Source organism: Paraburkholderia jirisanensis, assembly GCF_054782355.1.
In genome coordinates this window covers 1-57,072 of the sequence record NZ_BAAGSQ010000002.1, presented here as the reverse complement: position 1 = coordinate 57,072, position 57,072 = coordinate 1, and the positions used below count along the sequence as shown (strand labels likewise).

50 protein-coding genes, 1 tRNA gene and 1 pseudogene (1 of these 52 only partly in view) are annotated in these 57,072 nt (G+C 61.0%); 26 read left to right on the top strand and 26 right to left on the bottom strand.

The features are described from left to right. The 6 genes from ACYVNQ_RS00680 to mnmC all read right to left on the bottom strand — a co-directional run. Positions 1-322, bottom strand: the beginning of a protein-coding gene (locus ACYVNQ_RS00680) for an NADH:flavin oxidoreductase/NADH oxidase (protein ID WP_460900210.1). The gene continues 791 nt to the left of window position 1, outside the view; only the first 322 of its 1,113 coding nucleotides appear in the window; it begins with the start codon at positions 320-322; its stop codon lies off the left edge, out of view. 136 nt (positions 323-458) lie between these two features. Beyond that, positions 459-1,172, bottom strand: a complete 714-nt coding sequence (locus tag ACYVNQ_RS00675) for a glutamine amidotransferase (RefSeq protein ID WP_460900209.1) — start codon at positions 1,170-1,172, stop codon at positions 459-461. Positions 1,173-1,353: 181 nt separating this feature from the next. Further along, the gene (locus ACYVNQ_RS00670) at positions 1,354-1,998 is read right to left on the bottom strand and encodes a MarR family winged helix-turn-helix transcriptional regulator (protein ID WP_460900208.1); all 645 of its coding nucleotides are present in this window, start codon (positions 1,996-1,998) and stop codon (positions 1,354-1,356) included. A gap of 617 nt (positions 1,999-2,615) precedes the next feature. Next, positions 2,616-3,731, bottom strand: coding sequence for a YbdK family carboxylate-amine ligase (locus ACYVNQ_RS00665; protein WP_460900207.1), 1,116 nt, complete (start codon positions 3,729-3,731; stop codon positions 2,616-2,618). A gap of 46 nt (positions 3,732-3,777) precedes the next feature. Further along, positions 3,778-4,980: a cation:proton antiporter gene (locus ACYVNQ_RS00660; protein ID WP_460900206.1), complete on the bottom strand. Its 1,203-nt coding sequence runs from the start codon at positions 4,978-4,980 to the stop codon at positions 3,778-3,780. Between the two features lie 944 nt (positions 4,981-5,924). Then, on the bottom strand, positions 5,925-7,886 hold the full coding sequence (mnmC, locus tag ACYVNQ_RS00655) for a bifunctional tRNA (5-methylaminomethyl-2-thiouridine)(34)-methyltransferase MnmC2/FAD-dependent 5-carboxymethylaminomethyl-2-thiouridine(34) oxidoreductase MnmC1 (protein ID WP_460900205.1): 1,962 nt from the start codon (positions 7,884-7,886) through the stop codon (positions 5,925-5,927). Between the two features lie 426 nt (positions 7,887-8,312). Between mnmC and ACYVNQ_RS00650 the strand changes: the two genes are divergently transcribed. After that, on the top strand, positions 8,313-8,591 hold the full coding sequence (locus ACYVNQ_RS00650; RefSeq protein WP_018441348.1) for an HU family DNA-binding protein: 279 nt from the start codon (positions 8,313-8,315) through the stop codon (positions 8,589-8,591). A 239-nt stretch (positions 8,592-8,830) separates the two neighbouring features. Here the strand turns inward: ACYVNQ_RS00650 and ACYVNQ_RS00645 are convergent, their stop codons facing one another. Together ACYVNQ_RS00645 and ACYVNQ_RS00640 are read right to left on the bottom strand one after the other, a co-directional pair. Further along, a complete protein-coding gene (locus ACYVNQ_RS00645) occupies positions 8,831-10,147 on the bottom strand; it encodes a GTP-binding protein (RefSeq protein ID WP_460900204.1) in 1,317 nt (438 codons plus the stop codon). A 126-nt stretch (positions 10,148-10,273) separates the two neighbouring features. Then, on the bottom strand, positions 10,274-10,717 hold the full coding sequence (locus tag ACYVNQ_RS00640) for a lytic transglycosylase domain-containing protein (protein WP_460900203.1): 444 nt from the start codon (positions 10,715-10,717) through the stop codon (positions 10,274-10,276). Positions 10,718-11,235: 518 nt separating this feature from the next. Between ACYVNQ_RS00640 and gspD the strand changes: the two genes are divergently transcribed. Genes gspD through gspF form a run of 3 tightly spaced genes read left to right on the top strand, consistent with a single transcriptional unit; the run spans position 11,236 to position 16,308 of the window. After that, positions 11,236-13,569: a type II secretion system secretin GspD gene (gene gspD / locus ACYVNQ_RS00635; RefSeq protein WP_460900484.1), complete on the top strand. Its 2,334-nt coding sequence runs from the start codon at positions 11,236-11,238 to the stop codon at positions 13,567-13,569. A 29-nt stretch (positions 13,570-13,598) separates the two neighbouring features. Next, positions 13,599-15,086, top strand: a complete 1,488-nt coding sequence (gene gspE / locus ACYVNQ_RS00630) for a type II secretion system ATPase GspE (protein ID WP_460900483.1) — start codon at positions 13,599-13,601, stop codon at positions 15,084-15,086. Between the two features lie 4 nt (positions 15,087-15,090). Beyond that, entirely contained in the window at positions 15,091-16,308 is a 1,218-nt protein-coding gene (gene gspF / locus ACYVNQ_RS00625; protein ID WP_460900202.1) for a type II secretion system inner membrane protein GspF, read from the top strand. A gap of 38 nt (positions 16,309-16,346) precedes the next feature. On the opposite strand, the gene ACYVNQ_RS00620 is transcribed toward gspF, so the two are convergent. Beyond that, complete coding sequence (locus ACYVNQ_RS00620; RefSeq protein WP_460900201.1) at positions 16,347-16,757, bottom strand: hypothetical protein; 411 nt, start codon at positions 16,755-16,757, stop codon at positions 16,347-16,349. A gap of 195 nt (positions 16,758-16,952) precedes the next feature. Between ACYVNQ_RS00620 and gspG the strand changes: the two genes are divergently transcribed. The 8 genes from gspG to ACYVNQ_RS00580 all read left to right on the top strand — a co-directional run bounded on the left by gspG (position 16,953) and on the right by ACYVNQ_RS00580 (position 23,114). Continuing rightward, positions 16,953-17,417, top strand: a complete 465-nt coding sequence (gene gspG, locus ACYVNQ_RS00615; protein WP_460900200.1) for a type II secretion system major pseudopilin GspG — start codon at positions 16,953-16,955, stop codon at positions 17,415-17,417. 63 nt (positions 17,418-17,480) lie between these two features. Beyond that, a complete protein-coding gene (locus tag ACYVNQ_RS00610; protein WP_460900199.1) occupies positions 17,481-18,011 on the top strand; it encodes a GspH/FimT family pseudopilin in 531 nt (176 codons plus the stop codon). 2 nt (positions 18,012-18,013) lie between these two features. After that, entirely contained in the window at positions 18,014-18,457 is a 444-nt protein-coding gene (gspI, locus tag ACYVNQ_RS00605; RefSeq protein ID WP_460900481.1) for a type II secretion system minor pseudopilin GspI, read from the top strand. After that, a complete protein-coding gene (locus ACYVNQ_RS00600) occupies positions 18,435-19,151 on the top strand; it encodes a PulJ/GspJ family protein (RefSeq protein ID WP_460900198.1) in 717 nt (238 codons plus the stop codon). Before gspI ends, ACYVNQ_RS00600 begins: the two co-directional genes overlap by 23 nt. Before the next feature lie 17 nt (positions 19,152-19,168). Next, the gene (gspK, locus tag ACYVNQ_RS00595) at positions 19,169-20,377 is read left to right on the top strand and encodes a type II secretion system minor pseudopilin GspK (RefSeq protein ID WP_460900480.1); all 1,209 of its coding nucleotides are present in this window, start codon (positions 19,169-19,171) and stop codon (positions 20,375-20,377) included. A gap of 28 nt (positions 20,378-20,405) precedes the next feature. Next, positions 20,406-21,809 (top strand): type II secretion system protein GspL, encoded by a 1,404-nt coding sequence (gspL, locus tag ACYVNQ_RS00590; protein ID WP_460900197.1) that lies wholly within the window; start codon positions 20,406-20,408, stop codon positions 21,807-21,809. Next, positions 21,806-22,309: a type II secretion system protein M gene (locus ACYVNQ_RS00585; RefSeq protein WP_460900196.1), complete on the top strand. Its 504-nt coding sequence runs from the start codon at positions 21,806-21,808 to the stop codon at positions 22,307-22,309. Before gspL ends, ACYVNQ_RS00585 begins: the two co-directional genes overlap by 4 nt. Before the next feature lie 22 nt (positions 22,310-22,331). Further along, positions 22,332-23,114 (top strand): type II secretion system protein N, encoded by a 783-nt coding sequence (locus ACYVNQ_RS00580; protein ID WP_460900195.1) that lies wholly within the window; start codon positions 22,332-22,334, stop codon positions 23,112-23,114. 279 nt (positions 23,115-23,393) lie between these two features. On the opposite strand, the gene ACYVNQ_RS00575 is transcribed toward ACYVNQ_RS00580, so the two are convergent. After that, entirely contained in the window at positions 23,394-25,049 is a 1,656-nt protein-coding gene (locus tag ACYVNQ_RS00575) for an efflux transporter outer membrane subunit (protein WP_460900194.1), read from the bottom strand. 325 nt (positions 25,050-25,374) lie between these two features. Further along, positions 25,375-25,740: a hypothetical protein gene (locus tag ACYVNQ_RS00570; protein WP_460900193.1), complete on the bottom strand. Its 366-nt coding sequence runs from the start codon at positions 25,738-25,740 to the stop codon at positions 25,375-25,377. Between the two features lie 207 nt (positions 25,741-25,947). Here ACYVNQ_RS00570 and ACYVNQ_RS00565 point away from each other — a divergent pair, with 207 nt between their 5' ends. Continuing rightward, positions 25,948-26,475 (top strand): MarR family winged helix-turn-helix transcriptional regulator, encoded by a 528-nt coding sequence (locus tag ACYVNQ_RS00565; RefSeq protein ID WP_460900192.1) that lies wholly within the window; start codon positions 25,948-25,950, stop codon positions 26,473-26,475. Positions 26,476-26,760: 285 nt separating this feature from the next. On the opposite strand, the gene ACYVNQ_RS00560 is transcribed toward ACYVNQ_RS00565, so the two are convergent. From ACYVNQ_RS00560 to ada, 4 genes are all read right to left on the bottom strand, one after another. Further along, positions 26,761-27,483 carry an OmpA family protein gene (locus ACYVNQ_RS00560; protein ID WP_460900191.1) on the bottom strand — a complete coding sequence of 241 codons (723 nt, stop codon included), beginning with the start codon at positions 27,481-27,483 and terminating at the stop codon, positions 26,761-26,763. Positions 27,484-27,593: 110 nt separating this feature from the next. After that, entirely contained in the window at positions 27,594-28,082 is a 489-nt protein-coding gene (locus ACYVNQ_RS00555; protein WP_460900190.1) for a hypothetical protein, read from the bottom strand. Positions 28,083-28,204: 122 nt separating this feature from the next. Continuing rightward, the gene (gene gshA, locus ACYVNQ_RS00550) at positions 28,205-29,818 is read right to left on the bottom strand and encodes a glutamate--cysteine ligase (RefSeq protein ID WP_460900189.1); all 1,614 of its coding nucleotides are present in this window, start codon (positions 29,816-29,818) and stop codon (positions 28,205-28,207) included. Positions 29,819-30,232: 414 nt separating this feature from the next. Beyond that, positions 30,233-31,348: a bifunctional DNA-binding transcriptional regulator/O6-methylguanine-DNA methyltransferase Ada gene (gene ada / locus ACYVNQ_RS00545; protein WP_460900188.1), complete on the bottom strand. Its 1,116-nt coding sequence runs from the start codon at positions 31,346-31,348 to the stop codon at positions 30,233-30,235. 390 nt (positions 31,349-31,738) lie between these two features. Here ada and ACYVNQ_RS00540 point away from each other — a divergent pair, with 390 nt between their 5' ends. Next, entirely contained in the window at positions 31,739-32,164 is a 426-nt protein-coding gene (locus ACYVNQ_RS00540) for a VOC family protein (protein WP_460900479.1), read from the top strand. 148 nt (positions 32,165-32,312) lie between these two features. Here ACYVNQ_RS00540 and ACYVNQ_RS00535 read toward each other — a convergent pair whose 3' ends face one another. Continuing rightward, on the bottom strand, positions 32,313-32,885 hold the full coding sequence (locus tag ACYVNQ_RS00535; RefSeq protein ID WP_460900187.1) for a YaeQ family protein: 573 nt from the start codon (positions 32,883-32,885) through the stop codon (positions 32,313-32,315). A gap of 547 nt (positions 32,886-33,432) precedes the next feature. Further along, the gene (sap1, locus tag ACYVNQ_RS00530) at positions 33,433-33,774 is read right to left on the bottom strand and encodes a surface attachment protein Sap1 (RefSeq protein ID WP_460900186.1); all 342 of its coding nucleotides are present in this window, start codon (positions 33,772-33,774) and stop codon (positions 33,433-33,435) included. A 500-nt stretch (positions 33,775-34,274) separates the two neighbouring features. Between sap1 and ACYVNQ_RS00525 the strand changes: the two genes are divergently transcribed. The 3 genes from ACYVNQ_RS00525 (at position 34,275) to ACYVNQ_RS00515 (ending at position 35,895) form a co-directional block, all read left to right on the top strand. Further along, positions 34,275-34,901, top strand: a complete 627-nt coding sequence (locus ACYVNQ_RS00525; RefSeq protein ID WP_460900185.1) for a LysE family translocator — start codon at positions 34,275-34,277, stop codon at positions 34,899-34,901. Between the two features lie 159 nt (positions 34,902-35,060). Next, on the top strand, positions 35,061-35,228 hold the full coding sequence (locus ACYVNQ_RS00520; RefSeq protein WP_460900184.1) for a hypothetical protein: 168 nt from the start codon (positions 35,061-35,063) through the stop codon (positions 35,226-35,228). A 382-nt stretch (positions 35,229-35,610) separates the two neighbouring features. Further along, positions 35,611-35,895, top strand: coding sequence for a hypothetical protein (locus ACYVNQ_RS00515; RefSeq protein ID WP_460900183.1), 285 nt, complete (start codon positions 35,611-35,613; stop codon positions 35,893-35,895). Positions 35,896-36,073: 178 nt separating this feature from the next. Here ACYVNQ_RS00515 and mnmE read toward each other — a convergent pair whose 3' ends face one another. Next, positions 36,074-37,474: a tRNA uridine-5-carboxymethylaminomethyl(34) synthesis GTPase MnmE gene (mnmE, locus tag ACYVNQ_RS00510; protein ID WP_460900182.1), complete on the bottom strand. Its 1,401-nt coding sequence runs from the start codon at positions 37,472-37,474 to the stop codon at positions 36,074-36,076. Between the two features lie 353 nt (positions 37,475-37,827). On the opposite strand from mnmE, the gene ACYVNQ_RS00505 reads away from it, so the two are divergent. Further along, positions 37,828-38,244: a helix-turn-helix domain-containing protein gene (locus tag ACYVNQ_RS00505; RefSeq protein ID WP_460900180.1), complete on the top strand. Its 417-nt coding sequence runs from the start codon at positions 37,828-37,830 to the stop codon at positions 38,242-38,244. A gap of 249 nt (positions 38,245-38,493) precedes the next feature. Here the strand turns inward: ACYVNQ_RS00505 and yidC are convergent, their stop codons facing one another. The 4 genes from yidC to rpmH all read right to left on the bottom strand — a co-directional run bounded on the left by yidC (position 38,494) and on the right by rpmH (position 41,179). Beyond that, positions 38,494-40,164: a membrane protein insertase YidC gene (gene yidC / locus ACYVNQ_RS00500; RefSeq protein WP_460900179.1), complete on the bottom strand. Its 1,671-nt coding sequence runs from the start codon at positions 40,162-40,164 to the stop codon at positions 38,494-38,496. 30 nt (positions 40,165-40,194) lie between these two features. Further along, entirely contained in the window at positions 40,195-40,425 is a 231-nt protein-coding gene (yidD, locus tag ACYVNQ_RS00495) for a membrane protein insertion efficiency factor YidD (protein WP_460900178.1), read from the bottom strand. A gap of 67 nt (positions 40,426-40,492) precedes the next feature. Next, a complete protein-coding gene (rnpA, locus tag ACYVNQ_RS00490; RefSeq protein ID WP_460900177.1) occupies positions 40,493-41,023 on the bottom strand; it encodes a ribonuclease P protein component in 531 nt (176 codons plus the stop codon). A 21-nt stretch (positions 41,024-41,044) separates the two neighbouring features. Beyond that, positions 41,045-41,179: a 50S ribosomal protein L34 gene (rpmH, locus tag ACYVNQ_RS00485; protein WP_133649748.1), complete on the bottom strand. Its 135-nt coding sequence runs from the start codon at positions 41,177-41,179 to the stop codon at positions 41,045-41,047. Between the two features lie 409 nt (positions 41,180-41,588). Between rpmH and dnaA the strand changes: the two genes are divergently transcribed. The 7 genes from dnaA to ACYVNQ_RS00450 all read left to right on the top strand — a co-directional run bounded on the left by dnaA (position 41,589) and on the right by ACYVNQ_RS00450 (position 51,049). Continuing rightward, positions 41,589-43,247, top strand: a complete 1,659-nt coding sequence (dnaA, locus tag ACYVNQ_RS00480; protein WP_460900176.1) for a chromosomal replication initiator protein DnaA — start codon at positions 41,589-41,591, stop codon at positions 43,245-43,247. A gap of 304 nt (positions 43,248-43,551) precedes the next feature. Further along, a complete protein-coding gene (gene dnaN, locus ACYVNQ_RS00475; RefSeq protein WP_460900175.1) occupies positions 43,552-44,655 on the top strand; it encodes a DNA polymerase III subunit beta in 1,104 nt (367 codons plus the stop codon). A 113-nt stretch (positions 44,656-44,768) separates the two neighbouring features. Beyond that, a complete protein-coding gene (gene gyrB, locus ACYVNQ_RS00470) occupies positions 44,769-47,243 on the top strand; it encodes a DNA topoisomerase (ATP-hydrolyzing) subunit B (RefSeq protein ID WP_460900174.1) in 2,475 nt (824 codons plus the stop codon). Positions 47,244-47,371: 128 nt separating this feature from the next. Then, positions 47,372-47,469 (top strand) — tRNA-Ala (locus tag ACYVNQ_RS00465). A gap of 428 nt (positions 47,470-47,897) precedes the next feature. After that, positions 47,898-49,721: an HNH endonuclease signature motif containing protein gene (locus tag ACYVNQ_RS00460; RefSeq protein WP_460900173.1), complete on the top strand. Its 1,824-nt coding sequence runs from the start codon at positions 47,898-47,900 to the stop codon at positions 49,719-49,721. 40 nt (positions 49,722-49,761) lie between these two features. Further along, positions 49,762-50,211, top strand: a complete 450-nt coding sequence (locus ACYVNQ_RS00455) for a very short patch repair endonuclease (RefSeq protein ID WP_460900172.1) — start codon at positions 49,762-49,764, stop codon at positions 50,209-50,211. A gap of 58 nt (positions 50,212-50,269) precedes the next feature. Beyond that, positions 50,270-51,049, top strand: a complete 780-nt coding sequence (locus tag ACYVNQ_RS00450) for an Eco29kI family restriction endonuclease (protein ID WP_460900171.1) — start codon at positions 50,270-50,272, stop codon at positions 51,047-51,049. A 64-nt stretch (positions 51,050-51,113) separates the two neighbouring features. Here the strand turns inward: ACYVNQ_RS00450 and ACYVNQ_RS00445 are convergent, their stop codons facing one another. Then, positions 51,114-52,328, bottom strand: coding sequence for a DNA cytosine methyltransferase (locus ACYVNQ_RS00445; protein WP_460900170.1), 1,215 nt, complete (start codon positions 52,326-52,328; stop codon positions 51,114-51,116). A gap of 510 nt (positions 52,329-52,838) precedes the next feature. Here ACYVNQ_RS00445 and ACYVNQ_RS00440 point away from each other — a divergent pair. Continuing rightward, the gene (locus tag ACYVNQ_RS00440; protein WP_460900169.1) at positions 52,839-53,930 is read left to right on the top strand and encodes an HNH endonuclease; all 1,092 of its coding nucleotides are present in this window, start codon (positions 52,839-52,841) and stop codon (positions 53,928-53,930) included. A gap of 173 nt (positions 53,931-54,103) precedes the next feature. On the opposite strand, the pseudogene ACYVNQ_RS00435 reads toward ACYVNQ_RS00440, so the two are convergent. The 3 genes and pseudogenes from ACYVNQ_RS00435 to ACYVNQ_RS00425 form a co-directional block, all read right to left on the bottom strand. After that, positions 54,104-54,664: pseudogene (locus tag ACYVNQ_RS00435) on the bottom strand (recombinase family protein); the annotation flags it as partial. Between the two features lie 608 nt (positions 54,665-55,272). Beyond that, on the bottom strand, positions 55,273-55,974 hold the full coding sequence (locus ACYVNQ_RS00430; RefSeq protein ID WP_460900168.1) for a DarT1-associated NADAR antitoxin family protein: 702 nt from the start codon (positions 55,972-55,974) through the stop codon (positions 55,273-55,275). Positions 55,975-55,976: 2 nt separating this feature from the next. Further along, a complete protein-coding gene (locus ACYVNQ_RS00425; RefSeq protein WP_460900167.1) occupies positions 55,977-56,612 on the bottom strand; it encodes a DarT ssDNA thymidine ADP-ribosyltransferase family protein in 636 nt (211 codons plus the stop codon). Positions 56,613-57,072 lie beyond the last annotated feature (460 nt).

The following is a 57,072-nucleotide window of genomic DNA, read 5'->3' as shown; positions in this document are numbered from 1 at the left end:
CCTTGCGTCCCGCATGGCCAAGCTGCATCGCCACGGCAATCCCGGAATGCTGGCGGATCGCCGCCAGCACCGGCTCCAGCGCACGCTCGGTGGCGTCGTCCCACAAGCCGAGATCGCCCGGCGTGATGCGCCCGTCGGGTTCGACGGCGGTTGCTTCGATACACAGCATGGCCGCGCCGGACAGCGCGAGATGACCTAGATGAATCATGTGCCATGCAGTGGCTTCGCCGCGTTCGGCGGAGTACTGGCACATCGGGGAGACGACAATGCGATTGGGCAACGTCACGCTGCGCAGCGTGAGCGGAGAGAACAGAGCGCTCATGAGATCGTGTCCAGGCAGACGGGGGAGCGTTCGAGAATAGCACCCGTGCAGCTTCGCTGCAGGTGCTCGCGGTACTACCCGCGACGCTTGCCGTCGTGCTGGAGAGCTTTGCCCGATGCGCTATGCGCTATACGCTTCAGGCCTTCGCATCGAGCGCGTTGAGCCACTCATCGAAAGTTCGCCATGCGGCCAGTTCGAGTGCCGGGCCGAGCCGCGCGGTATCGGCGCGCAGTTGCCGTGGGTCGATGCCATGCGTAGCGAGTTCGCTCGCGTGGCCGATCAACCAGGGTTCGAAGCGGTCGGTGCGGATTTCAGGATGGCATTGCAGGCCGAGCACATGCTTGCCCCAGGCGAACACCTGATGCTGGCAAACCGGTGTGGACGCGAGCAGTGTGGCGCCGGTTGGCAAATCGAAGGTGTCGCCGTGCCAATGCAGCATCGACGTCTGTGCTTCATCAAGATGACGAAGCGGTGATGCGCGACCCGCGTCGGTCAGCGTAAGCGGCGACCAGCCGATTTCCGCATGTCCGGACGGATAGACCCGCGCACCCAGCGCACGTGCGATCAGTTGCGCGCCAAGGCAAATTCCGAGCGTCGGCAAACCGGCCGCAATCCGCTTTTCGATCATCGACAGCAACGGCGCGACCGATGGATAGCGGTCGTCGTCATAAGCGCCGATCGGGCCGCCGAGCACGACCATCAGCGAAGCAGCCACCGGATCCGGCGCCTCGATGCGGGCAAAGCCGACGTCGAGATAACGCACCGGCCAGCCGCGGTCGCCCAGCACCCGTTCGAGACTGCCCAGATCCTCGAAGTGCACATGGCGAATCGCCAGAACTTCGTGATTCATCGGCCCATCCCACATCGCGTTGACAAAGGAAGCAACGTCCTGCCGGGCAGGGCACCAAGCCAGCTGAATCGGCCGAAGCAGGCCACCAGCAGACGTTACACAGGAAAATTTGCAGGAAATCTCGCCGAAGCCGCGCGGTGCGCTTACGCGCCCGCCGCTTCGGCACCGCAGTTTAGCCGAGTCAGCCTTGCTGCGCGAAAATCTTCCAGGTCTTCTTCTGTGTGGCGATGTCCGCCGCTTCGTGAACCGAGCAATCGAGCCGCAGGCCGGTATCGGCCATCGTGATATCGAGCAGCGCGCAGCGATGCAAGGATTTCTTCGGATTCTTGCTCGGTTCGAAATGCGAGCAGGTCACGCACATGCGGTGCAGCGGGATGTGACCTTGCACTTCGAGTTGCCGGACGGTCTTCAGCAGCGTCCGGTAGAACACCGTCTGCTCGACGTCAGGCAACGTGCCGACTGCCTTGGCCAGGAAGTCCGGCCATTGCGCCGCGCGCTTGGCCGCAGTGCGCCCGCGTGCCGTCAGGCGGACTGCCAGCGCCCGTCCGTCGTCCAGTGCGCGCCGCTTCTCGACCAGACCCTTGCCTTCCAGCGTGCTCACCGCATCGCTCGTGGTCGCGGCGGTCAACGCCGTTTCACGTGCGATCTCGCCGAGACGCATCGGGCCTTTGCGCTGCATCAGCAGCACGAGGATTTCACCTTGCGTGGGCGTGAGGCCTGCGCCTTCCGCCCATTCCCATGCCTGGCTACGCATTGCCGTGCTGAGTCGCAGCAGGCTGTGGGTCACCCGCCCGGCTGCCTGCTCTCCGTATACGCCTTCGCTCATAGTCATTCGTTGGTTATTGACAGCGTGCCGCCGCGTTTTGCCCTATCGGCAAACCCGGTCGGCACCGTGTGGGGTTGTTCGCCAGAAAGGCCGGCGAGCCGAATCCTACTATCTCAAAAATGTCCTGCTGTGCGCGCCTGTGCCGGCGCGTCATTCGAGAGTCGCACACTCTCAACTTGTCCGCAGCGAACGCTGCACGGTTCATGACAAACCTGGGCAACGTGACCACTCGCAGCGGCGAAGTCGTCATTCTATTCGAGAGCGGCAAATCGTACAGCTAAGTTGTCCAACGCAATCTGTGGATAACCACGGGAAAAGACTTGTGACTCGCTGTGCGTGAATTCTGGATAAGGTCGGACGCGGTGGTCAGGGCAATCAAGTTGTCAGCCTTTCCCGGCCGCCGTGCACTGGTCATCCGCAGGCTTATGGTTTTCGCAGCTCTTTGACTTTTCAGGCAATTATTCCGTTGTCCACAGCCAGGGCCAATGCTTGTTAACTACTACTACGTTTGTATATGTAAACATTGGAAATAACCTGAAGGCCGAAGCTGGGCGTTCATAAACGAAAAAAAAACCCGCCTGAAGCGGGTTCTCGATGGCCTGAACGGAACATTGCGCTCAGGCGCGCCACTGCAGGCACTGCTGCCGCACCGCCTCATGAAGCGACTTCTCTTCGCTAAACACCTCGCGCAGCCACGTCGCGTCGTTGACCTGGCCGCGTGCGATCGCGCCGATTTCGTCCAATGCCTTGGCTGAGCCTAATGCTTCGGCATGCGGCGCGATTCGATCGAGTGTCGCAAGAATATCTTCCGAAATGGTTCGGCGCTCACCGGTTTGCGGATCGATGCAGGTGCCGGCCAGACCGAAACGGCACGCTTCGAAGCGGTTAAAGGTATAGACGAGGTAGTCGTCCTCTTTTGGCGTAAGGGGTTTATCCAAAAGAAGATGGCGCGCCAGGGTCTGGATATAGCAGGCAATCGCCGCGGCGCGATCGACTGACAGCGGCGTATCCATTACGCGTACTTCGATCGTGCCGAAACCGGGCTTCGGGCGAATGTCCCAGTAGAAATCTTTCATGCTGTTGACGACACCCGTGTGAACCATCTTCGAAAAGTACTCTTCGAAGCTGTCCCACGTCAGCACGAACGGCGCGCGTCCCGATAGTGGAAACGCAAACACCGAATTCAGACGCGCCGAGTGAAAGCCGGTATCGACACCTTGCACATACGGCGAAGAAGCCGACAGCGCAATGAAATGCGGAATGAATCGGGACATCGAATGGAGCAGGAACAACGCGCTATCCGAATCTGGACAGCCGATGTGCACGTGCTGGCCGAACACGGTGAATTGCTTGGCCAGATAGCCATACAGCTCAGACAGATACTGAAAACGCGGCGTATCGACGATCTGCCGTTCGCTCCATTGCTGGAACGCGTGTGTACCGCCGCCGCACAGGCCGACGTTCAAACGGTCGGCGGCGGCGACCAGCGTGTCGCGAATCGTGTGCAGATCGGCGACCGCCTGCTCGTGCGTCGTGCAGATGCCGGTCGACAGCTCGATCATGCTTTCGGTGATTTCCGGCGTGATGTTGCCGGGAATCTTTTCGTCCTTGATGAGCCGCAACAGGTCGGAGGCGGCTTTGGTCAGATCATAGTCATGCGTATTGACGATCTGCATTTCGAGTTCGATCCCGAACGTAAACGGTTTCGAATCGACGAAAGTTTCGAGTGACATGGCGTGCCTTGATTCGGGTTAATCGCTTTTCTTGCTGTCCGCTTGCTTACTCGCGGCGCTCGCCGACCAGCGCGAGACTGCGATAGACGAGCCACGGCCCGACCAGTTGCAGCACGACGATCGAGCACATCATGATCGCGCGCAAGGTCGGGTCGAAGTTCGGATACAGCGTATAGGTGTCGTCCACCAGCAGATAGGCGAGCGCAGACATCGGCGACAACGACAGCCCGAGCGCCGCGCCCTGCTTCCAGTTCAGCCCGCTCGGCTTGGCGAACGCGAGCACGCCGACCAGCTTGGCGATCAGCCGCGCCACGATCAGACCCAGCGCGGCCACGCCGCCGAGCGCGATATCGCGCCATTCGAAGGTGGTCAGCGTCAGCACGAACAGGATCACGGTCAGCAGCCAGCCGGCAGTGCCGAAATGTTGCGGCCACAACTGCGGGCGCGCTTCCAGATTTTTGACGATGATGCCGGCCGCCAGCAGGCTAAGGATGGTCGACAGCTTGAACACGTGCGCGATGGCGATGGCCAGCAGCACCATGCCGAACAGCGCGACGAACGAATGCTCGTCCTGCATGTTCACGCGGCGATAGAAAAAGGTACAGGCGCGTGCCAGCAGATACGCAAGAATCAGAGAGCCAACCAGCAGATAGAGCGGCTGCAGGATCGTGGCAAAAACATTGCCGTACGTCTCCTGATGCAGCCAGCCCGACGCAAGTTTTTCGATAACGACGGCATACATGCTGTTCAACGCGGTGAGCGTCATCAAACGCTGCGTGACCTGGCCTTCCGCGCGCAGCTCGGTTTTCAGCTGGATCACCATCGCCGGCGAAGTGGCCATCGAAATCGACGCGAGCACCATCGCGGTCATCACCTGCACGTGCGCAAGCAGCAGCACGGTCAGCACCAGCACGAAGGTCAACGTGGCTTCCGCGATGCTCGACAGGATCAGCCACGTGTTGCGGCGGATCCAGCGCAGGTCGAGGCGGCTACCGAGCTCGAACAGCAACAGTCCCAACGCCACATCCAGCAACGGACGTGCCGCACTGGCGGCATCGGCATCGATTACGCCGGAGCCGGCTGAACCTGCGATCAGTCCGATTACTGCGTAACCGGAAATACGCGGCAGATGCCATGCGCGGTAGCACAGCTCGCCGCACAGACCCGCGGCCAGCAGCGCGAGGCCTGCCCAGAAGATGGCATCCGGGGTCAACGGCCAGGCGGGAAAGAATGAAAACGCCGACTTCATCGTGGTGGCTTCTCCTTTGCGACAAGCGCAAGCGTTTCGAGCCGGCACATGGGGCGCTCACAGCGGAGCTCATGGGGCCGGCGGCCAGCGGGATGCGAAGCGGGCACACAACCACCGCATCGCGCCGACCAGCGTTGCGCGTTGTCAACGATCGGGTGAAAAACTGGACGAACACGCCAGGACTGCCATCTAGGCCTGCCCTCGAGGACTGCCACAGCGGCGCACGGTCCAGGCGCGGGTGATAGAACGCCGTCGACTGTCGAATCAGATTCTGATTGGCCGCCAACCGTTCCTTTGGTGCGTTTGCGTCCGTCGCGAAACACGATAGACGACGCGTGAAGAACGGCGATTGTGCCATAGCTTCCGTACATCCTGTTGCAATTGGCGTCGAACTCACCGTCAAAGAGGTAAAACGTACGTTATCTGGTAGATATCAGGAAAAACCGACCTTTCTGCGGGCGGTTTTGGATCAGCGAGGCGGGGTTTGGAGAGGGGTTGGCGTGCCCAACTACGCGTTCTGCGACGGCGGTTCCGCCTTCCGGTTTCGCCTGGGTTGAGAGGTTCAGCTTCGAAGCTGTGTCGTTGGGTTCGTCTGTCTGGTGTTGGTCGATCGACCTGTGCCGACAGGCAGCGCGTGTCTTTATCGATATGTTTACCTGTATATATATGTAGTAGCAGTTAACAAGGCAGCACCATTTCTGTGGATAACCTTGGTTTACCGAAGCGAATCATGGTTTTGCAGACCGCATAACCAGACGCACAGCGTGTGTGGGCGCAGAAGGTTTACCGGAATAACTTTTCAGGCTTTGCGCGGTTTGCCGAGTTACCCCGTTTACGTCCACATCGAGTCCACACGGGTTTCGACCAGCCTTCAACCGGTTATCCACATGTTGGCGTGGATAACCGGCATCGCGGCGAAGCGCTGGGTTTTGGGGTCTTCGGGATCAGTTGAACGCGTCGTGCCGCAACGCGCGCAGCAGGAAACGCGCGGGGTCGATGGCTTCGGCGAGCTCGCGTTCGATCGGCCAGGGCTCGCCGTCGATTTGCGAGGCGATCAGTTCGGCGCCAAGTGCGGCCCACACGAGGCCACGCGAGCCGTACGCAAACGCGCCGTATAGTCCGTCGGCGCGCGGCAAGTCGCGTGGCCATGCGCCGCGCAGGCGAACCGCGTCGGCGATTGCGGCGGCTTCGTCGGCGAGCGCGCCGATCATCGGCATGCGATCGCTCGCGACGCAGCGGAATGCGACGCGTCCGTCGAACGCTTGCTGTGTTTTGAGCGCAGCGGCGAACGAAGGCAGCATGTTCGCGACGCGTTCGACATTTTCGATATGGCCTTCGGCACGCAGTGCCGGGTCGGGGTCGTCGATGTCGTAGGTCGCGCCGGTCAGCGTGATGCCATCGGCGAGCGGCACCGCGTAACCTTCGCCGATTACCGGCACGCGCAGATCGGGCGCACTACCTGCGGGCATTAGCGTCAATTGACCGCGCACGCTGCGCGTCGGCGCGTGCGACAGCGCCGCAATGCGCGCCGCTTCGTGTGCATTTGCAACGATCACGACCGGTGCGCGCACAACCGCTTGACCCGTCGTGTCGTAGACCATCCATTGATCGCCGGATCGTTCGATACGCGCCGCCTCGACGCCAAAGCGCCGTTCGAGCAACGCGCCCGCCGCTGCGCATTGCGCTGCGCAAAGCGCGGCCGGATCGATCCAGCCGCCGTGCGGAAAATAGCAGCCACCGCGCGCAACCGATATTCCTGAGAATTGCTGAGCATCGTCGCGCGACACCGACGCGACGAATTCTGTGGGATACCCAAGCGTTTCAAGCACCTGTGCGAATGCACGCGCTTCCTCTTCGCTTTCGGCGACTTGCAGCAAACCGCGCGCGCCGCGCATCAACTGCGAGGACGCATCGCCAAGCTTCGACCAGCGCTGCAACGCATAGAGAAAACCTGCACGCGTGATGCGCGATGCGACGCTATCGTCGCGCGACAACATCGGATGAAACACACCGGCGGGATTGCCCGAAGCTTCTTGTGCTGCCGCGCGATGCCGCTCGAGCGACGTGATGTGCCAACCGCGCGCCGTGAGCCGCTCGATCAATGCGCACCCGGCGAGCCCTGCGCCGATCACGACCGCGTGCCGTTCGCTGACTGGTAGCGGCAATGGCGGTTCGTAACGACGCACGCGCCAGCGCGGTGCGAAATGTCCGACCAGCATCGTACGTTTCCAGCCGAAGCCGTCGACCTTTCGGATTTCGAAACCTGCTTGCGCGAGTCCGCGCTTGACGTCGCCGGCGCTCGTGTAGGTCGCTACGGTGGCGTCCTCGCCTGCGACGCGCGCCAGCGCGCGAAAGATCGCGGCACTCCACAGTTCGGGATTCCTCGCGGGCGCGAAGCCATCAAGATAAAACGCATCGGCGCGCAGCCAAAGCGTAGCTAACGTCTGCGATGCGTCGCCGAGCACCAGCGTCAGCGTGACGCGGCCGCCTTCAAATTCGAGACGGTGCGTGCCAGGCACGAGCATCGGCCATGCATCAACCAGCTCTTGTGCAAGTGCCGAAATCGGTGCATTTGCAACGATCGCGTCGAGTGCGCTGCGCAAATCCGCTTGCGAAAACGGGTACATCTCCGTCGACACAAAATGCAGACGTTCGCAGCGCCGCGGGTCGGCGCGCCACTGCGCCCATGTCGCCAGAAAATTGACGCCGACGCCGAAACCCGTTTCCAGCACGGTGAAAACGCGCCGCTCGCACCACCGCTCGGGCAACCCGTTGCCGTGCAGATAGACGTGGGTGGCTTGCTCGAAAGCGCCGACCGCGCTGTGATAAATGTCTTCGTAGCGGGGTGAGTATTGGGTGCCGTCGGCACGAAAAGCGAGTGCGGCGAGAGTGAGCGTGGCAGTCATGCGAAGTGAAAAACGGTCGGACGGTTCGCTTCCGGCACCGTCAAAAACCGCCAGGATACCCTTGTGGCGGGGCTTTCAGCGCTTCGCGAGCAGTCGAAAACGTTGGCAAAAACCAACGCTAAAGCGGCTTTAACCATTGCTTGCGGCTGCAATCCGAGGCTATCGATACGCAATTTCCCGGATTCCATGCTGGATCAGGCATGGCGCTGTGTAATTCTTCGAAACCCTTGTCCAGAAAGGGTTTGCGCTGCGCTATCATAGCAAGCGCCGCGAGGGAAGCGGCAGCACGGTGTTCGATGCAGTGCGGCATCGCATTGCTCGGGTCGGGGGAACTCCCAAGCCGTCGCTGCTCGACGGCGCGGCGCGCGCACGTATAATCGGCGCGTTCGCGCTGTTCGTGTCAACCTAAACCAGAAAGGAACCTTAATGAACAAACAGGAACTGATCGACGCCGTCGCAGGTCAGACGGGCGCCAGCAAGGCTCAAACCGGCGAAACGCTGGACACGCTGCTTGAAGTCATCAAGAAGGCAGTGTCGAAGGGTGATTCAGTTCAGTTGATCGGCTTCGGCAGCTTCGGTTCGGGCAAGCGGGCAGCACGTACGGGCCGCAACCCGAAGACCGGCGAAACCATCAAGATTCCGGCCGCCAAGACGGTTAAGTTCACGGCTGGCAAAGCATTCAAGGACGCAGTCAACAAGCGCTAAGCAAACGCTAGTTTGATTTGTTGACACCCGCCTGACGGCGGGTTTTTTTTGTCTGTGTTTTGTTGAGTTTTGCAGTGCGGCGATCGGTTTTAGCGTGTTCGGTTTTTAGGACGCTCGTTTGTCGCGTTTGTTGCGGTTGTCGCATTTGCCGCCGCACAAAGCGTTCGGCCGGCAATCAGCCGGCCGAATCGTTTGACTACTTCATTTGATCACTTCAATCGGGCTGCTTAAAGCCGCACTCAATGCGAATGGCCGTGACCGTCGTCGTCATGGTCATGATCGTGGTGGTCGTGATCCGCGTGCTCGTCGTCGGTGTCTTCGAAGTTCACGTCCCAGCTTGGGAATGGATCCGGGAAGGCTTTCCACCCTTCTACACCGAGCGCATATTCGGCATCGGTCAGCAGGCACGCGTCGAGTTTGGCGCGCCACAGCGCCGGATCGATCTGGATACCTATCATTACCAGTTCCTGGCGACGGTCGCCGACCGAAAAGTCGTTCGGATCGCCGTACCAATCCGCCGCGATCTCGGCCAACAGTTCGTCGTCGCCTTCTGGCCATTCGCTACGGTCTTGCGCCGCCCACCAGGTACCGGCCGGTCCATGACGACAGGCGCCGCCCGCTTGCGACAACGTACCGCCCACATCATTACGTGTGGCAAGCCAGAAAAAGCCTTTAGTACGCAGGATACCTTTCCATTCCTGATGCAGCAGCGCCCATAAACGTTCAGGATGAAACGGCCGGCGCGCCTGATAAACAAAATGGCCGATCCCGTATTTGTCCGCTTCACCTTCGCGATGATGATGAGCATGCTCATCATCGTGCTGCATCGAAGCCAGCCAGCCGGGTGCGTTCGACGCCTCGTCGAAATCGAAGCGCTTCGTATCGAGCACTTCTTCGAGTGGCACCTTGCCGAACTCGCTGACGACCTGCACCGCACGCGGATTTACCTCGGTGAGTATGCGCTGCAGCTTTTCAAGTTCGTCGGCGCTGACCAGATCTGCCTTGTTGACCACCAGCACGTCGCAGAATTCGATCTGGTCGATCAGCAGTTCGACGATGGTGCGGTCGTCTTCTTCCGATGCCGCGATGCCGCGTTCGGCCAGTCCGTCGGCACACGCATAGTCGCGCAGAAAATTGAACGCATCGACGACCGTGACCATCGTGTCGAGCCGCGCGATATCGCCAAGCGAAGCGCCGTCGTCGTCAGCGAAGGCAAAGGTCTCGGCGATCGGCATCGGTTCCGCGACGCCAGTCGATTCGATCAGAATCGCATCGAAGCGCCCTTCCTCCGCGAGCCGCTGGATTTCCGTGCGCAGATCGTCGCGCAGCGTGCAGCAGATGCAGCCGTTCGACATCTCGACGAGCCGTTCTTCGACATGCGAAAGCTCGGCCGCATCGCGCACCAGCGCGGCGTCGATATTGACGGCTGCGAGATCGTTGACGATCACCGCGACGCGCAGGCCGGCGCGGTTCGCGAGAATGTGATTGAGAAGCGTGGTCTTGCCGGCACCGAGAAAACCGGAGAGCACGGTGACCGGCAGTGGCGGCTGGTTCATCGCAGTTCGCAAGTGATGGAAGGCGCGCGCGAGCAGCGGCGCGAAGCCGCATTGTGCATCAAATGTCAGGGGGCCGTCCGGAGGCGCCGTCAGCGAGCGCCGCGGCAGGATGCTAATATTGCGGCCTTACTGCGCCGGCATCAGCTTCCATTTCTGCAGGATAGCGACGATTTGCCGTGCGTAAGTGTCGCGCAGCGTGGGTGTTTCAGAGTGATAAGCGCCCACCGCCTGCCACGTATTGCCGTACTTGTTCATTTTCTGACGCAAGTGCCACGCGGCGATGTAGACATTCTTGCATGGCTCCATCAGCGTCCCGCTGGAAATGCCATATTGTGCAAGTACTGGCAGATGCACGGAGTTGATCTGCATCACGCCGTAATCCGTCGACCCGTTCGCATTCTTGTGCATTGCGCTCGGAGTGTTATGCGATTCTTGCCAGGCGATCGCACGCAGGATCAGCGGATTCACCTTCTGATAGTTCGCCGCTTCGTCGAAACAATCCGCGTGCGCGGCCCCAGTTGCGAGCAGCGCGGCAAGCCCAGCGGCGACAGTTAGAAGGGTCGGCTTCATTTCACTAAAGGACTATCGAGATGACTATCAAGAGCACTAAGCAAATCAAAACAAAAAAGTAAACACGGTGCGGTGGCGCACGGCGGCTGACAAAGCCGAGCAATAAACCCCGCACCATCGGGGAAAACCCGTGCTTGCCAGGCGGCGCTGCCCGATCGAACCGCCCGTATCATACCGGCAAGCGGTCCCGCGTCAATGTTCTCCAGCCGACATATACCCTGCGAAGCAGGACGTCCGTGTGACATTGTGCAATCGCTCAAAGCCAATGCTTTCAACCCCTTACGGCGCTTAGGCCGGCTAGGGGGATCTTACGGAAGCGCTTTGTTTTGTGACATTTCCGACACGAAAAGCTGTTACTGTTCTGGCTTTCCGAATACCGGACCGGCGGCACCTGATGGGTCAAACGCAACCCGTCGAGTTTGCCAGCAGACCACGGCGCGTTGCCGTACTGGGGTATTCGCAGCGAACAGTCGGCGCGTGGCGCCGGCATCCTGATCACATCCATGAATAGAAATCGTATGGCATTGCGTCGCACGGCAACGGCGCTGGTGGTGGCTGGTTTGTTCGCCGCACCACTCGCGCACGCACAGGTCACGCTGAACTTCGTGAACGCTGACATTGATCAGGTGGCCAAGACCATCGGTGCGGCGACCAACAAGACCATCATTGTTGACCCGCGTGTCAAGGGTCAGCTGAATCTGGTATCGGAGAACCCGGTACCGGAAGATCAGGCGCTGAAAACGCTGCAGTCCGCGTTGCGCATGCAAGGCTTCTCGCTGGTGCAGGATCACGGCGTACTGAAAGTCGTGCCCGAAGCCGATGCGAAGCTGCAAGGCGTGCCGACTTATGTGGGCAACGCGCCGACGGCGCGCGGCGACCAGATCGTCACGCAGGTGTTCCAGCTGAAGAACGAGTCGGCCAACAACCTGCTGCCGGTGCTGCGTCCGCTGATTTCGCCCAATAACACGGTGGCGGCCTATCCGGCCAACAACACGCTGGTCGTGACCGACTACGCGGACAACGTGCGGCGCATCGCGGAGATCATCGCGGGCGTCGATACGGCGGCGGGTCAACAGGTCGCCGTCGTGCCGCTAAAGAACGCGAACGCACTGGATGCCGCACAGACGCTGACGAAGATGCTCGATCCGGGCGCGATCGGCAGTACCGATGCGACGCTGAAGGTATCGGTTTCTGCAGACCCGCGCACCAACTCGCTGTTGCTGCGTGCGTCGAACGGCGGGCGTCTGGCCGCGGCGAGGACGCTGGCGAGCCAGCTCGACGCGCCGACTTCGCAGCCCGGCAATATCCATGTGGTCCCGCTGCGCAATGCCGACGCGCTGAAGCTCGCCAAGACCTTGCGCGGCATGCTCGGCAAGGGCGGCGGCGATTCGTCGAGCGCCGGCGGCGCGGGCGGCAACGGCAGCGGCGCGAATTCTTTTAGCCAGGGCGGCGGTGGCGGTAGCGGCTCGACCGGCGCGTCGGGCACGCCGCCGTTGCCGGGTGGCTCGTCGAGCTCGTTCGGCGGCGGCAGCTCGCTCGGCAGCGGCAGTTCGCTGGGCGGCGGCAGCGGCGGCGGTTCGTATGGCGGCGGCCAGGGCAACGGCAGCGGCGGCCTCCTCGGCGGCGACAAAGATAGCGACGAAGACACCCAGGGCGGCATGATCACCGCCGATACGTCCACCAACTCGCTGATCATCACCGCGCCCGAGCCGGTGTACCGCAACTTGCGCAACGTGATCGAGCAGCTCGATTCGCGCCGCGCTCAGGTGTATATCGAGGCGCTGATCGTCGAGCTGAACTCGAACACCAACGCCAATCTCGGTATTCAGTGGCAGATTGCGAACAATTCGATCCTGGCCGGTACGAACCTGCCGGGCGCGGGCAATAGCATCGTCAATCTGACGGCGGCAGCGGCGGCGGCCGGCGCGACCGGCGGCGGCCTCGCGGGGGCGATCGCCAATGCGCCTCTGGCGAACGGCCTGAACGTCGGCTGGATTCACAATATTTTCGGTGTGCAGGGGCTCGGCGCGCTGCTGCAGGCGCTGTCCACGACCGATGACGCAAACGTGCTGTCGACGCCTAATCTCATTACACTGGACAACGAGGAAGCGAAGATCGTGGTCGGCACGAACGTGCCGATCCAGACCGGTTCGTTTTCGAATCTGACGAGCGGCAGCACGGCTGCGGCGTTCAACACGTTCGACCGGGTCGACGTCGGTTTGACGCTGCACATCAAGCCGCAGATCACCGACGGCGGCATCTTGAAGCTCCAGCTTTACACGGAAGACTCGGCAATCGTGGCCGGCACCAACAATGCCGCGACGAACCCGGCTGGCCCGGAGTTCACCAAGCGTTCGATCCAGTCGACGGTGCTTGCCGACGACGGCGAGATCATCGTGCTGGGCGGCCTGATGCAGGATAACTACTCGGTCAGCAACAGCAAGGTGCCGCTGCTGGGCGATATCCCGTGGATCGGCCAGCTATTCCGCTCGGAACAGAAGACCCGCTCGAAGACCAACCTGATGGTGTTCCTGCGCCCGGTGATCGTGAACGATCGCAGTACCGCGCAGGCCGTTACGTCGAACCGCTACGACTATGTCCAGGGCGTAGTCGGCGCGTACAAGACGGATAACCGCCTGATCAAGGACAACGACGATCCGGTGCTGCCGCCGATGCCGATCGGCCCGAGCCAGGGCGGTGTGCCGGCGATGAACCTGTTCAATCTCGACCAGATGCGGCGTAATCAGGTGGCGCCGCCGGGTGCGGTTTCTCCGCAGGCCCCGGCCGCGGTTCCCACTCCGGTTCCGACGCCCAACACCCGGGCCACCCAGCTTCCGGGAGGCACGCAGTGACACAAGCGCTCGCACAGGCAGCGGATGCGATTCCGGACGGCGAGCGCGCGCTGGTTCCCGGCGAGCGCGTGCCGCCGTCGCAGCTTGCGGCCCGTCTCGTGCCGTATGGCTTTGCGAGAAGCGGCCAGATCCTGGTCGCGCACCAGCACGCGGATTCGATCGAAGTGTGGATCAGCGATCGAACCAGCAGTGCGGCGCTTGCGGAAGTGGCGCGTAATTTCGGCGCGCTTTCGGTTGTGAGGGTGCCGGCCGACGAACTCGCGCAGGCGATCAACGCTGCCTACGCGCGCCAGGACGGCAGCGCGGCGCAGGTGGTCGGCGAAGTGGAAGGCGAAGTCGATCTGTCGCGGCTGATGCAGGACATTCCGGAAGTCGAGGATCTGCTCGAGTCCGAAGACGATGCGCCGATTATCCGGATGATCAACGCACTGCTCACGCAGGCCGCGCGCGAACAGGCTTCGGATATTCACATCGAGCCGTTCGAAAACTCGTCGGTGGTGCGCTTTCGCGTCGACGGTACGCTGCGCGACGTGGTGCGGCCGAAGAAGGCACTGCACGGCGCATTGATCTCGCGGATCAAGATCATGGCGCAGCTGGATATTGCGGAAAAGCGTCTGCCGCAGGACGGCCGGATTACGCTGCGTGTCGGCGGCCGCCCGGTGGACGTGCGCGTTTCGACGCTGCCGACCGGCCACGGCGAACGCGCGGTGCTGCGTCTGCTGGAAAAGGACGCGGCGCGCCTGAATCTCGAAGCGCTCGGCATGGCCGCCGATACGCTTGGCCAGTTCGACAAGCTGATCGCGCGCCCGCACGGCATCGTACTGGTCACGGGCCCGACCGGTTCGGGCAAGACGACGACGCTTTACGCGTCGATGTCGCGTCTCGAGACGGCCACGACCAACATCATGACCGTCGAAGACCCGATCGAATACGACCTCGGCGGCATCGGCCAGACGCAGGTGAACGAGCGGATCGGCATGACCTTCGCGCGTGCGCTGCGTTCGATCCTGCGTCAGGATCCGGACGTGATCATGATCGGCGAAATCCGCGATCTGGAAACGGCGCAGATCGCAGTGCAGGCATCGCTGACGGGCCACCTTGTGCTCGCGACGCTGCACACGAACGATGCCGCTTCGGCGGTCACACGTTTGACCGACATGGGTGTCGAGCCGTATCTGCTGGCTTCGTCGCTGCTCGGTGTGCTCGCACAGCGTCTGGTGCGGCGCCTGTGCCCGGTATGCAAGGAAGAGCGCGAAGAAGACGGCGTCAAGCAATGGCACCCGGTAGGCTGCCCGAAGTGCGGCCACTCAGGCTACTCCGGCCGACGCGGCGTATACGAACTGCTGCTGATCGACGAACCGATCCGCGCGCTGATTCACCGCAACGCATCCGACGCCGAAATTCTCACTGCCGGCCGCGGAGCGGGCATGCGCACGCTGCGCGAGGACGGCAACCGGTGGTTGTCCACGGGCCTGACCTCGCTCGAGGAAGTAATACGTGTGACGGGCGGAGAGTAAACGGATGCCAGCATTCCGGTTCGAAGCAATCGACGCGACGGGCAAGGCGCAAAAAGGCGTGCTCGATGCGGACAGCGCGCGCGGCGCGCGTACGCAATTGCGCTCGCAGGGTCTCACGCCGCTGGTCGTCGAGCCAGCGTCGACGCGCACTCGCGGCGAACGCACGCAGCGTTTGTCGCTGGGCCGCAAGCTGTCGCAGCGCGAGCAGGCGATCCTGACGCGCCAGCTCGCCAGCCTGCTGATCGCCGGCCTGCCGCTCGACGAAGCGCTGTCGGTGCTGACCGAGCAATCGGAGCGCGACTACATCCGCGAGCTGATGGCGTCGATTCGCTCTGAAGTGGTGGGTGGCCACTCGCTGGCTAATGCGCTGTCGCAGCATCCGAAGGATTTTCCGGATATCTATCGCGCGCTGGTGGCCGCCGGCGAGCACACCGGCAAGCTTGGTCTCGTGCTGTCGCGTCTGGCCGATTACATCGAGCAGCGCAACGCACTGAAGCAGAAGATCGTGCTGGCGTTCACGTACCCGGCGGTCGTCACGCTGATCGCATTCGGCATCGTGACCTTCCTGTTGAGCTACGTGGTGCCGCAGGTGGTCAACGTGTTCGCCACCACCAAACAGCAGCTGCCCTTTTTGACCATCATGATGATGGCGCTGTCGGCTTTCGTGCGCAGCTACTGGTGGGCGGTGCTGATCGGCGTCGCGGTGGTGGTTTATCTGGTGCGCACGATTCTGTCGCAGCCCGGCCCGCGGCTCGCATTCGATCGCTGGCTGCTCACCGCCCCGCTGCTCGGCCAGCTGGTGCGCGGCTATAACACCGTGCGCTTTGCCAGCACGCTCGGCATTCTGACGGCGGCCGGCGTGCCGATCCTGCGCGCGCTGCAAGCCGCCGGCGAAACGCTCAGCAACCGCGCGATGAGCGAGAACATCGACGATGCGATCGTGCGCGTGCGCGAAGGCACGTCGCTGTCGCGCGCGCTCGGCAATACGAAGACCTTTCCGCCGGTGCTGGTGCACCTGATCCGCTCGGGTGAAGCGACCGGCGACGTGACGACGATGCTCGACCGCGCGTCCGAAGGCGAATCGCGCGAGCTGGAACGGCGCACGATGTTTTTGACGAGTCTGCTGGAGCCGCTGCTGATTCTGGCGATGGGCGGCGTGGTGCTGGTGATCGTGCTGGCGGTGATGATGCCGATCATCGAGCTGAACAACCTGGTGCAGTGACGAACGGCGCGGCCGTCGTCACTGAGGTGATTTCAGGTTCAGCGCACGTAGATGGTGGGACCGGGCGCGGGGTTAGGCAGGGTCACTTCCGAGTGCACGCCATTGCGATCGATGACGATCGAGCGCGCACGTACTTCGGAAAGCTTGGTGCCTTGCATCACGGCGCCGCCAAGCGACACGGTATGCGGCGGTTCGCCGCCGACGCTGATGATCGCAGCAGCGCCTTGGCGCAGCGCGAGAATGCCGAACAGACGGATGTCCTGATTCACGGTACGTGTGAGCTGGCCGCCGAACAGCGTGGCGGCCTGATCGACGGACACCGGCGGACGGGCGGCGGCGGCGGGCACTGGCGCGGAATGCGACGACAGCGTGACGACCCAGTAAGTGACGGTTGCGCAGAACGCAGCGAAGCACACGAGGGACAGAAGGCGGATCTGGAGAGAGTTCATGCGCTGTATTTTACGGAAGATTGTGAAAACTGCGATGCATCCAAATTCGTTCATCTACGTGACATTAGAATGACCGGCCCGGTGATTGAAATAGCACTGGGCGCAATATGTCGCGCGTGACAGCACGCGCGACACAAGCAACGGGTCGGGCAAAGCCCGATCGCTCGACACTTTACTGAAACGAGGTAGCAAATCATGCAAACGTGGACGAATCGCCGTACGGAAATCGCGGGTGTGCGTGCCCGTCGTCAACGGGGGTTCACGCTGATCGAAATCATGGTCGTGATCGCGATTCTCGGCATTCTGGCCGCGCTGATCGTGCCGAAGATCATGAGCCGTCCGGACGAAGCGCGGCGCGTCGCCGCGAAGCAGGATATCGGCACGATGATGCAGGCGATGAAACTCTATCGCCTCGACAACGGCCGCTATCCGACCCAGGAGCAAGGCCTGCGCGCGCTGGTCGAAAAGCCCACCACCGAACCGGTGCCGAACAACTGGAAGGACGGCGGTTATCTCGAGCGTCTGCCGAACGATCCGTGGGGTAACGCGTACCAGTATCTGAATCCGGGCGTGCACGGTGAAATCGATGTGTTCAGTTACGGCGCCGACGGCAAGGCGGGCGGCGAAGGCAACGACGCCGACGTCGGTTCGTGGCAGTGATGCAGTAAGGCCGCTCTTGCGTTTATCGACTTGCCTCTTCGCCTAGCTGCGGTTTCCGGCGCCATGCGTTCATTCTTTTGCACCTCGTCCCGGCTGCGCGCTGCGCGGGCGCCGTCCGGCGCCGCGCGCGCACGGCGTCAGCGCGGCTTCACGCTGCTCGAGATGATGGTGGTGCTGGTCATCGCGGGGTTGCTGGTGTCGCTTGCTTCGTTGTCGCTGTCGCGTAATCCACGTACCGATCTGAACGAGGAAGCGCAGCGTCTCGCGCTGCTGTTCGAATCGGCCGGCGACGAGGCGCAGGTGCGCGCGCGGCCGATCGTGTGGACCCCGCAGGATGGCGGGTTTCGTTTCGAAGTCCGCACCGACGACGGCTGGCGCCCGCTGCGCGACGACCTGCTCGGGCCGCGTCGCTGGGAAGGCGGCGTGACGGGCGTGTCGATTACGTACCCCGGGTCGAATGGTTCGGATGCGCAGCGCAGCCAGGTGTTGTTCGGTACCGAGAGCATCGATACGCCGGTCAGCGTCACGCTGTTTTCGGGGGCCGGCAGTGCGACCGTCGTCGGCACCGGCAACGGCCGCTACGAGGTGCATTGATGATGCAGCGCGCAGGGTTTCGTGGTCGGGCGCGTGGGGTAGTGGCGCCGCGCTCGCCTCGGTCGTCGCCGCGCGCCGCACGCGGTTTCACGATGATCGAAGTGCTGGTGGCGCTCACGATCATCGCGGTAGCACTGGCTGCATCGCTGCGTGCGGTCGGCACGCTCGCCAACGGCGAAGCGGATCTGCATCGCCGTCTGCTGGCGGGCTGGAGCGCCGACAACACGCTGGCGCAGTTGCGCCTGACACATGCGTGGCCTGAAATCGGCGCACAAAGTTTTGATTGTTCGCAGGGCAACCTGCAGCTGATCTGCACCGAACGCGTGAGCGGAACACCCAACCCGGTGTTTCGCAAAGTCGAAGTGACGGTCACGATGCCGGGCCGGTCCGGCGAGTTGGCGCAGATGGTGACGGTGGTCCCGAATGAAACGAACCGGCCGCTTTGAACGCGGCATAGCAGGACCGAAGCAAGCGCGAACGCAGGCGCATGGGCGCGGCCGCGCGGCGCGCGGCTTTACGCTGATCGAGCTGCTGGTGGCGATTGCGATTCTCGCGGTGATCGCGGTGCTGTCGTACCGCGGTCTCGATCAGATCGTGCGCGGCCGCGAGACGATTTCGAAAGCGATGGAAGACGAGCGCGTGTTCGCGCAGCTGTTCGACCAGATGCGCATTGATGCGCGCCTGGCCGCCACCGAAGACGAGGTCGGCCAGCCGGCGATTTCCGCGTCGAGCAGCGGGCTGCAGATCGTGCGCGAGTTGAATGCGCCGGGCGTTGCGCCGCGCCTGCAGGTGATTCGCTATCGCGTGTCGGACGGCCTCATTACGCGTCATGCATCGCCGCCGCTGAAGAATCTTGGAGAAGTACGCCATGCGCTGTCCGGCGACGAAGACAGCAACTGGAGCGCAGTACCGCTGATGGGCGGCATCGGCGTGATTACCGCGCGTCTATATGTGCCGAAGGTCGGCTGGACCACGCAAGCGAAGGATGTGCAATCGTCGATGAACGATAACGTCAACAACCTCAAAGTGCCGCAACTGGGCAATGCGCCGATTCCGCGCGCGGTGACCGGGCTCGAGGTGAGCATCGGCGCAGCGGCGTTGAAGCGGCCGATTACACGCGTGTTTCTGGTTGGGGAGTGATGTCTGTGAAAGCCCGCATGCGCAACGCCAGTACGAGCCGACCGACGCCGCAGTTCGCCGCGTGCGGTGCTGCGCGTCGTCCGGCGCGTGTGCAGGCGCGCCGCGTGACTCGCAGTGCGCGGCGTGAGGCCGGCGTGGCGATCATCAGCGCGCTGCTGGTGGTTGCGCTGTCGGCGATTCTGGTGGCGGGCATCCTGTGGCGCCAGCAGGTGCAGGTGCGGCGCATCGAAAACCAGCGGCTGCTCGCGCAGGCGCAATGGGTCAGCCGGGGCGCGCTCGACTGGACACGGTTGATCCTGCGCTCGGAAGGCGATACGTCAGCGGGCATCACTTACCTCGGCGGCATCTGGGGCGTGCCGATTGCGCGCACGCGGCTGTCGGACTTTCTCGGCAAGATCGGCGATTCGCGCGCCGCCGATGCCGCCGATACCTATCTGTCCGGCTCGATCGAAGATGCGCAGTCCAGGTTCAATCTGCGCAATCTCGTGTCGAGCTCGGTGCCGGGTTCGCTACAGGTGAATGGCCCGCAACTCGAAGTGTATGTGCGGCTGCTCGGCATTCTCGGTTTGAACGGACAGCTCGCGAAGAGCACCGCCCTCGCGATGCGCTCGAGTCTCGCGCATTCGATCACGCGGTTTCAGTCGACGGCGGCCAGTGCGATCGCATCGACCAATACCGCCTCCAACGCGCCCGGCCAGCCGGTCGTACCGGGTCAAGGCGTGCCGCAAGGCGGCTCGGAAGGCGGCGACGAATTTAGCGACAAGCCGGGCCTCGCCGACTCCGACAGCAACGCGGCGGTCGCGCCGCTGCAAATGACCAGTGTCGATTCATTGCTGGATATACCGGGCTATACGCCGGAAATCGTCGAGCGGCTGCGTCCGTTCGTGACGGTTCTGCCGACTTCCACCCCGCTCAACATGAATACGGCGAGCGCCGAAGTGATCGCCGCCACCGTGCCGGGCATGAACCTGTCGAGCGCGCAGGCGTTCGTCGCGCGACGGGAAACCGTGTTCTTTCACAACGTGTCCGACGTGCAGCTTGCACTGGGTGGCGCGGGCGTACAGAACATCGCGCTCGATCCGAGCCAGCTCGACGTCAATTCGAGCTATTTCATCGTGCACGGCCGCATCGAGCATCAGCGCGCCGAAGTCGATCGCACGACGCTCATTTATCGCGACGCGCTGACTCATACGACGCGTATCGTTCGCCAGCGAGACCAATTATGAACAACGCCTTTCCCGGAGAGAGTGGGCTTTGAGCACGCTGATCGTTCTACTGCCGCCGCGCGACCCTGCGGTGCCATCGCAGGAATGGCAACTGCCGGACATGCCGTTTGTGCTGCTCGACAAGACGGGCCATTCGATGCGCACCGGCCATGCGGCGCTGTCGCTGCTGCCGCGCGCGTCGGCGACCGTGCTGATGGTCGCCGCGCGCGACCTGCTGATGATGCCGGCTGCCGTGCCTGCGCTGAAAGGGCCGCGGCTGCGCCAGGCGCTGCCGAATGTGGTCGAGGATCAACTGATCCAGGATCCGCAGACCTGCCATATCGCCGTCGATCCGAAGCCGCTCGAGGACGGCCGGCGTTTGCTCGCGATCGTCGATCGCGGGTGGTTCCGGTTTGTCTATGAGGCGTTTTCCGGTGCCGGGCATCGCAATCTGCGCGCGGTGCCGGTTACTTCTTGTCTGCCGCTGCCGGAGGCGCCGGTCGATGCGCTGGCGGAAGCGGCTTTGCTGGCTGGCGCCGCGGCCGAGGCCGATGATGCTGGTGATCCGGCTGCGGTCGGCGCCGGTGCTGGAACGGCCGCGCTCGGCGCAGCTGTCACCGTGCCGCTGGTCGCCGCCGTGCTTGGCGAAGTGGCGAGCTCCAGTTCGCTGGCGGGCCTGCCGGTTGCCGACATACCGGCCGAAATCATGCCGCCGCGCGTCGAAGTGGCGATCGCACGTGGCCGGATCGGCGAAGGGCTGGCTGTGCCGGTTGCCGCGGTGACCGGCACGCTGAGCGCGCTCGCCGGCGACGCGTCGGTGACGCTGTATTCGCTGACCGGCCTGCCCGGCAACGAGCCGCAGATCGGCTCCCGCTCGGGCATGCTGATTCCCGGCGCACTGCCGCTGAGCTTCGACGACCTCGCGCAACGCGCACTCAAGGTCCCGTTCGATCTGTGTCAGTTCGAATTCGTGTCGCAGCCGTGGCGCCTCGATCGTGCGACGCTGCGTCGGTTACGTGTGCCGATCGCGCTGCTCGGTGCGGCGGCGGTGATCGGGATCATCGGCGTCAACGTGCAATGGCTGATGCTGACGCGCCAGCGCGATGCGATCAACACGCAGATGACGGAAATGCTGCTCAACGCATTCCCGAAGACGACCGTCGTGCTCGACGCGCCCGGCCAGATGACGCGGCAGCTCGCGCAATTGCGGGTCGCGGCTGGCGAGTTGTCGCCGGACGATTTCCTGTCGCTGGCCGATGGACTCGCGCGCTCGCTTGGGCCGGTGCCGGTCAACGGGATTGCGGCGATCGATTACCAGAACCGCCATCTGGAAGTGACCTTCAAGCCGACCGTGAAGGTCGATCCTGACCTCGCCCAGCGCCTCGCGCGCAACGGCCTGACGGGAGAGATCGATAGCAATACCGGTAAGTGGACCATCAGGAGCGGACAATGAAAGCTCAACTGCTCGACGCATGGGCCGGATTCTGGAGCGCGCGCAATGCGCGCGAAAAGGCGCTGCTGACGTGGGGCAGCGTGGTGCTGGCGCTGGTGATCGCGTGGTCGGTGCTGTGGCAGCCGGCGGTCGAGGGCCGCGCGAAACTGCTCGATGCGTTGCCCGCCATGCAGCGCCAACTCGCGCAGATGACCGCGCAGGCCAACGAAGCGCGCGCGCTTGCGAGCGTGTCGCAAGGCGTGCCGCCGACCGGTGGCGCGCTCAAGGACGCGCTCGCCGCATCGCTCAACGATCACGGCATCACGCCGTTGCAGGTGCAGGTGATCGGCAGCGCCGTGCAGATCCAGCTGAAGAACGCGCCGTTTCCGGCGTGGACCAGCTGGCTCGACGACGTGCGGCGCCAGTTCAAGGTGCAGGTTTCCGAAACGCACGTGACCGCGTTGAAGGAAGACGGCCAGGTCGATCTGACTGCATCGCTGCAGCCGGCAACGACCAAGTGACCCCACGCGGACGGGACCTGTGATGAATGTGTGGATGCGGCGCATCGGCGCCGCGTTGCCCTGGCTTGTGGTCGCGCTGTTGTCGAGCGGCGCGGTGTTGCTGACGACTTTGCCCGCTGCGTGGATCACGCCGCTGTTTGCCAAGGCGACGCAAGGGCATGTGAACCTGGTCGAGCCGGACGGCTCGCTGTGGCACGGCTCGGCGGTGCTGGTGCTGGCGGCCGGAGGAGCCGACAGCGGCCCCGGGACGCTGTTGCCGGGACGCATCGAATGGCGCACGGCGTTTTGGCCGTTGTTCACCGGGCGCGTGCGGATGCAGATGCGGCAGACCGACGCGATGCCTGATGCGGTGACGCTCGACGCAACGCTGCGCGGCTCGACGTTGTCGGCGGGCGAGCTCGAGGTGCCGGCGTCGTTGCTTGCGGGGCTGGGCGCGCCGTTCAATACGTTGAACCTGCAAGGCAGCGTGCGGCTCGCGTGGACCGATTGGCGGAGTTTCGGCAAGGATGCGTTCGGGCAGCTCGCGGTGCAGCTGACCGAGATGAGCTCGAGTCTGTCGCGCGTGAAACCGCTTGGGTCGTATCGCGTCGTGCTGCAGGCGCAAGGTCTTGCGGCGACGATCGATCTTTCGACGCTGAAGGGACCGTTGCTGCTGAATGGCCATGGATCGCTCGGTGTCGGTGCGACGGCGTTTCAGGGCACGGCGAGTTCGACGCCCGATGCGCAGGAAAACCTGGCGGGTTTGTTGAACCTGCTAGGCGCGCCGCGTGGGCCAGGGGTGGTTTCGCTGGATTTCTCGCACTGAGAGAGAGCCGAGGCCGGCGGCGCGGCGGAGATTGCCTACGTCGGGAAGCAGTGGCAGGCGGACCTTGTCGGTTGCGTGCGCGGCATCGCATTTCCGCTCTCGGCGAGCGGGATCCACTCGGTCGTTGTGAATCTGTCCGACAGCACGCGTTTCCGAGCTACCGGTTGCATGCTCGCCGCGCCGCGTTCGTCTTCGTCTGGAAGCCTGATGCGCGCGACCTCGTCGGCTGCGTGCGCGGCATCGCATTTCCGCGCTCTGCGAGCGACCCGGTCAGTCGACCTAGTCGTTACGAATCTGACTGCCAGCCGGCCCCTTCTGAGCCACCGGTTGCGCGCTTGCTGCGCCGTCGCGCGACGGCTGTTGCGCTGTGAGCGCTGGCGTCGCGCCCTCCTTCGACTGGCTCTGCGCGCCGCTTGCCGGAGCCGGTTCGGCTGGCGCCGCCACGCTGCCGGTTTCACGATCCATCTGCGCCACCTGCCAGCCGCCGCCAAGCGCCTTCACCAGGCCCACCGACGACACCATCCGTTGCCCCTGAATGCTCGCGAGCTTCTGCTCGGCAGTGAACGCGGTAGTCTGCGCGGTCAGCACGTTCAGATAATCGACGGTGCCCGACTTGTACTGGTTGGTCACGATATCGAGCGCCTGCTGCGCCGATTGCACCGCCTGCTCCTGTACGACGATTTCCTTGCCCAGAATGCGCTGCGACGCGAGATTGTCCTCGACGTCCTGGAACGCGGTGAGCACCGCCTGCCGGTAAGTCGCGACGTTCTGGTCATAGGTGGCGCGCGCCGCATCGGTTTGCGCGCTGCGCAGGCCGAAGTCGAACAGCGTTGCCGCGAGCTGCGGACCGACCGTCCAGAAACGCGCGGGCGCGGTCAGCAGTTGCGAGAACACCGAGCTTTCGAAACCGCCGGTGGCGTCGATCGTCAGCGTCGGGAAATAGGCGGCAATCGCTACGCCGATCTGCTCATTCGCGGCCGCGGCCTTGCGCTCGGCCGACGCGATGTCCGGCCGCCGCTCCAGCAGTGCTGACGGTAGCTGCGCTGGAACGCCGGGCGGCGTCGCGTCGAGCGGCGCCTGCTGCAGCGCGAAGGTCGAGGCCGGCTCGCCGAGCAGCACCGCGATCGCATGTTCGTTCTGCGCGCGTGCGACGCCGTTGTCGATTGCCGCGGCTTGTGCGGATTGCAACTGCGTCTGCGCCTGGACCACGTCGGCACGCGCCGCGACGCCCTGCCCGTAGCGGTTCTGCGTCAGCTGCAGCGAACGTTCGAACGATGCGACGGTATCGTCGAGCAGTTTTTGCTGCGCATCGAGCGAGCGCAGCGTGAAATAGGTCTGCGCAAGCGTCGCCTGCGCGGACAGCCGCGCGTTGGCGAGATCTGCCGCCGCGGCTTGCTGCCCTGCTTTTTGCGCCGCGACGGTGCGGCTCACCTGACCCCACAGATCCGGTTCCCACGACGCGTCGCCGGACAGCCGGAAACTGTTGGAGATCTGTCCCGATGACCCGACCGAGCCGGTGCCGCTGACAAAGCCGCCGCTGCGCGCCGGCGATTGCTGGCGTTCGCCGTTGCCGGTCAGCGACAGCACCGGGAAATAGGCGGAACGCGCCTCCGCCGTCAGCGCGCGCGCCTGGCGATAGGCTGCTGCGAACTGGGCGATGGTCTGGTTCGACGTGTTGAGCTTGTCTTCCAGCGCATTCAGTTGCGGGTCGTTGTAGATGGTCCACCAGGCACCGCGATCCTGTTGATCGGCGGGCTGCGCGACCTTCCAGCCCTCGGCGGCCTCCTTGTATGACGCCGGGATCGCCGTTTCCGGCCGCCTGTAGTCCGGGCCGACGGCGCAACCGGCCAGCACGGCGGCTAGCGCAGCGGCGACGGCAATCGTCATGACGCGAGGTGCGGCGACGCCGCGGCGCGAGGTGAAGTCAGGCTGCATGCAAATGAATTCCTGTCGATTCTGCTGGCGTATCGGCGGGTGCTGGCCGGCGCATACGCGCATTTTTGGCACGCGTGGTTCCGGGCGGCAATCCGCGGCGGTGCGCGACCGGCAGCTTACGCTCTTGTTACGCGGGAAACAGAAGAGTAATGCGGTGCGCAGTACAGGTGTGTTACCGACGGTGATCTGACGGTTACGTGCCGTTACTGTGACGATGGCCGCCGCTAAATGCAATCGGCGATGGGAGACAGGCGGGGAGCAACGAGGAGAGGTGGCAACGGCACCGCGGCTGAAAACCAGCGAGCGACACCGTTGCGAGGGAGAACTACACGCGGCAATCGCCGCTGATCTGCCGGGTCTTGCCGGCGGCCGCGCGGCACGCCGGCGCTTCAGGACGAGTCTGGCAGACGGTCGCGCCAGGCACCAGATTCTGACCTGCCGACGATGCCTTGACCCGCACCACCGAAGCCAGCACTGCTGCCGGCTTGGCCTGCACGGCCTTTACGCTACGCTTGCCACGCCGATGATCGAGCCACGCGAGAAATAGCACACCCAGTGATCCGCCCGGCAGTACGAACACGACTGCGTAGAGCGCCAGTTTCCACCAGCGGTACGGCTTCTGGAAATTGCCGAGGGCGGAATCGATCAAAGAGCGGCTTAAGCCGCCAAGGGTGTTTTTCAGGTACAGCATCGCGGGGGTCCTCTGCGGCCGGCAAGGGCGGGCTCGCATAAAACGGTCAGAACATAGTCTCGGGTGGCGCGGCTCGCGCGTAACTCGTTGACTGACATAATATTGACTATGCAATTAAGTTTCAACATACTTCGCGCTAGACCCTTGATCGAGTGTTGTTTTTCGATCAGATCGCAGCCCACCCCCTGAATTCGTCTGACTACACACATGAGCGATGGCTTCTACCTCGCGGACGGCGTTCGTCCTGAATCCGGCATCGGCTACTACCTGTCGAAGGCGCGCACTGCGTTGCTCGACAGGATGGATCGCGCGGTCAAGCCGCTTGGGCTGACCGCGCAACAGATCAGCGTGATCCTGCTGTTGTCGTCTGGACGGGCGGGCACGCCACTGGAGCTGTCGCGGGCGCTGTCCTACGACAGCGGCTCGATGACGCGCATGCTCGACCGGCTTGAAAAGAAGGGTTTCGTCGCGCGTTCCCGCAGCGACGCGGATCGGCGGATGGTGAAGCTGGAGCTCACGCCACAAGGCCGCGATGCCGCGGGCCGCCTGCCGGCGCTCAGCGCCGCCGTGCTGGACGAGCAGCTACGCGGCTTTTCGGAAGACGACATCGCCGCCCTCGTGGTGTTGCTGGGACGGTTCATCGCAAATGGGACGGACAGCGCGGAAGAGCCGGCGCGACAGGCCGCGGAACCGGCGCTGGAGCAGCGGTTTCCGGTCGTAGATCAGGCAGGGTAGTCATATCCGCTCGGCACGGACATGTGTCGGGCAGGTGGCAATTGCTTGCCTGAGCAGATAATGCATATGCATGAATCTGCCCATCGGTTAGGTGAGCAGATTCATGCAGTGACAAGCTTTTTGCATAGCTCACCGCAATGGGCATTTTAGCGACGATAGTGTTGCACGATCATGACCGGCGTCGCCCGTATATAAAAAAGGCGGCATCGATACGAGATCGATGCCGCCATACATCGCGGACCGGTGAACCGCGGTCCGCTTCACAACAGGGATGAACTACTGGGCTTACTGGCCGTCGACCTGGATCTCGACGCGCCGGTTTTTCGCGCGGCCCGAGGCCGTCGTGTTCGGTGCGACGGGCGAGGCGCTGCCGTAGCCGCTCACGTTATTGCGCGCGGCCCGCAAGCCATGCGAGGCGAGATAGCTCTGCACAGCGCGCGCACGCGCGCCCGACAGGCGGGCGTTCAGCGCCTCGGACCCGGTCGAATCCGTATAACCCGCGATTGTCATCTGCTGGATATCGACGCCGCGGTTCGCGTTGATGAAGTCGTCGAGGCTGGCCTTGGCAGTGGGCGTCAGCGAGGCGCTGTTGACCTCGAAATTTGCGTCGCCCTGCAGCGTTACCTTGCGCGCGGGCGCAGGCTGCGGCGTTGGACGCGGAGCTACCTGCGCAGCCGGTTGCGGCTGGGGTTGCGGCGCCGGTTGCGCTTGAGGCGGCACCGGCGTCGAGCAGGAGAACAGGATTTCGCGCGGATCGTCCTCAGGCTTCATGCCCGAGGCGACGCGGTCGATCGTCGCGATACGCGCCACGGGTTTGCTACCGCAAACCTTTTTGACTTGGTTCAGGCAGCTTTCCGAGCTTTCAAATGCGCCCAGACATTGGGCCCGGTAGGCTTGTGTGCCGTTCGCGAGCGTGACGGAATCGAGGTTATAGGTGGGGCCGGACGCAGTGGTGCAACCGGCGACAAGTGCGACGGTGGCGGTCGCGAGCAGGATTCGAACGTACATGAGAGCTTCTCGATCAGATTGAAAGGCCATCGAACGATAAGTTCGGGTGGCTTCAAGTCCAATCGGAGAAGTCTGAAAGGATGCCTACAAAATCTGTCTGTCGAGCGGCCTTACTGCGACACCGGTTCGCCGGTCGGCGATTGCGTCGATTGTCCCGGCAAGGCGTCGCCGGGTTTTGCGGCGGTGGGCGTCGCCGGCGCATCATTCGAAGCAGCGCCAGCGCCCCTCACGAACTGCTTGAAGTCGGCCCCTGCTTCCCATGGATTGGGCCGGCAGCCAAGCGAGCTGTCGCAGTGCGCAGAAAAGCCGATCGTCGCGGTACCGTCGTTATTCGGTGTCTTCGTGATCTGATAAGCGAGCGCACGTTTGCCACCGTCGGGGCCGGCGGTCTGAATCAGCGAATCGGTGACGGTTGTGACCTCGTAGCTCGAATGGCTCGTCACCCACGTACGCGCGCGCTGCCACCAGCCCGCGCACTCGGCATCGCTCGTGCAGGTGAGCGGCGCCGTGGCGATCTGCATCACGTCGGGGTTCACCTGTCCACGCGTCGAACACCCGGCAGCCAGTGCGCACATGATGGCCAACAGCCCTTTCTTCATCGCACTCATTCCTCCGTGATCCCGGTATGCGGCGGCACATGCGAATTGCGCGTGCCGGCCCGCGTCCGATTCCGGTTGGACCGGAAGCCTCGCGGCGTGTTTCATATGATCCGTGGTTCGCGTCAGACGCTGAAGCGGTTCAACGTATACGCCCGATATGCAGCAACGAACGCATCAAACGATCCTGCGTCCTCGCTTTCCAGTTCTTGTTGTTGAGCGAGCGAATGCGCGGCGAGGTCGGTGAAGACCTGCGCTTGTGCCGCGTCGAGCGGGCGGGCGCGAAATTGCGCCGCGTGCGCTTCGCTTTGCTCGAGCGAGAAGGCGAGGAAGCCTTGCTGTTTGTCGCGCATGATTTGCAACACACGCGCCGACGGTGTCAACGACGGATCGGCGAGTTTCGCGCGCTGCACGGCCACCGACCGCGCATGCTCGTCGCTGCCGTGGAGCGAATCGAGCGTCTGCGCGGCGATTTCGATGCGCGCGAGTAACGCGTCGGCCCAGTCGACCATCGCAACCGGCTGTCCGTCGCGCGTCAGCTCGAGGCCGGGCTTGCGCCCTTCCATCGTCACGCGGGCGAAATTCTCGTTGGCTTCCGCGTAGGCAGGCGGCGGCAGCGGCGCACTGTCCTCCAGCGCGCAGACGAGCAGATACGCGTCGAGAAAACGCGCGGTCTCGACGGAAATGCCTGTAGGTTCAAACGGATCGATGTCCATGCAACGCACTTCGACGTATTGCACGCCGCGTGCCGCGAGCGCATGCAACGGACGCTCGCCGGAATAGGTCACGCGCTTGGGCCGGATCGTCGAGTAGAACTCGTTCTCGATCTGCAGCACGTTGGTGTTGATCTGTACCCACTCGCCGTCGTGCTTCGTGCCGATCGCTTCGTAAGGCGGGTACGGTCGGCTCACGGCTTCGGCAAGCGCGTCGAGATAGCCGGGCAGCGTGTCGTAGTCGGCATGTAACGCGGACTGGCCAGTCGTGTTCGAATAGCCGAGGTCGCTCATTCGCAGGCTTGTTGCGTACGGGCGATACAGAGTGTCGGCGTCGAAACTTTCGAGCGAGTGTGCGCGGTCGCGCAGGAAGCGCCGCTCCAGTGCCGGCGACGCGCCGAACAGATACATCAGCAGCCAGTTCGTGCGCCGGAAATTGCGGATCAGCGCAAGATAACGTTCGGATTGGAAATCGATTGCCGTCGCGGTGGATTGCTGGTCTGCGTGCAGCTGCCGCCACACTTCTTCGTTCAGCGAATAGTTGTAGTGGATGCCCGCGATGCACTGCATCGTGCGCCCATAGCGCAACGCCAGGCCGATGCGGTAAACGTACTTCAGCTTGCCGATGTTCGACGTGCCGTAGTTCGCGATCGGGATCTCGTCGTCGGCGGGCAGCAGCGCCGGCATCGATTCGTTCCACAGGATCTCATCCTGCAACTGCGAGTAGACGAAACGATGCAGCGTGTCGAGCCGCTCGATAGCTTGCGCGGCGTCGTGCTCGGTCGGCGTGATCAGTTCGAGCAGCGCCTCCGAATAGTCGGTGGTGAGCGAAGGGTGCGTGAGCGCGGAGCCCAGCGCACGCGGATGCGGTGTCATCGCGAGCTGACCGTCTCGCGTGACACGCAGACTCTCTTTTTCGATGCCGCGCAGGCCCGTCGTCAGCGCGTCGCGCTGCGGGCCCGAAGTCAGCACGGACAGGCGATGCAACAGCGCGTCGGTCGTGCGGGGGGAGTTCGTGTTTGGCATTGGAAGTCGCACGTTGTCGGATGCTAAGCGCCGCCTTCTTCGTGCGGTCGACTACGTTCGGTAGAATTTTCAGTAGCGGGCACTTTATCATCTCGCCACGACGGCTGCTTGGCGCTGAATCACGCGCTTTCAGCATGATGCTCGTTGCGCGCGGCGAGGACCGTGCGCAATCGATCTATTGCTTGCTGTGCCGACGTTTGCGCAAGGTCCGCAAGCGTGCGTTTACGCCAGTTGGCGCACTGCATCAGACGCTTTGTACACGTGAGACGAGCGGTGTCGGCGATGGATATCTAGCAAACGGCGCGCCGCGCTCGTGCTGAAGTGGCGAGGCGGGGTGCATCCTGGCAAGAGCGCCAGGATGCGGCAGGCAGTAAGTGGGATTAATAGCGCGGCGGTTAGACGAACGGGCGGTCGTTACGCTGCGTGATCGAGGTCAGCTATAGCAGAGGAAGACGACACATGCGGGTTCGCGGCGCTGCTTTTGCGTTGTGCTTCGTTCTCCAGCAACACGGCCTTGCGCTCCGCGCCCCACCGGTAGCCGCTCAACGAGCCGTCCTTGTGCAACACGCGGTGGCATGGAATTGCCAACGCAACCGGGTTTGATGCGCAGGCATTGGCTACGGCCCTCACCGCCTGCGGTTTGCCGAGTTCTGCAGCGATCGCCCCGTAACTGCGCGTTTCGCCGTAAGGAATCCGGCGCAACGCGTCCCACACGCGTTGCTGGAACGCGGTCGGCGCGATGTCGAGCGGCAAGTCGATACGCCGGCGCGAACCGGCCAGGTAGGCGTCGATCTGTTCGATAAACGGTGCGAGCGCTGCCGGGTCGTCATGTAGCTCGGCGTTGGCGAACTCGTGATGCAGTTCGTCCGCCAGCACGGCCTTGTCTTCGCCAAAGGCGATCTTGCAGATGCCTCTGTCAGTGGCAGCTACCAGCACGAGACCGAGCGGCGTCGGCGCGCTGGCGTAGCGCACGACAAGGCCTGCTCCCTTGCGGCGATATGCGGATGGCGCCATCCCCAGTTCGGCGGGCGCGGTGTCGTACATCCGCGATGGCGAGCCGAAGCCGGCGTCCACAGTTGCCCGCGTGACATCGGCGCCCTGCTGCAGCGCGTCGCGCAGGGCTGCGCCGCGTTGTGCGGCCTGATATTGGCGCGGCGATACCCCCACCACCCGCTTGAAGAGCCGTTGCAGGTGAAACGGGCTGACGTGCACTGCATCGCTCAACTGTGCGAGCGTCAGGCGCTGCTGCGGATCGCGCTCGAGTACCTTGCATGCGCGATTGACGATTTCGAGCTCGCGCGGCAAGCCGCCGGGCTGACAGCGTTTGCAGTCGCGAAAGCCCGCGGCGCGCGCCTGTTGCGCATCGCCAAAGAATTCGACGTTCTCGACGCGCGGCTGGCGCGACGCGCAAGACGGGCGGCAGAACACGCCGGTCGTCTTCACGCCGTAGAAGAAGGCGCCATCGGCGTCGCGGCTACGGCTGGTGATGGCGGACCAGCGTTCTGCGTCTGTGGTGTAGGCGGGTTTCATCTTGGCATTTCCGGACGGTTTCGACGGTTCTAATTTACGGCGCACGTCGATACCGTACGCTCCGGTTCTTGCGGTGTCATCGGCTCTTGCGCGGCGGTTTAATGGGGTCGAAGCGATGCGGAGCTGCGTGCAAAAATGGCAAAACCACGCAACATCGGGTTTTCCCTTAAAAAATTATTGCGTCGCGGAAATCCGTTGTGTATAGTGATTCCTGTCTCCTCCATGTCTCCTCCTGATATGGATTAAGCCCGCTCAATGAGCGGGCTTTTTTTCGTCCATCGTCAGCCACCTGCTGCGCTTGCGTCACGCGTTTGCGCGGCCGGACGCACGCCGCCCGCCTTTCTCCTACACTTCAAGACCAGTCAAAACCGGCGACGAGGCCTCCTTCACATGAAGTTCCATATCCGCGAAATTGACCACGTCGTGATCAGGGTTAACGACGTCGACGCCATGACGCGTTTCTACTGCGACGTGCTGGGCTGCAGTCTGGAAAAGGAGCAGCGCGATCTGGGCTTGATTCAGCTGCGCGCGGGGCGATCGCTGATCGATCTGCTGCAGGTCGGCGGCCGGATCGACCGGCCCGACAGCGGCGCGCCGCAAGCAGGGCGAAATATGGATCACCTGTGCCTGCGGGTCGAGCCATTCGATGAAGCCGCGCTGGAGCAGCATCTCGTCGAGCATGGTGCGCGTATCGGCGAAAAGGCTGTGCGGTACGGCGCGGATGGGTTTGGGCCTTCGCTGTATTTGTTCGATCCGGAGGGGAATATGGTCGAGCTGAAGGGCCCGCCGGACGCGGCGCGCGCGACTTCGCTTTAACTCTACGAACGGCTGCGTCGCGCAGGGTCGCCTAAATGGCGCGTCGCGTCGCGCAGGGTCCGCAGGGGGCGTAGCGACGCCGAGGCGCAGCCGACGCGGCACCGTCCGGCTTGGCCTTGCGCCTCTAGTCCGGCGCCCGCGGCCTACTTCACGCGGTGCGTTCGGATCGCGTATCCGGCGAAGCCTTCAGTTCAGTCCATTCGATCTGCACGGCGTCTGCGTCCTCGCTGCCGAGCCACGCGGCGCCGTCCTGCACGGTGCATTGCAGCCGCATGGTTCGCTGCGCAAGCTTGCCCAACGCCTCCGCGACGCCATCGCTCAGCGACCACACGGTGACATTGCGCAGCCGTTCGACCTTGCTGCGCACGCCTTGCCACCAGATATCCGACGTACGGCCGCCGTAGGCGATCACGATCACCCGGTTGGCCCGCCCGCTTGCCTTGGCGATGCGCCGTTCGTCCGGCTGGCCGACGTCGATCCACGTATCGATCGCGCCGGTCAGATCTTTTTCCCACAGATCGGGCTCGTCGATGTCCGACAGGCCTTTGCAGAACTCGAGCCGTTCTTGCGCGAACAACGCGAAGGCTGCGACGCGGACCATCATCCGCTCGCTGGTTTCAGACGGATGCAGCGCGATGGTCAATGTGTGATCGGCGTAATAATGCCGATCCATATCGGCGATCTGCAGTTCAGCTTTGTAGATTGTCGCTTTGAGCGCCATGGAAAGCCCTGGTCCCGCAAACGCGGACCGTATAGTGAACAAGGATTCGGGGCCGTAGTACCGTGCCATTTTGAAACCCGCCTCTGCTGCGCATCATGCGTTTCACCGCTGATACGGTTTAGCCGGACCGCGTCGGCTCGCGAGCCTGAGCACGCTTGCCGATGCAGCCTTCCACTGTCGCTTTGCTTGCAGACGAGCAATGAACGTGCCGTCCGCGGTAGCCGTCGCGAAAACAGGTGAGGCGGGAGCGTGATGATACCGAATCTGCCGGCACGGTATGACAAAGCGATGGCGCAGCGTGCTTGTTTTGTCTTTGGCGCCCGGCCAGGGCGGCGCACCGGATCGCATCTGCGCACCCACGCGGGCCGACGACTGGCCGTGGTGAGCCATGACAATGCGAATTGCTGATGGCGAATAGCAGACGAATAACGCAAAACGGCCGCGCGTTTAAAACGCCGGCCGTTTCAGGCATGCAACAGATTATCCGGTCCTTCCCAGACCGAACAGTGTTTGCATTAACCCGACTCGAAAGTCGGGCGAATTACGACTACTGCTTGATGAAGCGATCGTTGGTCCAGAGACCTTGCGTATCGCTATTGGCAGCATTGACGAATTCGACTTCATGTCCGTCCACACGGACGATACGGAAGCTCGCGTTTTCCGGAGTGGACAGGCACTGGAAGCCGGAGAAATATTCCTGCATTTTCTGCTGTTCGCCAGCCTGTGCATGCTGGTTCACGGCATCTAGCTTGTCTTTTGACAGGCAGCCATATGCATTGGCTTTGAACTGGACGGTTTGCTGAGGCTTGATCACGACGTCCTGCGCCATAGCAGCCGATGCGCCGACGAATCCCGCCATCATGAAAAGAACCGCGACTCGCATTTTCATAAAAACCTCCGTGCGGGTTAATACTCAGGTTAGCTATGTATTTAACTTCAGGGGAAGACCCGCACCTCTCACTCTAGAAGAACTTTCAGCTAGCTCAAGCACGACTTGTGTGCGTTCGCAATAGTGGCGGATTGTCGCATCTTCAAATATGCAGTTTGATAGCCGGTGCAATGCCTGACTGAATGCATGTTTTTGGGTTTTAGGGGGGGCGACATAGCGCCACGCGCTTTATCTGACAATGCTCTGCGGTCCTTATTCTCGTAAACGAGAACAAGGAATTAAGTGAATTACTACACACCCATTTGTCATTTGATGCGATGCACACAAAGTCATGCGGAGAAATTGCGAATTCGCACGCTTTAATCAGGTGAATGCAGAACAAGAACAATGCCCGCCATGCGTCGCCGCGGCGCGGTTGTCCCGCCGGGCACGACAAAAAATCGGGTTGCGCTGCTCCAAAGTTCGTGGATAAATCGAGCGATCTATAAAGGAGAATCCTCATGACGCTGGCCCATTGGCTACCCTTCGCGATCGCATCGGCGATTCTGGTCGCGATCCCCGGCCCGACCGTCCTGCTCGTTATTTCGTACGCGCTCGGCCACGGCAGGCGCTACGCAATGGTCACCACCGCCGGCGTCGCGCTCGGCGACCTTACGTCGATGACCGCGTCGATGCTGGGGCTCGGCGTGATCCTCGCCGCTTCTGCGACACTCTTTACCGCGCTGAAATGGGTCGGCGCGGCGTATCTGATCTACCTGGGCATCAAACTGTGGCGCGCGCCGGTCGGCAGCGCCGACACGCCTTCGACGACCGAAACCCGCGCCGGACGCATCTTCGCGCATGCGTACGCGGTGACCGCACTGAACCCGAAGAGCATCGTGTTTTTCGTCGCCTTCGTGCCGCAATTCATCGACACTCAGGTCGCTACCTGGACGCAAATCGCGGTATTCGAGGCCACCTTCGTCGTGCTCGGCATGCTGAACGCACTTGGCTACGCACTGCTCGCCTCGGCGGCGCGCCGTGCGATCCGCAGTCCGGGCGTGCAACTTGCTGTGAATCGCACGGGCGGGACACTACTTATCGGGGCCGGCATGCTCGCGGCGGCCTGGAAGAAAGCCGCTACGTAAGACGTAAGGCGAAACCGGTATCGACCAGCAAAGCATCAGCCGCCGGGGTCTTGGGAGTTCAATGAAAATTGTGCTCGCTGGACCTCACGGCGGTGCACGCAGCGGTAGATCGGACGCCTACAATGAGGTGCGAGTCAACATCGATCCATGGAGGCTACTGTGATCGAGAATCTGATACTAGGCGCGTTTCTGGTCGTCCCGCTGCTAATCGTCGCTTTCCTTTTCTCCGATGAACTGTGGCAGGAGCATCGCCAGCAGATCGAAGACGAGTTCGTCGAATGGCGAATGGACTGGCGGCATCCGATCCGCAGTTTGCTCCACCACTGACACTCCACGGGTCGCATACCTCGAATAGCAAAGCAGTACGCGTTTGCGATGTACCCGGTCCGCCGGGTGTGGGTCGATTTTTAGTAAAAGCTCTGCTTGTGTGGTGCCCGCACCCAGCGGGCGCGCTCGCCGGTGCGCAGCCACCCGTGCAATAGCAGACGCAAAAGCAAAATACCCCTGAAATGCCACTCTGTTCATGCGATTGCTACCCGCCTCGCATGCGTAGTCTTATGCATGCGGCAAACGCGTAACCGGCACCCGCCCTAACGACAAGCCCTACCTATCTGTTTTCGCAGGGGGCCACTTGCGCGGGTGCGCCGCTAAAGTAAATTATCAGACGGATGTATCAGAACGTCGGTTCATAAATCACATCGGGGCGGATATGAACGGGTTGATCGATCGGGAAATCACGCATATCACGCGTGTCATGCGCCCTTCGTTGACGGGCGATCTGGCCGGCTCGATTCTGACCTCGGTTTATTGGCGCAAGCGGCTCCACGAGCTGCTGAATGCTTCGATGCTGACCCGAGCCCAGCTTTGCGCGATCGACAGCCTGCTGGTCGAACTCGACGAATTCGATGCTGGCGGCTACGGCATTGCGTTTCCGCACCCGGTGCACGCGGCCGACGGCACGCGTGAAGTGCAAGGCACGGTGCAGTCTGCGTAGGCGAAAATCGCGGCGGTCGCGCCATCCGTGAAGGTTCATTAGTTCGCGCTCAAGATCGCAGCGCGAGGCCCGCCTTGATCTTGCCTTCCGTGTCCTTGAATCGACCGGCCGGCTCCAGGCTCGGTTCGCCGATCTTCGTCCTCTCCTGGTGCGGGCGATCGCACACCGAAGCACGCACTCACTTGCCGATGCAAAAGCGGCTGAAGATCACGCCAAGCAGATCGTCCGACGTAAATGCGCCGGTGATCGAATTCAATTGATCCTGCGCGAGGCGCAGTTCTTCGGCGAACAGATCGAGCGCCTGCGCGTTTTGCGTGGCGTGTTCGGTTGCCAGCTGCAGATGCTCGTCGGCTGCGCGCAGCGCGATCAGATGGCGCTCGCGGGCCAGATACACGCTTTGCGCATCCGCCTGCCAACCGGCAATGCGCAGCAACTCCGCGCGCAGCAATTCGATGCCGCTGCCGTGCTTGGCCGACAGCCGGACTTCGCTCAGGTCCGCGAAGCGCGGGTCGGCGAGCGGCTGCGCGGCCGGGGCGACTTCGGTGAGGTCGGTTTTGTTGAGCACACGCACTACCGGCACGCCTTGCGGAAAACGCGCGGCGATGGATTCGTCTTCTTGCGTCATGCCGGTCCGGGCATCGAGCAGATGCAGCACGACGTCGGCTTTCTCGATCTCCGTCCAGGTACGCGCGATGCCGATTTTCTCGACCTCGTCTTCTGTTTCGCGCAGGCCGGCCGTATCGATGATGTGAAGCGGGATCCCTTCGATCTGGATGGTTTGGGCCACCTTGTCGCGGGTCGTTCCGGCGACCGGCGTGACGATCGCCAGCTCGGCGCCCGCCAGAGCATTGAGCAGCGACGACTTGCCGACGTTCGGCTGCCCCGCGAGCACTACCGATAGCCCTTCACGCAGCAACGCGCCCTGGCGCGCATCGGCCAGCACCTGGGCCAGCCGCTCGCGGATACGTGCGAGTTTGCCGCGCGCATCCGCGGCTTCGAGAAAGTCGATTTCCTCTTCCGGGAAATCGAGCGTCGCCTCGACCAGCATCCGCAGCGTGATTACTTCTTCGACCAGCGCATGGATGTCGCGCGAGAACGCGCCTTCCAGCGAGCGGCCGGCTGAGCGTGCGGCGGCTTCCGTGCTTGCCTCGATCAGATCCGCGACGGCTTCGGCCTGCGCGAGATCGAGTTTGTCGTTGAGAAACGCGCGGCGGGTGAATTCGCCCGGTTCGGCCAGACGCAGGCCGAACGCCTTGCCCGCGTCGATGCAACGCTGCAGCACCAGTTGCAACACGATCGGGCCACCGTGGCCCTGCAACTCGAGCACGTGCTCGCCGGTGTACGAATGCGGCGCGGGAAAGTACAGCGCGATGCCGCGGTCCAGCGCATGGCCGGCTTCGTCGAGAAAGCCGACGTAGCTCGCGTGGCGCGGCTTCAGTTGCTGACCGGTGAGCGCGAGCATCAGCGGCTGTGCGGCCGCTTCGCCCGCGCGGCCGAACGAGATCCGCACCACGCCGATGCCGCCGCGACCCGCGGCGGTGGCAATGGCAACGATGGCGTCGGAATCGGTCGGAAGCATGGCAACTCGTGTTTGGGAAAATTCGCAAAATTAGACGCGCGCAAGAGCGCGTGAGGGGCGCGACGCATTGTATCGCGAGGCCGCAAGCCCCTTTTGACGTCGCGCCGATGTCTGAAATCGGAGCGATGGATTGCAGACTTATCCTAAGTAGGATATCTTAAAATAAGAATCTTCTGAGATCGATGAGATGCTGTAGTAGCTAAAAGCCTTATCGAATAAGCAAACTCGGAAGTTCATCGGACTTTCTCAGTTAGTCCTATGTTTGCCTGAACCAGGACGGGTTTATCTCAACCGAGATAAATGTAGCGTGCACAGTTGTCTACGCCAGGCGGATGCGATTGCACAATCTCGGCATGCCGACCACTGACGAAAAACTCGCCTTCTCCGAACGCCTGAAACTGGCGTTGCGGCGCGTTCCGGAAAAACCGGAAGGTCCGACTGCGGTCGCGCGGTTTTTCAACTTGCGCTACCTCGGCGAGCCGGTGTCGACGCAAACGGTCGACAAATGGTTGAAGGGCCGCACGATTCCCAAACCCGACAAACTCGAGACGCTGGCGAAGGCGCTCAACGTCGAATTGCACTGGTTGCACTACGGGCCTGGATCGAACGGCTCGAAGACAAAAGTGAAAATGCCGGCGCCGGACGAAAAGTACCCGCCTTCCGCGGAATCGATCGAACTGGCCAACAAGATCGGGTCTTTGACGCCACACAATCGCTACCTCGTAGAGGAACTGGTCGCGCAATTGTATGACGACCCCGACAAGGGGTGATCAACCAAAACCGAGGGCCGTGCACATTCTGGCAAGCCGGCGAAGATCGGCTGCTGTACGGTGTTCACGCGGTAGAAAACCTGTCGCACAAACGAAAAACCCCGCGCTGCGATGAACAGTGCGGGGTTTTCGTTTTGCTTTGCTATGTCTTGCTTCGCGATCCGATAAAGCCGCCCGAAAGTCGCGGCTTTTTCGTTAGGCCCTGAAGGAACGAAGCGCCCCGCTCCCTCAAGGCTTTCCGCGTCAGCGTCAGGCCGGCTTCTTGTTGCCGGCGCCCATCATACGCGTGATGTAGTACTGCTGGGCGATCGACAGCACGTTGTTCACCACGTAGTACAGCACCAGACCGGCCGGGAAGAAGAAGAACATCACCGAGAACGCGAGCGGCATGAACATCATCATCTTGGCTTGAACGGGGTCCGGCGGCGTCGGGTTCAGGCGCGTCTGCAAGAACATCGACACAGCCATCAGCACCGGCAGGATATAGAACGGGTCTTGTTGCGACAGATCGTGAATCCACAGAATCCACGGCGCGCCGCGCATTTCCACCGACGACAGCAGCACCCAGTACAGCGAGATGAACACCGGAATCTGGATCACCACCGGCAGACAGCCGCCGAACGGGTTCACCTTCTCGGTTTTATAGAGCTCCATCAGCGCCGAGTTCATCTTCTGCGGATCGCCCTTGAAGCGTTCGCGCAGCGCCTGCATACGCGGCGTGATCGTCTTCATGCGCGCCATCGACTTGTAGCTGGCCGCCGACAGCGGGAAGAACACCGCCTTGATCAGCAGCGTGAGCAGCACGATCGACCAGCCCCAGTTGCCGACATAGCTGTGGATCTTCTCGAGCAGCCAAAACAGCGGCTTCGCGATGATCGTCACCCAGCCATAGTCCTTCACCAGTTCAAGACCCGGCGCGATACCTTCGAGCATGCGCTCTTCTTCCGGACCGGCGAACAGGCGCGCCGACACATCGTAAGACTGGCCCGGCTGGATCGTCGGCAACTGCTGCGTCACACCGACGCGATACAGCTTCGGATCGATCTTGTTGACGTAGATATCGCGCTTCACGCCATCCGCGGGAATCCACGCCGACGCGAAGTAATGCTGAACCATCGCGATCCAGCCGTTGTTGGCCGACGTCGCGTAATCCTGCTTGTTCTTGTCGACGTCGCTGAACGACAGCTTCTGGAAGTGATGCTCAGCCGTATAAACCGCCGGCCCGATGAACGTATGCGAGAAGCGCGGCGTTTCGACCGGCTGATCGTCGCGCACCAGTTCCATATACGCGGTCGGCGCGATCGGCGTGGTGCCGACGTTCTCGACCTTGGTATCGACGTTGATCACATAGCTGCCGCGCGTGAACGTGTAGGTCTTGACGACCTTCACGCCACCTTTCACCGGCGACTCGAGGCTGATCTTCATCGTGTTCTGGTTGGCCGCGAGGTCATGCGGCTGACCCGGCACTGGCGTGAACACGTCGTTGTGGTTCGGGAAATCGCCGCCGAACAGACCGGTACGCGCCACATACGTGTGATCCGCGGTGTGATCGAACAGCGTGATCACGAGATCCGGCTGCTTGCCACCGTCGCCCTGCTTGACCAGCGTCAGCTTCGACAGCGTGCCGCCGAGGGTATCGATGTCGCCGCTATAGACGTCGGTGCTGAACGGCAGCAACTGAGCCTTCTGGGCAGCCGGCGCGGTATTACCCGGCGCAGCGCCCGGCGCGGTATTCGGCAGATCCGAAGCCTGTGTCCCCGGCGTAGTCGTTCCCGGAGCGGCGGACTTATTAGCAGTTTGCGTCTGCGTCGCGCTCGGGAAGAACATCGACGGGCGTCCATGGGAGCGTTGCCAGTTGTCGAACAGCATGACAACCGATACGAAAAAGATGACCCATAGGACGGTGCGTTTGATATCCATGCGTTGTCTCAGTGTCGATGCGATGGCGCATCAGCGCTTTTCAGAAATGGGAGGCGGGACTAGGTCGACGCCGCCGGCCGAAAACGGGTGGCAGCGGCACAAGCGCCTGGCGGCGAGGTAAGTACCACGCGCGGCGCCATGATACTGGATTGCCTCGCGGGCGTAATCAGAACAGGAAGGATAAAAGCGGCACCGGCTGCCGAGCATGGGGCTCACGGCAACTTTGTAGAAACGCAGTAAAGCGAACAGTACCGTTTGCATGGCTAGTGCGGCCGGAAGGCGCCGCCCAACTGTAAGAGCCGACTGCTACCGGCCGAGGGCATGGGGGTCACGGCTTGCTACGCTCCTCCGGCTTCGCACCTGGCTCGGAATCCACCGGAACCGGAACCGGCATCGCCTCACGTCGTTTGATCTCCCGCGCCACCTTATCCAGCAGCGTTTCGATCTCCCCGCGGGCCAGCGCTTTCAGCGGCAACGACGCCGCACTTGGAAACGCCTTCTTGTCGATGCGCGTATGCAGCCTGAGCAGCACATCCCAGCCACTGAACTCCGCGCGACGCAGTCTAAACGCCTCGCGTGACTGCCGCTTGATCAGATTGCGCGTGGCTGCGCGCGCCGCGAACTTCTTGCCGATCACGAGCCCGAGCCGGGCGTCATTCCCCGTGGGCCGCGCGTAGACAACGAAATGCGGCGTTCGCCGCCACGGGCGCAAACGAAAAACGGATGAGAATTCATCCGTTTTCAGCAGCCTGGCGGCTTTGGGGAAGGCGGCTTGCGCGTGGTGCAACTGAACTGGGTTCTGCTGCGGCGCTACTGCCGACCCCGCCTTGGCTTCGCGGGCTTCCGACACAGCGCGCAACCGCTAGACGACAGAGCCCGCTTAGATCGCGAGGCGCTTACGGCCCTTCGCGCGACGTGCGTTGATGACCTTGCGGCCGCCGACGGTCTTCATGCGAACGCGGAAACCGTGGGTGCGCTTACGACGGGTAACGGAAGGTTGGTAAGTACGTTTCATGTTGCTCTCACTTTCTTGTGAAATAACCGCTCGCGAACGTCACGGAGTGCCTGAAAACGGTACTGCGCGTGTAACGGGCCGAGGGTTCTGGAAATTGGTTCGTGCGGAACCCGCTATTTAAACCGGTTTTCTTTTGGTCGTCAATAGCTTAGCTGCCCGTCAGACGACGGAAGCAGCTCGCATCGAGATGATCGTGCCCTGTGGATAACTCAACTTCACGGGTCGTTTTGGGTTTAGAATCTCGCCTTACATCCCAAGAATCCTGCCTGCCGCTCCACCGCGCTCACTGCCGCAAACCCTTGTGGCACAAGCGTGTGGGGCTGTTTCGTCCGGCTGCTTCGGGTCTCGTCGCGTGTTGGTGACAAGAGCAGCGGCGGATGCGCGGTGCAACCATAACGACAGCGACTTGATGAACGAATTCTGGCAACACTGTTCCGCATTGTTGGAGCGCGAGTTGACGCCCCAGCAGTACGTGACGTGGATCAAACCGTTGGCCCCTGTCGCTTTCGACGCCGACGCGAATACGCTGAGCATCGCGGCGCCGAACCGGTTCAAGCTCGACTGGGTCAAGAGCCAGTTTTCCGGACGCATCACTGATATGGCACGCGATTTCTGGCACTCGCCGATCGACGTGCAGTTCGTTCTCGATCCCAAGGCTTCGATGCGCGGCGCTGCGGCGCCGGCTTCGGCACGTCCGTCGGCGCTGAGCGCAGGCGGCTCGGGCGTAGCAGCGGTTGGCGCGGCGGTCAGCGCCGTGCAGGCGGCCCAGGCCGCGCGCGTCGCGTCGTCGTCGAATGGCGGCGCGGGCGGCGGCATGAGCAACAGCAACGGCGCATCAGCAGGCATGGGCTACGGCCCGAACGGCAACGCAGCCGGCCACGCGCATCAACAAAATCAGCATTCGTCGCAACACAACGGATCGGCGGACGATTCAGCCGACCTCGACCTGCCGAGCCTCGACGCGAACGAAGCCGCCGCCGCGCGCCGCACGTGGCGCCCGGGCCAAGGCGCCGCGGGCAGCAACGGCGAAACCGATTCGATGTACGAGCGCTCGAAGCTGAACCCGGTGCTCACCTTCGACAATTTCGTCACGGGTAAGGCGAACCAGCTGGCGCGCGCCGCGGCGATTCAGGTGGCGGACAACCCGGGCATCTCATACAACCCGCTGTTTCTCTACGGCGGCGTGGGCCTCGGCAAGACGCACCTGATCCACGCGATCGGCAACCAGCTGTTGATGGACAAAGCCGGCGCGCGGATCCGCTACATCCACGCGGAGCAATACGTATCGGACGTCGTGAAGGCCTACCAACGCAAAGCCTTCGACGACTTCAAGCGCTACTACCACTCGCTCGACCTTTTGCTGATCGACGATATCCAGTTTTTCTCGGGCAAATCGCGCACGCAGGAAGAGTTCTTCTACGCGTTCGAAGCGCTGGTGGCGAACAAGGCGCAGGTGATCATCACCAGCGACACGTATCCGAAAGAAATCTCGGGCATCGACGACCGCCTGATCTCACGCTTCGACTCCGGCCTGACGGTGGCGATCGAGCCGCCGGAACTGGAGATGCGCGTCGCGATCCTGATGCGCAAGGCGCAATCGGAAGGCGTGAGCCTAAGCGAAGACGTCGCATTCTTCGTGGCGAAGCATCTTCGCTCGAACGTGCGCGAACTCGAAGGCGCGCTGCGCAAGATTCTGGCGTATTCGAAGTTCCATGGCCGCGAGATCACGATCGAGCTGACGAAGGAAGCGCTGAAAGATCTGCTGACGGTGCAGAACCGCCAGATCTCGGTGGAAAACATCCAGAAAACGGTCGCGGACTTCTACAGCATCAAGGTCGCGGACATGTATTCGAAGAAGCGCCCGGCGAACATCGCGCGGCCGCGGCAGATCGCGATGTACCTGGCGAAGGAGCTGACGCAAAAGAGCCTGCCGGAGATCGGCGAATTGTTTGGCGGCCGCGACCACACAACGGTGCTGCACGCGGTGCGCAAGATCGCCGACGAGCGGAGCAAAGACGCGCAGCTCAACCACGAATTACACGTGCTCGAACAGACGCTCAAGGGCTAACAAAGCGACACCGCAAGCCCGAGCACCTTAACCAGCACGAGCCCCTCAGGGACCCCTCAACGAACCGCCGACAGACCGCCCAAAACGATCTGTTTATTTCGCTGAACGTCCCCAATTTAGGGAAGCGCTACCTTTTTCAGGCACAATATAGGTTTAACCGCCCGCCCGGCCTCTAACGGGAGGGTGGAGAGTAAGACGAGTGACGCCGGACCGGCGCGGTAGGGGCGCCGGCGGGGGGCCGGGGCCATGCGCATCGAAGCGGTCAGGCGATGCGAGCAGGCCGACACATCAACGAAGGAACTCTATGCAACTGGTCAAGACCGAACGCGATAACCTCCTCAGGCCGCTGCAAACCGTGAGTGGCATTGTCGAACGCCGCCATACGTTGCCGATCCTCGCCAATTTGCTGATTACCAAGAACGGCCCTGACGTGTCGTTCCTTTCGACGGACCTCGAGCTCCAGATCACGACGCACGGCGACTTCGGCGTCGGCGGCGAATCGGTCGCGACGACGGTTGCAGCAAGAAAACTCCTCGACATTCTGCGCGCGATGCCCGACGGGCAAGTCACGCTGACGCTGAACGACAAGCGTCTGACGGTGCAGTCCGGCAAGAGCCGCTTCGCGCTGCAGACGCTGGCCGCCGACGAGTTCCCCACCGTATCGCAAGCTAAAGACTTCGGCGCGAACCTCGCGGTTCCCCAAAAGACGTTCCGCCAGCTGCTCGGCATGGTGTATTTCGCGATGGCCCAGCAGGACATCCGCTACTACCTGAACGGCATGCTGCTGGTGGTCGACGGCAACCAGCTGATGGCGGTTGCCACCGACGGCCACCGTCTCGCGTACTCGTCGATGAAGATCGAAGGCTCGTTCGCGCGCCAGGAAGTGATCATCCCGCGTAAGACGATTCTCGAACTGCAGCGTCTGCTCGAAGACATCGACGACGAACTGAAGATCGACATCGCGCCGACCCAGGTGAAATTCCGCTTCGGCCAGGTTGAGCTAGTCTCGAAGCTGGTGGAAGGGAAGTTTCCCGATTTCCAGCGCGTGATTCCGAAGTCGCACAAGAATTCGTTTGTGATCGGCCGCGAAGAACTGCAGCGCTCGCTGCAACGCGCGGCGATTCTGACGTCGGACAAGTTCAAGGGCGTGCGCTGCATTATCGAGCCGGGCCAGCTGAAGATCATGTCGACCAACGCGGACCAGGAAGAAGCGCAGGAAGAACTGGAAATCGCGTATCAAGGCGACAGCGTGGACATCGGCTTTAACGTTACGTATCTGCTGGATGTGCTGGCGAACCTGAAGGTGGACATGTTGCAGGTGAGCCTCGGCGACGCGAGTTCGAGTGCGCTGATTACGATTCCAGAGAACGACGAATTCAAATATGTGGTGATGCCAATGCGCATCTGACGCCACCGACAATAAGAACAGACCAAGGGGCGCATCGCCCCTTTGGCGTTTTTATGGTGTTTTGAAAATACCCCTTGCAGTATCCCAGCAGTACGCAGAACCGGAAGGAACCCATGAGTGAAACGAACCATACCCAACCCGATAACAGCAGCTACGGCGCCTCGTCGATTCAGATCCTTGAGGGTCTGGAGGCGGTGCGCAAGAGACCGGGTATGTACATCGGAGACACGTCAGACGGCACCGGTTTGCACCACCTCGTATTCGAAGTGCTGGACAATTCGATCGACGAAGCGCTGGCCGGCTACTGCGACGATATTAAGGTGATTATCCACGCCGATAATTCGATTTCCGTCACCGACAATGGCCGCGGCATTCCGACGGGCATGAAGATGGACGACAAGCACGATCCGAAGCGCAGCGCCGCGGAAATCGTGATGACGGAACTGCATGCGGGCGGCAAGTTCGATCAGAACAGTTACAAGGTGTCGGGCGGCTTGCACGGCGTGGGTGTGTCGTGCGTGAACGGGCTTTCGTCGTGGCTGCGCCTGACGGTGCGACGCGACGGCAAGAAACACTTCATGGAGTTTCATCGCGGCGTGCCGCAGAACCGCGTGATCGAGGAAGTGAACGGCGAGCGCGTATCGCCGATTCCGGTGGTGGGCGATACGGAGAACCGCGGCACGGAAGTGCACTTCATGGCCGATGACACGATCTTCGGCAACGTCGAATACCACTACGATATTCTCGCCAAGCGGATTCGCGAGTTGTCGTTCCTGAATAACGGCGTGCGGATCCGGTTGACCGATCAGCGCTCGGGTAAGGAAGATGATTTTGCGTTTGGCGGCGGCGTGAAGGGTTTTGTCGAGTACATCAACAAGACCAAGAGCGTGCTGCATCCGACGATTTTTCACGTCGACGCAGAGAAGGATAACGTGCGCGTTGAAGTGGCGATGCAGTGGAACGATAGCTACAACGAAAGCGTGCTGTGCTTTACCAATAACATTCCGCAGCGGGATGGCGGGACGCACCTCACCGGGTTGCGTGCGGCGATGACGCGCGTGATCAATAAGTACATTACCGATCAAGAGATTGCCAAGAAGGCGAAGGTTGAGACTTCGGGTGATGACATGCGTGAAGGGCTTTCGTGCGTGTTGTCGGTGAAGGTGCCGGAGCCGAAGTTCAGTTCGCAGACGAAGGATAAGTTGGTGTCTTCGGAGGTGCGGGCGCCGGTTGAGGAAATTGTGGCTAAGGCGCTTGAGGAGTTTCTGCTTGAGACGCCGACGGATGCCAAGATTATTTGCGGGAAGATTGTTGATGCTGCTCGCGCTCGGGATGCGGCGCGTAAAGCGCGGGAAATGACGCGGCGCAAGGGCGTGCTTGATGGGGTTGGGCTGCCTGGGAAACTGGCTGATTGCCAGGAGAAGGATCCGGCTAAGTCTGAGATTTATATCGTCGAGGGCGACTCTGCAGGTGGGTCGGCTAAGCAAGGGCGTGATCGTAAATTCCAGGCGATTCTGCCGCTGCGCGGTAAGGTGCTTAATGTTGAGAAGGCGCGCTACGACAAGCTGCTGTCTTCTGAGCAGATCGTTACGCTGATTACTGCGCTTGGTTGTGGCATCGGTAAAGAGGATTACAACCTCGATAAGCTGCGGTATCACCGCATCATCATCATGACGGATGCGGACGTTGATGGCGCGCACATCCGGACGCTGCTGTTGACGTTCTTCTATCGGCAAATGCCGGAGATGATCGAGCGTGGGTATATCTATATCGCGCAGCCGCCGCTTTATAAGGTTAAGGCGGGTAAGGATGAGCGGTATCTTAAGGATGGGGCTGAGCTTAATGCGCATATGCTTCGCCTTGCCTTGAATGGTTCGGAACTCATCGCGTCTGAAGGCGCTACGCCTATTGCAGGCGACGCGCTTGGTGAACTCGCTCGTTCGTATTTGCTCGCGCAAGGGGTGGTTGAGCGGCTGAGCAGGCTGTACGACGCGAATGCGCTTGAGGCTGTGATGGATGGGGTTACGATTGACCTGTCTAGCGAGGCTTCGACGGAAGTGTCGGCTAAGGCACTTGAGGCGAAGCTGCGGGATGATGCGCTGAAGCCGGAAGTGCGGGTGTATCCGATGTATGACCCGGTAAGGGAACTGCGGTCGCTGCGGGTTGAGCGGTGGCATCACGGGAATGTGAAGAAGTCTGTGATTGATGAGGAGTTTCAGCTGACGGCGGACTACCAGCAGCTCGTCAATACCGCGAATACGTTCAAGGGGTTGATTGGGGCGGGCGCTGTTATCAAGCGCGGTGAGCGGAGCATGGCTGTTAGCGACTTTAAGAGCGCGATGAAGTGGTTGATCGCGGATGCTGAACGCAATGTTTCGAAGCAGCGCTACAAAGGCCTCGGTGAGATGAATCCCGAGCAGCTTTGGGAGACGACGATGGATCCCAACGTGCGACGCTTGCTGCGTGTGCAGATCGAAGACGCAATCGCTGCCGACGGGATCTTTACTACATTGATGGGCGACGAAGTGGAGCCGCGCAGAGCCTTTATTGAGTCCAATGCGCTACGGGCTGGGAACATTGATGTTTAAAGAAGTCAGTAGACGTAGGGCGCCAGAGTATGTGCGACTGGCGCCACAGTTTTGCGACTGTGGGACTAAGTTTGTGCGACTGACCTATCTGAGCAAGAAAAGTCCTGCCCCGATTGCAGTATGGGTTGGGGGCGTCGGAGTTGAAGGTTGCTTACGGACAGCCGGATAGCATAGCGTCGCGTTCGCAATGCGAAGGTCGTGAGTTCGATCCTCATCCGCTCCACCAAAGAATTCCTTTTAAAACCGGTCGCTTAGGCCGGTTTTTTCATTCGGGCGCTGCTCCGTCGTCGTCTGGTTTGACACCCCGCCGGGTGACATCAGGGTGACAAGCGGGTGCCTGTCTAACGGCAAGAATGACATAGGGTCTGCGGCAGGGTCAATCCTCCGATCGGCATCGCCGCGAAGCGTCCCACGATCCGATCCCTGGCCGGTTGGCAGGGCACTGCTGACGTCGAGGCATTCTTAAAGTCGCTAGCCGACTACGAAGCCCGGGACGTAGGCGTCCCGTGAGAGTAATCCGCGTTGGCGTCCGTTCCGGAAAATCAAATCTGCATCGCGTTACGAAAGTGGGACATCACCGGATTTGAGACGGACGCGGTTATAACGCCCTACAATCTCGTTTCTCTTACCTTGTCCCTTAACGGAAGAACGACGATGGCCACGGGTCCCCGAGTGCACCTTGATCACCTGATCAACCGACAGAGTTTGCGCTATCGAAGCAAAGTCGTGAACGGCCTAGAGCACAGCGGCAGCGTCGCCGGTCGTCGATCTGATAGCAATATCCGCTTTGATGACATTCGGCAAAAGGATGGTTGGTTTGATCGGCTCGTCAAACCCGATTTCCAGCGGGCCACTTGTGCTTGGGATCCGGAGGCATGCGTCACTTTTCTGAGCGCGGTAATTCGCAGGCGGATCATCCCATCAATTATTCTGTGGCGTAGTAGTGAGAATGGATTGGTGTATGTGCTTGACGGAGCGCACCGTCTATCCGTCCTTCGAGCTTGGATGATTGATGACTGGGGCGATAGAGCCGGCGATTTCTACGACAAGAACGAGAACCTACAAGAGATTCAGGCGGCGGCCCAGTCAGCACGACTACTGGTCAATGAGAGGATCGGGCCTTTTTCAGAGTTCGAAGCCGCCCACGTAGAGTGGAAGGGGATTGCTCGCAAAGGGGGGGCGCCTCTTGCGTTAATGCGCCCTCGCGAATTTGACATGGCAATGTTCCACTCCGACATGGTGGACTCCAGCAGGACTTTGCATGCGCAATGGGAAGACGGGGACTATGAGGCTGCAGAGGAATCGTTCCTCGCGATTAATCGACAGGGCGAACCCCTGGACGACGTTGAACAGCTTCTCATTGAGTATCGGAACGGAAGTCTTAGCCGGGTCATCATGAGTATCGCGAGTGCTGGCGCATCCGGCCATTATTGGCCTGAGCCACCCGATGAGCAGCACTTGTCCCAAGGTGTTCGCGACAAGCTTGAGGGGTTCAGTGATCGGTGCAGCGCTTTGCACCATCTGCTGTTCGTCCCGCCGTTCGATGCCAAGATTCTTGATATCAATGTGCCCTTCGTTGTGGCGCCAGGGCATTTCCGCCCACATCAGCACCTCATCGAACTCTTGCCACTCTTGGTGGAGGGCGGTGCCGTGGGTGGCGAGCGCCTTCCGCAATTGTTGGCGAAAGATTCGTCAGCAGACGTTGAGGAAATCATCTTCAATGCAGACATGTTGCTGACCCTGCTGGAAAGGAAGCTGGGCCATTTGGGCGGGAAAAACACGGACTCTCGATCGCTGTCCGTGGTGCCGCTGATCTACTGGTACAACCGGAAAGCGACTTTCGTTCGAGGCCTTTTCTATGGCTGGTGCCATTGGCTTTTGTCTGGTGACGATACGCAAATACAAGAACGGAAGATCGCCGTGTCTGCCATTCGGGGCGACCTAGAAGAGGTCCTGATTCGGTTCAAGGATGAAATCGCGGAAGTGCAGCACAGGAGCGGTGCAGGTCTAAAGGCGTTGGGAGCTGTGGCGACAGTGTTGCAGAAACTCGTGGAAGCACTGCTTTCCGAACGGGGCTTGCCTGTTGACGACACCGACGAAAAGATCAGGCAGATTCTCGGAGCCAAATCTATGCCTCGTGTGAGAGCTAGCAATGCCCGTGCGTTTTCCAAAGGAAACCGGATTGAAATCAATGTTCGCGAACTCCTGAACTCGGCAATCAAGTGCGAGATTTGCGGCGGCGTTGTAGACCTCAAACAAGGCCTCCAGTACGATCACAAGCACGAACACGCGAAAGGTGGACTTAGTGTTGCGGAAAACGGTCGCCCGACACATCCGTTTTGCAACTTGTTCCGAGAGCGTATCACTGAAGTGCGCAGCGGTGCCTCCAGCATGCGTTTGCCGAATCTTGTCGATCCCGCAACGGCTAGCCGGACCTACAAGCAACTGACGCTCTGGGACGCTTTCCCTGGAGAATGACGTAGGCTGCATTGCAGAGGCCGCGCCCCGAGAGGCCGATATGGTAGATACCGTGGATCAGGCGACTCGCAGCCAAATAATGGCTCGAGTGCGCAATAAGCACTCGTCCCCTGAAATGCTAGTGCGTAGGCTCTTGCATCATGCGGGCTACCGATATCGACTGCATCGCAAGGACCTCCCCGGGACTCCCGACTTGGTTTTCCCTAGCCGTAAGAAAGTGATTTTCGTTAACGGCTGTTTCTGGCATCGCCATGAACGATGTGCGCTTGCCCGTATCCCCAAGACGAGGGTCGACTTCTGGACGGCGAAACTTAACGGCAACAAGGAAAGGGACGAACGGAAGATCTCAGCGCTAAACAAGCTAGGTTGGGAGACCTTCGTCCTGTGGGAGTGCGAGCTTGGCGATTGCGCCGAGGTGCTTCGTCGAGTCACCAACTTCTTGGGCCATACGAATGCGTCAGGAAGTACCGTTTCTAGTGTGTGGCCATGATAATGGGTAGCATCCGGCTTTCCAGCAACGTAGTCTCAAGAACATCTCCGGCGACCCTATGCACTCGGCGAAATTCGAAATTGACATAATCCACGCTTTATCGTCCCAACTTGAAGCCGCTTTCGATAAATTAACAATCGGAGCGCTTACGACCGTCGCCCTCGATACGTTGGTCGATGACCAAGGCATCTATCATCTTTATCATGCTGGCTTACTGGTATACGTAGGGAAGGCCGACAGTCTTCCGGATCGGTTGCGCGAGCACCGTTTGAAAATTAGCGGACGGCGCGGGATTAACGTCGACGATATTGGTTTCAAGTGTCTTTATGTGCACGAGAACTGGACTACATTGGCGCCTGAAACTTCGATGATTCGCCATCACAAGAAGAAAGGACCGGGTTTATGCGAGTGGAATGGCAACGGTTTCGGTCCGCACGACCCCGGCCGCAATCGTGAACTTACCAACAAGGCACCGGACGGCTTCGACATGCGCTATCCAATCAAGGAGGACTGGCCGTGCACTTGGGTGGCGCCCGGCGAGTGGAAAGTGTTAAATCTGCTGGTCGCGCTCAAGGATCCTAAGAGGTTGCCATATCTCATCCGCTACGAGACTGAACATCTTGGCGGTGACAAATTTGCACATTTCACTAAGGGACATCCAGACCACCGGACAGCGACGGTGATCGTTCCAGCCGCCGATATGCCGGCGGCGGAGCTCGTTAAATTGATTACGCGAGCTCTGCCCGGATGGCAGTCTACGGCGTTCCCGAGCCATATGATCCTGTACAAAGAGCAACGCACGTACAGACACGGCACGCTCATTCACTACGAACCTTAGATCACCGCCTTTGTTTAGGCAGTTTCCGCCTCTTCAACTCATCAAGTTGCAGTCGATCTGGATGCTAAGCGAGAAAGGCGCGGACCGGTCTATGTTTTGCAATCGTAGCCTTTACCGCTGCGTGTCCTAGTACGTCGGCCACGGATCGGGACACAATTTCTGCAAGACGAACCGGAACGGCATTCCCAAGCTGGCGCATAGTTTCCGACCAAGATCCATGAAACCGATATGAATCGGGAAACGTCTGAAGCCGCGCCGCTTCACGGACAGTGAAGTAGCGGACCGAGCCATCGGGATAGGCGACCATGTTCTCGCCCCCTGGAACGCCGTGGACGCCTGCCTTCAATGTTTTTGCTGGCTCATCCAGCGGACTACCCGTGTGTCCGGGATACGTTCTAGCGCCGCCGTTGAAGACGTGATTGTGGAACTTCGCAGCCTCTTTGGTTTGAGGGTCTGGAAGGCCTGCAATTGCGTCACGGACAGTCTGCCAAGGCTGGAGAGTCCACAAGGCACTTCTTGCAGCAAGCTTGGCAATTCGCGATTTCAGCCTATCAGGTGGCAGTGGGCGTTGCCTCTTAGGAACATCATGCTTGTCCCAATAGGTACCAGTCGCATACTTTGCAACCAACAGTTCATCTTCCGAGTGCGTCGGCTCAGGGAATGACCATTCGACACCAAGGTCTGCGCGAATACCCACGATGAAAACACGCTCGCGCTTCTGCGGTACTCCATAGTCAGCGGCGTTGAGCAGTCGGAAAAAAACCTTGTATTTTGGAATGCGCCTTCCGGAACTGTGGATCCGTTCAAGTCGAGCTAAGTGCTCAAGCCACGTCTCGTTCTTCTTGCGAACGACATCCGGATACGTCAACTGCAGAGTGATCGACTCAAAATAGCTCGCGAAACTCTCACGTAACAATCCTTTTACATTCTCAAAAATGAAGGCCTTAGGATTAATGCGTCGGATGGATTCAATGGCAACGGGAAACATGTCCCGAGCGTCAGTATCCCCTCCGTGTTTGCCGCCCATCGAGAATGGCTGGCAAGGTGGGCCCCCGGAGATAACGTCTATCAGGTCCTTGTGCGCATCGTAGTTGTATTTACGCGCGTCGTCGTCGAAAAGCTCGAACGCCTCGCCTTGCCCTGAATAGTGGGCACGATTGTCTCGAATGGTTTGACAGGCATCGGCATCCCATTCGACAACTGCGTCATGGACGAATCCAGCCCTAGTCATCCCCATTGCGAGACCGCCGGCGCCGGCAAAAAGCTCGATGTTATTCATCTACTCACTTCCGTTGTTTTCTAATGGCAGGTCAGTCTGCCTATCGCCGCCGAAGCGTCCCTTGTGTCCCGCGCCTCTTGGCCTTTTTGGCTCAATCCCGACGCGCCGCAAGGGGGGGCGAAAATCAACGCCCCGTTCCGCCAGTTCTGCCATGAGAGTAACGATGACAGCAAGGTGAGACGGTACCTCTCCTCGCATGGCGCAGTTCGTCACGGAATTGCGATTCATCCGTAGCAGTTCCGCGAATTCACGGATAGTAATCCCGGCCTTCCCAAGCTGCCTTTGGAACTCGTCGTAGGTCATGCGGCATTCTAGCCTGCTCTCGTTGACAGTTTACACATCTTTTTGTGGGAAATACACATTATTTAATGTGATTTTTAAGACTTCGATTTCAAACAGTGACGGTTACGCCTATGGAGTCCATTCAAGCGCCGCTCGTGGACGATCTCGCAGAGTGCGGTCCAGAGTTAAACTCAGACAAAACTACCGGGGGGAGTGGAATTGGCAAGCATGTTCCAAGTGACCGACGAAGGCGGCTCGCAACTGGATGCGCGTTTCTCGGTGGACGGCGCGGACATCATCCTGCACAGCCGTGGGGGAGCGAAAGGGCGGCGTGGGGCAGCAAATGCCGACTATGCGAAGGCGCTCCTCCTGCTGACCAGCAGACTCTCGCAGGCCGCTATACCCATCTTGGGCGTATGGGTCGACAGCTCTACCGTCCAGTCACTGCCCCTTGGAGCACGATCGATTTTGGGTGAATCCGAAGGAAGTTTGTCGCCAGAGCGAATTTGCAGCCTGTTGAGCAGTCGCATGAAAGGTGTTCGTGGCGATCCGGATTCCAGCGCGACGGGCGGCAACTCAACGAAGCGCATCAGAATCGAAACCGGCTTCGGTGGGGCGAGTGAGGACTTGGCTACTAGGCTTGGGGGGGAAGCGGTTGAAGGAGACCTCCGGAGCATGGAAAGGCTACCCGCTGAGATGCTGCGCCGCGCAACGCCCGAGTATGTCTTTCGTGCGGTGCAGCAATTCATTGAGGGCAATGCGCAGGATGATGCCTTTGGCCCGTCAACTGACTACGACCTGATCGCTGACGGCGGCCGCCTCCTTCCGCCTAAAGCCGTCTTTGGACTCGCACTTTCGATGGCACTTGATGGCGCACCGATCGAACCGAAACATTTCACTGCTGGGGGGTTGTGTTTCACCCTGTTGCGGGAGGCGGGTTATCAGGTTGTGCGCAAGGGTGAGGCGCATGAGTCTCCCGACAGTGAAATCTACAGCGACCAAGAATGGCGTGAGGGCGGAGTCAGGCTGAGATTTCACATGAAACGGGAACGGAAACCCGGCCTCGCGAGGGCAAAGAAGGCGGAATATCGTCGAACACACAACGGACGGCTTAATTGCGAACGCTGCGGCCTCGACCCAGTGGCGCACTACGAAGCCGAAGAGGCCGAGGCATGCATCGAAGTTCATCATTCTGCCGTTCACGTCAGCGAAATGGCGGAAGGGCACAACACCACTCTCAGCGACCTCCAATGTCTCTGCGCCAACTGTCACAGATTGGTCCATAAGACTCTGAGTAGGCAGAAAAGGAAGTCCTGTTGAATCATCCTCCTGAGGTTCAAACCACCGCCACCGTTCTCTGTTCGCACGCACACAAGCGGAATGATTGAGGCTACGCGAACATCGGCTCGGGAAGGTCTAAAAAGTACCCGGCCCGGCTACGACTGTCGATGCATGTCGTCGTCACAACGCTGCGGTCCCGCCGTGTGGCAACGCTACTGCCTGATATCCTTTGACACGGATGCAATCGTGGCTCGGGAGCATTCAAGATTGGTTTGAATCCACTGCCACGATAGCCCCTTGTCGAGTGACTTGCGGATCGCGGAGCGCTTCTCCGTATCGACCGCGCGGCCCTTGTAGGCGCCTGCGGCCTTGGCTTTCGATATGCCCTCGGCCTGACGGCGGCGACGGTCCAAGTAGTCTTTGCGGGCGACAGCCGCAAGCATGTCCAAAAGCATCCCATTCACAGCGCCCATCATGCGTCGCATGAACTCGCCGGACTCGTCGCGCTTCAGCGGCGTCCACGATGTCGGCAAGTCCTGAGCCACGATCAGCACGCCCCGCGCTTCAATGTCGGCCCGCAGCTTGAGCCAGTCTGCCTCGTTCAGCCGGGAGAGTCGATCAACCTGCTCCAGAAGTAGCACGTCCCCGGCTTCGCAGTCATCCAGTAGTCGGAAGAGTTCTGGGCGTTTCAGACTAGCGCCTGACTCATTTTCCCAATACCAAGCCGCGACCCTGACCCCTTGATCCTTGGCGAACGCCTGCAATGCCCCCTTGGCTCGCTGCGCGTCTTGCTACTGGGTGGATGCTCTCATGTAGGCTCGGATGTGCACGGTGTTAACCACAGTACTGTTAGGGTAATTTAAGAGTACCGGTACTCTTAAAGTTGGTCGAGTTGTTATTGCAGTACCGGATTCGAGCCGTCGCCTTAGATATACGCTAGCGAAACCGGTTTCGAGGGGTATTCGAAAGGTTTTGTCATTTTGAATGAAAACCCTGAAAAGGCCGCCAGCAAAGGAGAGGAGTAGGTATTGAGAGATTTTCTTCGGCTCAGCACTCTTACCAACAGCCGACCTACAGAAAGAGCCGTTTTTCCGCAAAAGTGGAGCAATTGAATACATATTTTTTGAGGCGAAAAATATATATTGGGGCAGGGCGCGGATATCGAGAAATTTCGGGCATTCGGATTCAGCGGCGGACGTTGGTCATGCATGCTGCATTGCGAAAATCAGGCATCGTAGAAATCTGCGGAACATCCGGCGGTTGTCGACCCATTCAGCTATCTCCGTCTCTGTCTTGCAAACGGCCTTTCATCCCGATAAGTTCCTCTGGCACTAAACCAGGCGCTGCACGGCAAGGGCATTGACTTTCTCTGGCGATGTATCTAATCGAGTAACGACCTGTTTCGAAGCGTGTTTTCGTGGGCGTTACTGACCGCGCCCGTGTCGATCACGCGAAGATACTTGTCCTGATCTTTCAGAACGTGGTCTGTTAGCAGTCCGCGTTCGTACAGCGACACATAGAGAGCAGCCGCGTATGCTTGGCAGTTGATTGAGCGCTCGGGGTTGAATGCAATGTCAGAGAACGCGCGGTACGTCAAAACAATTTGAGCGAGTTCGGGCTGCCTGTGCAGAGCGTTGATGTAAAGCCAATCATAGAATGCAGTTCGCGGTTGAAGCGGCCAGTCCTTACCGTACCACTGGAATTTGACCAGTCTGCCGAACTGGGTGAGGCGCGGATCGCGCTTCGCATCAATTGACTTGACATCGAGAAGGTCTTTGAATGGGCCGCCGCGCTCAAAAACCTTGCTGGCTTGATAGGCGCACTCCAAACTGTATTCTCGACGTGGCGTCTTTATCATCAGATTGAAAGCGCTCAGCTTGACGCCGTGCTCGTCCTTGGACTTGCTGGATATTTCTAGCACGCTATCGACGTGCAGTCGTTCCGTCGCCTTCTGATGAAGCGAATCGATCGACTTCTGAGCTTGGCTTTTTGCCATCCCGGGAAACCAATGGAACTCAATAAGCTCGGTCGAGACGAGCAATGGACCGCTCAGGGACGGCGTAAATATCGGGCGTGTGGCCATGTCTATACTTGCGGTTGCGGCCAGTGGGCGTAGTCGTGGCGGTATGAAAAAAACCCTTCGTGTCTCCACACTTGAAGGCCCGGGTACAGTGCCTCAACCTGCGCTTTCATTGTATCGTTCGCCACCACAACGCCCCGGAGGTACGCAGCCGGAACGCCTTCCAGCATCAATACCTCTGCCTGCGGATTGGTCGGCAGGTGGTCTTTCAAATTCAGGTTCGCCCGGATTTTATCGTCGAAGTCGTTGTACATGGCCTGAAACGCAGCTAGCCCGAATCGCTGAATGATGGGGATGGCCGATACGCGGTTGGCCGCTGCGTTCGTGGTGCAGAAGGCACATGGCAACGTCCAGAGAGCCGAGGGATCGATAACAACTACTACCCAGTCCTCCTGTGGATTTTCTCGCCGATAACGGTAGAACATTTTGTAGTTGGGAAAGCCGATTGACACGCATACGGCGTCAGTACCGTCGAGCCGGTATTGATCATTCACTATGCCAGCGACATTCCGTCCGTCCAACCTGCTGCGACGCACCAGCCCGTGTCGAAGGATGGATGCGAGGTTGGATAGTCTGGTGAAATGCAATAGATACGTGATACCTCTTTCGGCCACATACTCTTGTGTTGTGCTTGCCGCCATCGCGCCCCCGGATTTTCTTTGATCTGGTTATTGTCTTCGTCACCTAATATACCCTAGGTGCCGAGCAGATACGCGCAGGCTTCGGACGGAGATCAAGCGGTTCCAAAATTGACCGCGCCAAACGGTTACGCCGCCCGGCGCGCGATGAGCTCAAACGATAGCGAGCCGTTCTGCGCATAAAAGGCCCTGGTGGTCCGGGGCTATTTGTGCAATTGAGGTGATTTGTGTAGCACGCATCAGTGCTTCTGCTTCGCGGCGGCGATATTGCGCTTTGCGGGCGCGCTGCCTCGCGTCGTGTTCCGCCGTTTGCACTGGTTGTTGATTTGCGCGGAACCCTGACCCGGGCTACGCAGTAAGGGGATGCGGACAAAATCCTGGACTACCTGGAGGGTAGTTCATGTATTCATACGCAGACCGCATCCGCGCAGTCAGGCTGTACATCAAACTGGGGCGACGTGTC

Coding starts and splice junctions, on each gene's coding strand:
- ACYVNQ_RS00675 (WP_460900209.1), bottom strand. CDS start 1,172: ATGAATCACGAAGTTCTGGCGATTCGCCATGTGCACTTCGAGGATCTG.
- ACYVNQ_RS00670 (WP_460900208.1), bottom strand. CDS start 1,998: ATGAGCGAAGGCGTATACGGAGAGCAGGCAGCCGGGCGGGTGACCCAC.
- ACYVNQ_RS00665 (WP_460900207.1), bottom strand. CDS start 3,731: ATGTCACTCGAAACTTTCGTCGATTCGAAACCGTTTACGTTCGGGATC.
- ACYVNQ_RS00660 (WP_460900206.1), bottom strand. CDS start 4,980: ATGAAGTCGGCGTTTTCATTCTTTCCCGCCTGGCCGTTGACCCCGGAT.
- mnmC (WP_460900205.1), bottom strand. CDS start 7,886: ATGACTGCCACGCTCACTCTCGCCGCACTCGCTTTTCGTGCCGACGGC.
- ACYVNQ_RS00650 (WP_018441348.1), top strand. CDS start 8,313: ATGAACAAACAGGAACTGATCGACGCCGTCGCAGGTCAGACGGGCGCC.
- ACYVNQ_RS00645 (WP_460900204.1), bottom strand. CDS start 10,147: ATGAACCAGCCGCCACTGCCGGTCACCGTGCTCTCCGGTTTTCTCGGT.
- ACYVNQ_RS00640 (WP_460900203.1), bottom strand. CDS start 10,717: ATGAAGCCGACCCTTCTAACTGTCGCCGCTGGGCTTGCCGCGCTGCTC.
- gspD (WP_460900484.1), top strand. CDS start 11,236: ATGGCATTGCGTCGCACGGCAACGGCGCTGGTGGTGGCTGGTTTGTTC.
- gspF (WP_460900202.1), top strand. CDS start 15,091: ATGCCAGCATTCCGGTTCGAAGCAATCGACGCGACGGGCAAGGCGCAA.
- ACYVNQ_RS00620 (WP_460900201.1), bottom strand. CDS start 16,757: ATGAACTCTCTCCAGATCCGCCTTCTGTCCCTCGTGTGCTTCGCTGCG.
- gspG (WP_460900200.1), top strand. CDS start 16,953: ATGCAAACGTGGACGAATCGCCGTACGGAAATCGCGGGTGTGCGTGCC.
- ACYVNQ_RS00610 (WP_460900199.1), top strand. CDS start 17,481: ATGCGTTCATTCTTTTGCACCTCGTCCCGGCTGCGCGCTGCGCGGGCG.
- gspI (WP_460900481.1), top strand. CDS start 18,014: ATGCAGCGCGCAGGGTTTCGTGGTCGGGCGCGTGGGGTAGTGGCGCCG.
- ACYVNQ_RS00600 (WP_460900198.1), top strand. CDS start 18,435: ATGAAACGAACCGGCCGCTTTGAACGCGGCATAGCAGGACCGAAGCAA.
- gspK (WP_460900480.1), top strand. CDS start 19,169: ATGCGCAACGCCAGTACGAGCCGACCGACGCCGCAGTTCGCCGCGTGC.
- ACYVNQ_RS00585 (WP_460900196.1), top strand. CDS start 21,806: ATGAAAGCTCAACTGCTCGACGCATGGGCCGGATTCTGGAGCGCGCGC.
- ACYVNQ_RS00580 (WP_460900195.1), top strand. CDS start 22,332: ATGAATGTGTGGATGCGGCGCATCGGCGCCGCGTTGCCCTGGCTTGTG.
- ACYVNQ_RS00575 (WP_460900194.1), bottom strand. CDS start 25,049: ATGCAGCCTGACTTCACCTCGCGCCGCGGCGTCGCCGCACCTCGCGTC.
- ACYVNQ_RS00570 (WP_460900193.1), bottom strand. CDS start 25,740: ATGCTGTACCTGAAAAACACCCTTGGCGGCTTAAGCCGCTCTTTGATC.
- ACYVNQ_RS00565 (WP_460900192.1), top strand. CDS start 25,948: ATGAGCGATGGCTTCTACCTCGCGGACGGCGTTCGTCCTGAATCCGGC.
- ACYVNQ_RS00560 (WP_460900191.1), bottom strand. CDS start 27,483: ATGTACGTTCGAATCCTGCTCGCGACCGCCACCGTCGCACTTGTCGCC.
- ACYVNQ_RS00555 (WP_460900190.1), bottom strand. CDS start 28,082: ATGAAGAAAGGGCTGTTGGCCATCATGTGCGCACTGGCTGCCGGGTGT.
- gshA (WP_460900189.1), bottom strand. CDS start 29,818: ATGCCAAACACGAACTCCCCCCGCACGACCGACGCGCTGTTGCATCGC.
- ada (WP_460900188.1), bottom strand. CDS start 31,348: ATGAAACCCGCCTACACCACAGACGCAGAACGCTGGTCCGCCATCACC.
- ACYVNQ_RS00540 (WP_460900479.1), top strand. CDS start 31,739: ATGAAGTTCCATATCCGCGAAATTGACCACGTCGTGATCAGGGTTAAC.
- ACYVNQ_RS00535 (WP_460900187.1), bottom strand. CDS start 32,885: ATGGCGCTCAAAGCGACAATCTACAAAGCTGAACTGCAGATCGCCGAT.
- sap1 (WP_460900186.1), bottom strand. CDS start 33,774: ATGAAAATGCGAGTCGCGGTTCTTTTCATGATGGCGGGATTCGTCGGC.
- ACYVNQ_RS00525 (WP_460900185.1), top strand. CDS start 34,275: ATGACGCTGGCCCATTGGCTACCCTTCGCGATCGCATCGGCGATTCTG.
- ACYVNQ_RS00515 (WP_460900183.1), top strand. CDS start 35,611: ATGAACGGGTTGATCGATCGGGAAATCACGCATATCACGCGTGTCATG.
- mnmE (WP_460900182.1), bottom strand. CDS start 37,474: ATGCTTCCGACCGATTCCGACGCCATCGTTGCCATTGCCACCGCCGCG.
- ACYVNQ_RS00505 (WP_460900180.1), top strand. CDS start 37,828: ATGCCGACCACTGACGAAAAACTCGCCTTCTCCGAACGCCTGAAACTG.
- yidC (WP_460900179.1), bottom strand. CDS start 40,164: ATGGATATCAAACGCACCGTCCTATGGGTCATCTTTTTCGTATCGGTT.
- yidD (WP_460900178.1), bottom strand. CDS start 40,425: ATGCAAACGGTACTGTTCGCTTTACTGCGTTTCTACAAAGTTGCCGTG.
- rpmH (WP_133649748.1), bottom strand. CDS start 41,179: ATGAAACGTACTTACCAACCTTCCGTTACCCGTCGTAAGCGCACCCAC.
- dnaA (WP_460900176.1), top strand. CDS start 41,589: ATGAACGAATTCTGGCAACACTGTTCCGCATTGTTGGAGCGCGAGTTG.
- dnaN (WP_460900175.1), top strand. CDS start 43,552: ATGCAACTGGTCAAGACCGAACGCGATAACCTCCTCAGGCCGCTGCAA.
- gyrB (WP_460900174.1), top strand. CDS start 44,769: ATGAGTGAAACGAACCATACCCAACCCGATAACAGCAGCTACGGCGCC.
- ACYVNQ_RS00460 (WP_460900173.1), top strand. CDS start 47,898: ATGGCCACGGGTCCCCGAGTGCACCTTGATCACCTGATCAACCGACAG.
- ACYVNQ_RS00455 (WP_460900172.1), top strand. CDS start 49,762: ATGGTAGATACCGTGGATCAGGCGACTCGCAGCCAAATAATGGCTCGA.
- ACYVNQ_RS00450 (WP_460900171.1), top strand. CDS start 50,270: ATGCACTCGGCGAAATTCGAAATTGACATAATCCACGCTTTATCGTCC.
- ACYVNQ_RS00445 (WP_460900170.1), bottom strand. CDS start 52,328: ATGAATAACATCGAGCTTTTTGCCGGCGCCGGCGGTCTCGCAATGGGG.
- ACYVNQ_RS00440 (WP_460900169.1), top strand. CDS start 52,839: ATGTTCCAAGTGACCGACGAAGGCGGCTCGCAACTGGATGCGCGTTTC.
- ACYVNQ_RS00430 (WP_460900168.1), bottom strand. CDS start 55,974: ATGGCCACACGCCCGATATTTACGCCGTCCCTGAGCGGTCCATTGCTC.
- ACYVNQ_RS00425 (WP_460900167.1), bottom strand. CDS start 56,612: ATGGCGGCAAGCACAACACAAGAGTATGTGGCCGAAAGAGGTATCACG.